General features: G+C 56.8%; 60 protein-coding genes and 3 pseudogenes (2 of these 63 only partly in view). 54 read left to right on the top strand and 9 right to left on the bottom strand.

The features are described 5' to 3' along the window. The 9 genes from ACLHV9_RS25450 to ACLHV9_RS25410 all read left to right on the top strand — a co-directional run. Positions 1 to 696: the 3' portion of a plasmid SOS inhibition protein A gene (locus ACLHV9_RS25450; RefSeq protein WP_008324185.1), read on the top strand. 33 nt of this gene lie to the left of the window's left edge; the window shows 696 of its 729 coding nt (coding positions 34-729); its start codon lies off the left edge, out of view; its stop codon occupies positions 694 to 696. Beyond that, on the top strand, positions 693 to 1,016 hold the full coding sequence (locus ACLHV9_RS25445; protein WP_008324183.1) for a hypothetical protein: 324 nt from the start codon (positions 693 to 695) through the stop codon (positions 1,014 to 1,016). Before ACLHV9_RS25450 ends, ACLHV9_RS25445 begins: the two co-directional genes overlap by 4 nt. A gap of 61 nt (positions 1,017 to 1,077) precedes the next feature. Then, the gene (locus ACLHV9_RS25440; RefSeq protein WP_008324181.1) at positions 1,078 to 1,437 is read left to right on the top strand and encodes a hypothetical protein; all 360 of its coding nucleotides are present in this window, start codon (positions 1,078 to 1,080) and stop codon (positions 1,435 to 1,437) included. A 626-nt stretch (positions 1,438 to 2,063) separates the two neighbouring features. Then, positions 2,064 to 2,438 carry a hypothetical protein gene (locus ACLHV9_RS25435; protein WP_008324180.1) on the top strand — a complete coding sequence of 125 codons (375 nt, stop codon included), beginning with the start codon at positions 2,064 to 2,066 and terminating at the stop codon, positions 2,436 to 2,438. A 53-nt stretch (positions 2,439 to 2,491) separates the two neighbouring features. Beyond that, complete coding sequence (locus ACLHV9_RS25430) at positions 2,492 to 2,779, top strand: hypothetical protein (RefSeq protein WP_008324178.1); 288 nt, start codon at positions 2,492 to 2,494, stop codon at positions 2,777 to 2,779. Between the two features lie 46 nt (positions 2,780 to 2,825). Next, positions 2,826 to 3,170 carry a hypothetical protein gene (locus ACLHV9_RS25425; protein WP_008324177.1) on the top strand — a complete coding sequence of 115 codons (345 nt, stop codon included), beginning with the start codon at positions 2,826 to 2,828 and terminating at the stop codon, positions 3,168 to 3,170. 85 nt (positions 3,171 to 3,255) lie between these two features. Beyond that, positions 3,256 to 3,519, top strand: coding sequence for a hypothetical protein (locus ACLHV9_RS25420; protein ID WP_008324174.1), 264 nt, complete (start codon positions 3,256 to 3,258; stop codon positions 3,517 to 3,519). A gap of 42 nt (positions 3,520 to 3,561) precedes the next feature. Next, on the top strand, positions 3,562 to 4,392 hold the full coding sequence (locus ACLHV9_RS25415; protein WP_008324171.1) for an N-6 DNA methylase: 831 nt from the start codon (positions 3,562 to 3,564) through the stop codon (positions 4,390 to 4,392). A gap of 626 nt (positions 4,393 to 5,018) precedes the next feature. Beyond that, entirely contained in the window at positions 5,019 to 5,549 is a 531-nt protein-coding gene (locus tag ACLHV9_RS25410; RefSeq protein ID WP_008324170.1) for an antirestriction protein, read from the top strand. A 46-nt stretch (positions 5,550 to 5,595) separates the two neighbouring features. Here ACLHV9_RS25410 and ACLHV9_RS25405 read toward each other — a convergent pair whose 3' ends face one another. Beyond that, a complete protein-coding gene (locus ACLHV9_RS25405; protein WP_008324168.1) occupies positions 5,596 to 6,072 on the bottom strand; it encodes a transglycosylase SLT domain-containing protein in 477 nt (158 codons plus the stop codon). 431 nt (positions 6,073 to 6,503) lie between these two features. Between ACLHV9_RS25405 and traM the strand changes: the two genes are divergently transcribed. The 35 genes from traM (at position 6,504) to ACLHV9_RS25230 (ending at position 39,384) form a co-directional block, all read left to right on the top strand. Next, positions 6,504 to 6,896, top strand: a complete 393-nt coding sequence (gene traM / locus ACLHV9_RS25400; RefSeq protein WP_008324167.1) for a conjugal transfer relaxosome DNA-binding protein TraM — start codon at positions 6,504 to 6,506, stop codon at positions 6,894 to 6,896. Positions 6,897 to 7,084: 188 nt separating this feature from the next. Continuing rightward, positions 7,085 to 7,774, top strand: a complete 690-nt coding sequence (locus ACLHV9_RS25395) for a hypothetical protein (protein ID WP_008324166.1) — start codon at positions 7,085 to 7,087, stop codon at positions 7,772 to 7,774. Between the two features lie 86 nt (positions 7,775 to 7,860). Beyond that, positions 7,861 to 8,085, top strand: coding sequence for a TraY domain-containing protein (locus tag ACLHV9_RS25390; RefSeq protein ID WP_008324165.1), 225 nt, complete (start codon positions 7,861 to 7,863; stop codon positions 8,083 to 8,085). Positions 8,086 to 8,142: 57 nt separating this feature from the next. After that, on the top strand, positions 8,143 to 8,493 hold the full coding sequence (gene traA / locus ACLHV9_RS25385; protein WP_008324162.1) for a type IV conjugative transfer system pilin TraA: 351 nt from the start codon (positions 8,143 to 8,145) through the stop codon (positions 8,491 to 8,493). Positions 8,494 to 8,643: 150 nt separating this feature from the next. Continuing rightward, positions 8,644 to 8,949, top strand: a complete 306-nt coding sequence (gene traL, locus ACLHV9_RS25380) for a type IV conjugative transfer system protein TraL (RefSeq protein ID WP_008324160.1) — start codon at positions 8,644 to 8,646, stop codon at positions 8,947 to 8,949. 14 nt (positions 8,950 to 8,963) lie between these two features. Next, positions 8,964 to 9,530, top strand: a complete 567-nt coding sequence (gene traE / locus ACLHV9_RS25375) for a type IV conjugative transfer system protein TraE (RefSeq protein ID WP_008324158.1) — start codon at positions 8,964 to 8,966, stop codon at positions 9,528 to 9,530. Beyond that, positions 9,517 to 10,260 carry a type-F conjugative transfer system secretin TraK gene (traK, locus tag ACLHV9_RS25370; protein ID WP_008324157.1) on the top strand — a complete coding sequence of 248 codons (744 nt, stop codon included), beginning with the start codon at positions 9,517 to 9,519 and terminating at the stop codon, positions 10,258 to 10,260. Before traE ends, traK begins: the two co-directional genes overlap by 14 nt. After that, positions 10,247 to 11,641 carry an F-type conjugal transfer pilus assembly protein TraB gene (gene traB / locus ACLHV9_RS25365; RefSeq protein WP_008324156.1) on the top strand — a complete coding sequence of 465 codons (1,395 nt, stop codon included), beginning with the start codon at positions 10,247 to 10,249 and terminating at the stop codon, positions 11,639 to 11,641. The genes traK and traB overlap by 14 nt, the downstream gene beginning before the upstream one ends. A gap of 21 nt (positions 11,642 to 11,662) precedes the next feature. Next, a complete protein-coding gene (gene traV / locus ACLHV9_RS25360) occupies positions 11,663 to 12,202 on the top strand; it encodes a type IV conjugative transfer system lipoprotein TraV (protein WP_008324154.1) in 540 nt (179 codons plus the stop codon). Positions 12,203 to 12,321: 119 nt separating this feature from the next. Continuing rightward, on the top strand, positions 12,322 to 12,546 hold the full coding sequence (locus tag ACLHV9_RS25355) for a TraR/DksA C4-type zinc finger protein (RefSeq protein ID WP_008324141.1): 225 nt from the start codon (positions 12,322 to 12,324) through the stop codon (positions 12,544 to 12,546). Between the two features lie 3 nt (positions 12,547 to 12,549). Next, positions 12,550 to 12,735, top strand: a complete 186-nt coding sequence (locus ACLHV9_RS25350) for a hypothetical protein (RefSeq protein ID WP_008324139.1) — start codon at positions 12,550 to 12,552, stop codon at positions 12,733 to 12,735. Next, positions 12,719 to 13,120, top strand: coding sequence for a hypothetical protein (locus ACLHV9_RS25345; RefSeq protein ID WP_008324137.1), 402 nt, complete (start codon positions 12,719 to 12,721; stop codon positions 13,118 to 13,120). Before ACLHV9_RS25350 ends, ACLHV9_RS25345 begins: the two co-directional genes overlap by 17 nt. Then, positions 13,110 to 13,676, top strand: a complete 567-nt coding sequence (gene traP / locus ACLHV9_RS25340) for a conjugal transfer pilus-stabilizing protein TraP (protein WP_008324135.1) — start codon at positions 13,110 to 13,112, stop codon at positions 13,674 to 13,676. The genes ACLHV9_RS25345 and traP overlap by 11 nt, the downstream gene beginning before the upstream one ends. After that, positions 13,669 to 16,299, top strand: a complete 2,631-nt coding sequence (gene traC / locus ACLHV9_RS25335; protein ID WP_008324134.1) for a type IV secretion system protein TraC — start codon at positions 13,669 to 13,671, stop codon at positions 16,297 to 16,299. The genes traP and traC overlap by 8 nt, the downstream gene beginning before the upstream one ends. Beyond that, entirely contained in the window at positions 16,296 to 16,643 is a 348-nt protein-coding gene (gene trbI / locus ACLHV9_RS25330; protein WP_008324133.1) for a type-F conjugative transfer system protein TrbI, read from the top strand. The genes traC and trbI overlap by 4 nt, the downstream gene beginning before the upstream one ends. Continuing rightward, positions 16,643 to 17,290, top strand: coding sequence for a type-F conjugative transfer system protein TraW (traW, locus tag ACLHV9_RS25325; RefSeq protein ID WP_008324132.1), 648 nt, complete (start codon positions 16,643 to 16,645; stop codon positions 17,288 to 17,290). The genes trbI and traW overlap by 1 nt, the downstream gene beginning before the upstream one ends. A gap of 2 nt (positions 17,291 to 17,292) precedes the next feature. After that, a complete protein-coding gene (gene traU, locus ACLHV9_RS25320) occupies positions 17,293 to 18,279 on the top strand; it encodes a conjugal transfer pilus assembly protein TraU (protein WP_032160671.1) in 987 nt (328 codons plus the stop codon). Positions 18,280 to 18,295: 16 nt separating this feature from the next. After that, complete coding sequence (trbC, locus tag ACLHV9_RS25315) at positions 18,296 to 18,925, top strand: type-F conjugative transfer system pilin assembly protein TrbC (RefSeq protein ID WP_008324130.1); 630 nt, start codon at positions 18,296 to 18,298, stop codon at positions 18,923 to 18,925. Beyond that, positions 18,922 to 20,775 carry a type-F conjugative transfer system mating-pair stabilization protein TraN gene (traN, locus tag ACLHV9_RS25310; RefSeq protein ID WP_022652255.1) on the top strand — a complete coding sequence of 618 codons (1,854 nt, stop codon included), beginning with the start codon at positions 18,922 to 18,924 and terminating at the stop codon, positions 20,773 to 20,775. Before trbC ends, traN begins: the two co-directional genes overlap by 4 nt. Before the next feature lie 31 nt (positions 20,776 to 20,806). Beyond that, entirely contained in the window at positions 20,807 to 20,995 is a 189-nt protein-coding gene (trbE, locus tag ACLHV9_RS25305) for a conjugal transfer protein TrbE (protein ID WP_008324128.1), read from the top strand. Between the two features lie 30 nt (positions 20,996 to 21,025). Next, entirely contained in the window at positions 21,026 to 21,775 is a 750-nt protein-coding gene (gene traF, locus ACLHV9_RS25300) for a type-F conjugative transfer system pilin assembly protein TraF (protein ID WP_008324127.1), read from the top strand. 16 nt (positions 21,776 to 21,791) lie between these two features. Next, on the top strand, positions 21,792 to 22,040 hold the full coding sequence (gene traQ, locus ACLHV9_RS25295; RefSeq protein ID WP_008324126.1) for a type-F conjugative transfer system pilin chaperone TraQ: 249 nt from the start codon (positions 21,792 to 21,794) through the stop codon (positions 22,038 to 22,040). Continuing rightward, on the top strand, positions 22,030 to 22,584 hold the full coding sequence (gene trbB / locus ACLHV9_RS25290) for a type-F conjugative transfer system pilin assembly thiol-disulfide isomerase TrbB (RefSeq protein ID WP_008324125.1): 555 nt from the start codon (positions 22,030 to 22,032) through the stop codon (positions 22,582 to 22,584). Before traQ ends, trbB begins: the two co-directional genes overlap by 11 nt. Further along, positions 22,577 to 23,005, top strand: coding sequence for a hypothetical protein (locus tag ACLHV9_RS25285; protein ID WP_008324122.1), 429 nt, complete (start codon positions 22,577 to 22,579; stop codon positions 23,003 to 23,005). Before trbB ends, ACLHV9_RS25285 begins: the two co-directional genes overlap by 8 nt. Then, complete coding sequence (traH, locus tag ACLHV9_RS25280) at positions 22,992 to 24,362, top strand: conjugal transfer pilus assembly protein TraH (protein WP_016247527.1); 1,371 nt, start codon at positions 22,992 to 22,994, stop codon at positions 24,360 to 24,362. Before ACLHV9_RS25285 ends, traH begins: the two co-directional genes overlap by 14 nt. After that, complete coding sequence (gene traG, locus ACLHV9_RS25275; RefSeq protein WP_008324119.1) at positions 24,362 to 27,184, top strand: conjugal transfer mating-pair stabilization protein TraG; 2,823 nt, start codon at positions 24,362 to 24,364, stop codon at positions 27,182 to 27,184. Before traH ends, traG begins: the two co-directional genes overlap by 1 nt. 21 nt (positions 27,185 to 27,205) lie before the next feature. Continuing rightward, on the top strand, positions 27,206 to 27,637 hold the full coding sequence (locus ACLHV9_RS25270; RefSeq protein WP_008324118.1) for an entry exclusion protein: 432 nt from the start codon (positions 27,206 to 27,208) through the stop codon (positions 27,635 to 27,637). Between the two features lie 74 nt (positions 27,638 to 27,711). After that, the gene (locus ACLHV9_RS25265) at positions 27,712 to 28,386 is read left to right on the top strand and encodes a tetratricopeptide repeat protein (RefSeq protein ID WP_008324909.1); all 675 of its coding nucleotides are present in this window, start codon (positions 27,712 to 27,714) and stop codon (positions 28,384 to 28,386) included. Between the two features lie 133 nt (positions 28,387 to 28,519). Next, on the top strand, positions 28,520 to 30,712 hold the full coding sequence (gene traD, locus ACLHV9_RS25260; RefSeq protein ID WP_008324910.1) for a type IV conjugative transfer system coupling protein TraD: 2,193 nt from the start codon (positions 28,520 to 28,522) through the stop codon (positions 30,710 to 30,712). Beyond that, positions 30,712 to 35,952 carry a conjugative transfer relaxase/helicase TraI gene (traI, locus tag ACLHV9_RS25255; protein ID WP_023307204.1) on the top strand — a complete coding sequence of 1,747 codons (5,241 nt, stop codon included), beginning with the start codon at positions 30,712 to 30,714 and terminating at the stop codon, positions 35,950 to 35,952. Before traD ends, traI begins: the two co-directional genes overlap by 1 nt. Position 35,953: 1 nt before the next feature. Then, the gene (gene traX / locus ACLHV9_RS25250) at positions 35,954 to 36,691 is read left to right on the top strand and encodes a type-F conjugative transfer system pilin acetylase TraX (protein WP_008324912.1); all 738 of its coding nucleotides are present in this window, start codon (positions 35,954 to 35,956) and stop codon (positions 36,689 to 36,691) included. Positions 36,692 to 36,757: 66 nt separating this feature from the next. Continuing rightward, positions 36,758 to 37,477 (top strand): fertility inhibition protein FinO, encoded by a 720-nt coding sequence (gene finO, locus ACLHV9_RS25245; protein ID WP_008324922.1) that lies wholly within the window; start codon positions 36,758 to 36,760, stop codon positions 37,475 to 37,477. Further along, positions 37,470 to 38,261, top strand: a complete 792-nt coding sequence (locus ACLHV9_RS25240) for a DsbA family protein (protein ID WP_008324924.1) — start codon at positions 37,470 to 37,472, stop codon at positions 38,259 to 38,261. Before finO ends, ACLHV9_RS25240 begins: the two co-directional genes overlap by 8 nt. Before the next feature lie 147 nt (positions 38,262 to 38,408). Next, positions 38,409 to 38,954: a phospholipase D family protein gene (locus ACLHV9_RS25235; protein WP_008324931.1), complete on the top strand. Its 546-nt coding sequence runs from the start codon at positions 38,409 to 38,411 to the stop codon at positions 38,952 to 38,954. 151 nt (positions 38,955 to 39,105) lie between these two features. Then, positions 39,106 to 39,384 (top strand): replication regulatory protein RepA, encoded by a 279-nt coding sequence (locus ACLHV9_RS25230; protein WP_008324932.1) that lies wholly within the window; start codon positions 39,106 to 39,108, stop codon positions 39,382 to 39,384. A 35-nt stretch (positions 39,385 to 39,419) separates the two neighbouring features. On the opposite strand, the pseudogene ACLHV9_RS25225 reads toward ACLHV9_RS25230, so the two are convergent. Continuing rightward, positions 39,420 to 39,523, bottom strand: a pseudogene (locus tag ACLHV9_RS25225) (replication protein RepA). 79 nt (positions 39,524 to 39,602) lie between these two features. Between ACLHV9_RS25225 and tap the strand changes: the two are divergent. Both tap and repA read left to right on the top strand, forming a co-directional pair. Further along, the gene (gene tap, locus ACLHV9_RS25220; protein WP_011201829.1) at positions 39,603 to 39,680 is read left to right on the top strand and encodes a RepA leader peptide Tap; all 78 of its coding nucleotides are present in this window, start codon (positions 39,603 to 39,605) and stop codon (positions 39,678 to 39,680) included. Next, positions 39,661 to 40,536, top strand: a complete 876-nt coding sequence (gene repA, locus ACLHV9_RS25215) for an incFII family plasmid replication initiator RepA (RefSeq protein ID WP_085952537.1) — start codon at positions 39,661 to 39,663, stop codon at positions 40,534 to 40,536. Before tap ends, repA begins: the two co-directional genes overlap by 20 nt. 506 nt (positions 40,537 to 41,042) lie before the next feature. On the opposite strand, the gene ACLHV9_RS25210 is transcribed toward repA, so the two are convergent. Continuing rightward, entirely contained in the window at positions 41,043 to 42,047 is a 1,005-nt protein-coding gene (locus tag ACLHV9_RS25210; protein ID WP_000427614.1) for an IS110-like element IS5075 family transposase, read from the bottom strand. Between the two features lie 78 nt (positions 42,048 to 42,125). After that, positions 42,126 to 43,847, bottom strand: a pseudogene (locus ACLHV9_RS25205) (Tn3-like element TnShfr1 family transposase); the annotation flags it as partial. A 59-nt stretch (positions 43,848 to 43,906) separates the two neighbouring features. On the opposite strand from ACLHV9_RS25205, the pseudogene ACLHV9_RS25200 reads away from it, so the two are divergent. Continuing rightward, a pseudogene (locus ACLHV9_RS25200) lies at positions 43,907 to 44,609 on the top strand (IS6-like element IS26 family transposase). Here ACLHV9_RS25200 and ACLHV9_RS25195 read toward each other — a convergent pair. Then, a complete protein-coding gene (locus tag ACLHV9_RS25195) occupies positions 44,500 to 45,507 on the bottom strand; it encodes a LysR family transcriptional regulator (RefSeq protein ID WP_227666877.1) in 1,008 nt (335 codons plus the stop codon). The pseudogene ACLHV9_RS25200 and the gene ACLHV9_RS25195 overlap by 110 nt on opposite strands. Before the next feature lie 367 nt (positions 45,508 to 45,874). Here ACLHV9_RS25195 and ACLHV9_RS25190 point away from each other — a divergent pair, with 367 nt between their 5' ends. Together ACLHV9_RS25190 and ACLHV9_RS25185 are read left to right on the top strand one after the other, a co-directional pair. Next, complete coding sequence (locus ACLHV9_RS25190) at positions 45,875 to 46,297, top strand: MarR family winged helix-turn-helix transcriptional regulator (RefSeq protein ID WP_223296479.1); 423 nt, start codon at positions 45,875 to 45,877, stop codon at positions 46,295 to 46,297. Between the two features lie 26 nt (positions 46,298 to 46,323). Further along, positions 46,324 to 47,283 (top strand): YeeE/YedE thiosulfate transporter family protein, encoded by a 960-nt coding sequence (locus ACLHV9_RS25185; RefSeq protein ID WP_004099025.1) that lies wholly within the window; start codon positions 46,324 to 46,326, stop codon positions 47,281 to 47,283. 38 nt (positions 47,284 to 47,321) lie between these two features. On the opposite strand, the gene ACLHV9_RS25180 is transcribed toward ACLHV9_RS25185, so the two are convergent. Beyond that, the gene (locus ACLHV9_RS25180) at positions 47,322 to 47,681 is read right to left on the bottom strand and encodes a DUF6314 family protein (protein ID WP_166479491.1); all 360 of its coding nucleotides are present in this window, start codon (positions 47,679 to 47,681) and stop codon (positions 47,322 to 47,324) included. Positions 47,682 to 47,978: 297 nt separating this feature from the next. On the opposite strand from ACLHV9_RS25180, the gene ACLHV9_RS25175 reads away from it, so the two are divergent. After that, positions 47,979 to 48,467: a YkgB family protein gene (locus tag ACLHV9_RS25175; RefSeq protein WP_004099027.1), complete on the top strand. Its 489-nt coding sequence runs from the start codon at positions 47,979 to 47,981 to the stop codon at positions 48,465 to 48,467. Between the two features lie 557 nt (positions 48,468 to 49,024). Next, positions 49,025 to 49,519: a MarR family winged helix-turn-helix transcriptional regulator gene (locus ACLHV9_RS25170; protein ID WP_004099028.1), complete on the top strand. Its 495-nt coding sequence runs from the start codon at positions 49,025 to 49,027 to the stop codon at positions 49,517 to 49,519. A 396-nt stretch (positions 49,520 to 49,915) separates the two neighbouring features. On the opposite strand, the gene ACLHV9_RS25165 is transcribed toward ACLHV9_RS25170, so the two are convergent. From ACLHV9_RS25165 to ACLHV9_RS25155, 3 genes are read right to left on the bottom strand one after another with little or no spacing between them, the layout of a single operon-like run. Continuing rightward, a complete protein-coding gene (locus tag ACLHV9_RS25165; RefSeq protein ID WP_004357654.1) occupies positions 49,916 to 50,941 on the bottom strand; it encodes a zinc-binding alcohol dehydrogenase family protein in 1,026 nt (341 codons plus the stop codon). A gap of 53 nt (positions 50,942 to 50,994) precedes the next feature. Then, positions 50,995 to 51,504 (bottom strand): peptide-methionine (S)-S-oxide reductase MsrA, encoded by a 510-nt coding sequence (msrA, locus tag ACLHV9_RS25160; RefSeq protein ID WP_227536979.1) that lies wholly within the window; start codon positions 51,502 to 51,504, stop codon positions 50,995 to 50,997. 32 nt (positions 51,505 to 51,536) lie between these two features. After that, entirely contained in the window at positions 51,537 to 52,769 is a 1,233-nt protein-coding gene (locus ACLHV9_RS25155) for a bifunctional alpha/beta hydrolase/OsmC family protein (RefSeq protein WP_004357650.1), read from the bottom strand. Positions 52,770 to 52,997: 228 nt separating this feature from the next. On the opposite strand from ACLHV9_RS25155, the gene ACLHV9_RS25150 reads away from it, so the two are divergent. The 3 genes from ACLHV9_RS25150 to msrA (ACLHV9_RS25140) all read left to right on the top strand — a co-directional run. Beyond that, complete coding sequence (locus tag ACLHV9_RS25150) at positions 52,998 to 53,873, top strand: LysR family transcriptional regulator (RefSeq protein ID WP_011191349.1); 876 nt, start codon at positions 52,998 to 53,000, stop codon at positions 53,871 to 53,873. A gap of 145 nt (positions 53,874 to 54,018) precedes the next feature. After that, complete coding sequence (gene msrB / locus ACLHV9_RS25145; protein ID WP_004099035.1) at positions 54,019 to 54,462, top strand: peptide-methionine (R)-S-oxide reductase MsrB; 444 nt, start codon at positions 54,019 to 54,021, stop codon at positions 54,460 to 54,462. Position 54,463: 1 nt separating this feature from the next. Then, positions 54,464 to 54,688: the beginning of a peptide-methionine (S)-S-oxide reductase MsrA gene (gene msrA / locus ACLHV9_RS25140; protein WP_004099036.1), read on the top strand. It continues 315 nt past the right edge of the window; only the first 225 of its 540 coding nucleotides appear in the window; its start codon is at positions 54,464 to 54,466; the stop codon falls past the right edge of the window.

The following is a 54,688-nucleotide window of genomic DNA, read 5'->3' as shown; positions in this document are numbered from 1 at the left end:
AGCCCTGAGCGACGCGCCGCGATGGAGGCCATCGCGGAGGTTGAACGCCGGCGGTCGCGCGGCGCGGTGTCCACGATGTATCCGTATGCCAGCGCCTTTTTCCGGCGGCTCACGGGCAGCACGCGCATCACTATCAGGGAAATCCATCATTTTGCGCCGGTGCTGACGGCGCGGGAGCTGCGGGGCAGCAGGGACAGCTGGCTCAGTGCCATCGATGCGCTGATTGAAAGTCGCGGGACGCGTTGCTGGCTGCCGCTTCCCGTTGGTGCGGGTCAGCGCCTCTTTCCGGAGGTGGCCTTTCAGCAGACCGAGCGGGTTCGCTGTCAGGACGCCCTGCGGGATGAAAAATACACCCGACAGCGTCACAAAGAACGGTGCCAGCGTGAGCAGGCGTACCAGGCGCTGGCGGGGCAGGCGGAGATTGAGCTGGCATTCCATACGCCTGAAACGGTCAGCAGCTGGAGCGCACGCTGGTCGGGGACTGAACTGCGCCAGTACGACCTGGAAGAGATGTTCTGGCGCTGGAGCGAGCGTTTCCCGTCACTGGAGCCAATGGAGCGCTGGACGATGGAGAGTCAGCCTTTCTGGACGGTGATGGCTGAAACGAATGCGCTGGCAAGGGAAAGTCCGGGATCTGTCCGGCAGCTGGAGCGCTGGATGGTACCCAACAAGCTGACAGCGCGGAGTCAGGTATGAAGTGGCGTTACTCGCTGCGCTGGAAGCGTCCCGGTCCCTGTCCCGGTGAACCTGAACTGGCGTCAGAAGTGGTGGAGGCCGGGAAGCCAGCCCCTGAGTCCGTGATGTCACTGTGGGTGGCAGGAGCCGGATATGCTGTCTGCGTTGATTTTCTGTATGAACGGCCGATCAGGCGCTGGAGCGATGAGCGAAAGGCGGCCACGCGGCGACGGAATCTGGCGCGTCGTGTTAACAGGATCGCGCCCCTGTTTGCAGATGAACTCATTGAGCGGGAACTGACGGTGCGACCGGATTATTTTCGGGGAAAGTCGCCTCACTGAGTCTGATATCATATCCTGCCAGAATACGGTCGGCAGGGTGCTTAAAAGGGATAATTTAGAGATGAGATACTGGATACTGGTCGCGCTGTTAAATGGCCTGTTTACGCTGGTCATACATTACGCGGCGCCGGAGATGTTCGGAAGCACGGCGTACTATGCCGGGGTGGCAATCTGTGCCCTGATTGCGCTGGTTATCACCTGGCGCGATCCGCCAGGTATGCTGGACAACGTGCTCTTGTTTCTCCTTAAGTGGGGAATTGTGGCTTCAGGTCTGGCGTTTTTTATCTGGGGTATCGGATACAAGCTGGAATTCTGGGGAGATCATAACCCCGATGAAATTGGCGGTGCTGAGCGGTGTTCTGCTTCTGGTCAGTGGCTGGGTGTACTGGAGGCGAAGGTAACAAACTATACGCCAGCGTGAGGGCAGGAAAGTAAAAAGAGCGGTTATGCCTGCGGTATAACTGCTCTTTTATATGGTCCTCACGCTTTGTAATTTCCTGCTGTGAATCACCTCTGAAGAACGAACGCTGCGAATTATGGTGGCAGTTGTCTGTATCATCTTTTCAAATTTGCCTGCTGTCTGACGGGGTCACTGGCCATGACTGCGGGCGACCTCCCTGACGGGAACCGGGGCTGTCGTAAACGGAGCCGGTAAACCGTCTCCGCCCTGACGGGCTTCCATCCCACTGTCGCAACGTCAACACCGGCTCGCAGTGACCGTTCCGGTCACGCCGCTTTCACCATGCCGGCGATAAAGCCGCCGGCACTCAGGTGACGCCACGTCGTTCCGCCGTGTCGGGTGTGTTCATCCTCTCCCCGTACCTCTGGCGAGCCCTCTCCCGTTAAGTCCCCGGGCGGAGGGCTTGTCGTAGCACCGTCGTGTCGTCATCCGAAGGGTGAAATGCACTCCGCCAAAACTTTTTGCGAGGGACCGCAAAAACTTTAGTCTCCGCCCTTCTCCTGCCGCCCCGCCGTTGCTCCTTTGCCCTTTGCCGCCAGGGAACTCACCGAGAGATGGATAAACCACCAGACAGGAGGAAAAGCAGGATGAACACACAGAACGTCAACGTCAAAACCGCCACCAAAGAATCTTCCGAAAGATGGGTGAAAACCTCGTCCCTGCGTACTGATGGCTTTGTGCGCAATATCCATTCCCGTAACCCGTTCGATGTTATTCGCGCGGACGTGGTGCTGGCCCGTATGGAAATACAGGCTAACCGGGGATGTGGCCTGCACTACGAGATTTATGAGTCCCGTCTGCTGGGTATGGCTATGCATTACCTGGCAGAACTGCCACTGAAAGACCGTCCGGCGTTTATGGGGGCGGCAGCGAAACGGGGTTACATGCTGACGACTGCGGAAGAAGAACGTGCCGATGGTGAATGTGCTGACCTGATGATCGAGCTGGCGGCGGATTACTGATTACTTAACCGGCTGGCGGCAGGGGATGCCGCCAGTCACACCGGAGAAACATTATGAGCAACAGCAACACGAACAGTACGTTCAGCTTTGACGCATGGGAGAAAAGCGCGCTCAGCGAACTTGATACCCTGCAAAACCACGTCAGTAAAGCCCTGATGAAGTACCAGAGCAATACGGACAAAACGGCGCTGGGCGAGTCTGCAAACCGCTATATGGGCGAACTCAGAACCGCTGTCACGCGCATCCTGAAAGCCACGCCAGCCATTCAGCAGAAAGTCGACGAGATTGCCGACATGCTGCACCTGATGGCGCATTTTTCCGGCATCACGTTCGACGAATAACCACCACGGCGAAATATCAACGCCATTAACCAGAAGGAGATAAACCATGCACTTAAATCTGACCGAATCCTGCGCTGAAGCGGGTATTTATGCGACCAGTGAGGCCGAACGCGCGTACTGGCTGAGCCGCGAAAAGTCATATCTGACCGCGTCCGTCGAAATCGACGTACACGCCTTCCATGATGCGCTGGGGCTGATGTACCCGATGAACTGGCGCAGCAGTCAGAACGGCGAGTGTGAAACCTTCATGCTGGCGGAAATGGTCTGCGGCAATGTGACCGAAATCTACGCGCGGATCGGTATCCGTTATTACCGGATGCGCGACTACAGCAACCTTGACCACGCGGAGATTCTGGCACGCGTTAAGGAGGGAGTGCAGCGCCAGAAATGAAAAAGGCAGACTTTCGTCTGCCATATCCCGCCGGATTTACCCGCTTGCAACGATTAATCCGGCCTTCACCAAAAGGAACAAACCAATGCAATTCAGTGAAGTTTCGATTGTTACACCGACCGCCCTGTATGTCCAGATGCTTGAGGCGGAAAACGCACCCGTAAAAAAACAGGTGCGTATTAAACGCAGTGATATCGACCGTGACGACATCAGCGCCGAAATGCGGGCGCTGGGCCGTCACATAGCGCACTGCCGGAAGAAGGGGCGCGCCGTTCGTATTCCTGCCATGCGCGGGAGTGAGTGGGGGCAGGTGTTACGCACGCTCGAACTGAAGCGGGCATTTAACTGATAACTGAGCCGCTCCTTACGGGGCGGCATTTAAGGAGGAAATATGTCTCAACTCAGTTTTGCCAGCTTCTTTGATCAGGCGAGAGAAGCCGCACCCTTAACACCCGCTAAACCCGTATTGCCCACCGTGAATGCGCAGCCGATACTGCACCGGATGATGACAATCGACCAGGCCCGCCGCCAGTTTATCAGCGTGTTCAGGGATACCGCCCGCAGCCTGCGCCGCTGGGAGGTGTTCAGCGACTTTATCACGCTGGCCGCCAGCGAGCTGGATATGGCGCGGATAAGAACGCCAGAGAATATTGAGCAGAGCCGCAAAATCTGCGCGAAGTACAGCGAGAGTGATATCAGCAACCTGCATACGCTTTTCTGCCTGATGGTCTGCGCACTGGAGGCCAAATTCCACGACTTCCTCGGCGCGATCTTCATGGAGCTTGAGCTTGGCGACGACCGCAACGGACAGTATTTCACGCCGTATCACGTCCAGTCACTGCTGGCGAGGCTGCTGATGCCGGACGTCGACGAAACGATACGCCGTGAGGGATTCGTTACCGTCAGCGATCCGGCAAGCGGTGCGGCGGGAATGATTGTGGCGTATGCGGAATATCTGCTGGAGGCGGGCTATAACCCGTCTGAACATATGTTCGGAAGCTGCATCGATATTGATTCTGTTGCGGCCGATATGGCGTTTATTCAGCTTTCCCTGCTGGGTATTCCTGCCGAGGTGGTCACGGGCAATACGCTGACGATGAAGTTAAACAGGGTGCGGTATACGCCTGTGTACTACATCAACAACTTTGGTAAGCGGCTGGACGATCAGCGCCGTATCAGTGCCATGCGCGAATTTTTGCGCTGTATAAATGACGCTGCATAGCTATCCAGAAGGGCAGGGGAGTGTCCTGCCTTTCGTGGCATCAAAGGCCGCGCGCCTGCGGCGCAGAATAAGCAGGCTGCGCTGACGCGCTGCCTGCATTATTCCGGCGCGTGGTAGTCTGAAGTTCCTGTCTTTTGGTCAGGTGGTTAATATTCCTCATTCTCCTGCTGGCGATGGTCTTTATTATTCTGCCGCGGATATGGATATTATCCTTTCTTTTCCGGGCGTCGTCCCTGAAGGGACACGGCTGTCGTGAACGGAGCCGGTAAACCGTCTCCGCCCTTCGGGCGTCCATCCTGACGTAAATTCAAATTCACGCTTGCTGCATCCCGAATGGATGCGCCGCTTTCACCGTGGCGGTAATAAATTACCCCCACTCTGAAGCCCGTAACGGTAATTCGTCTTACGCCGATTTTCCGTTACGGGATGTGTGCATTCTCCTGGTGTGACTATCGCCCGATTTCATCAGTTCGCGGAGGGCTGCTTTTAGCATCAGCCAGTAAGGAAATAAAGGGGTATATAAACGCTGCGCGCCCCTTTATTTCCTTACTGTCAGCTGCTCATTGCCCTTCGCCGCTCAGTGATGAAGTCGAACGATGTAATAACCCAATGAGGAGAAAACCAGAATGCACACATTAAACGTCAAAACCGCCACTCGTGAATCAGCCGAACAATTTAAGATCGATGAACGCCAGCGCTACTCTGTTACAGATGGTGATGAACGTCTGGATTTTATTCCTGCGCTCTTTTTTACGCCTTCTGCTGATAACATGATTGCCAGCTGGTTACGTCAGCATTCAGATTATGATGGCGGTTTCTGGAATTACTGGATTATTCCGCAGGGCACCGGAGGAAACATTGCTCCGAACTGTGTCAGATTCACCACGACGCAAACCGGATATATCGCACCGGAAGGTGAACAGCGCTATAACATGGTTATTCCCGGTAATTACTTTGAAGCAGAGGTCAGTGCCGATGCTGCCGGAATTATTGCGACCCTGATGATCATGAACTGGTTGTCCTGGCAGGTTGCAGATATGGGGCCTGAATATTCGAAAGTCTGTAAACACCTCGTCGCTCGTCAGGATGCACTGAAAGACTACATCAGTATCATAAAACACCCTGAAGCAGATTTAATTTATCGGGCTATTGATTGACGACATAAATACTGGATGAATAAAAAGACCTCCTGTTGAGGTCTTTTTACTGTTTTGCAAGAGTCTGCGCTGCATTTTTATTATTCTTTATAGCCCGATATGTTGCCTCAATTTTTCTGGCATAGACATATCTTCTCTGCGCCTGTTCTTCTGTTTTCCTGAAACCTGCATTATAAGCGCCCACGGCCTGCCAGCTGACTCCCCACTTTTTGAATGCAATTGCAAGATAGTAAGCCCCGGTGTAGATATTCATACACGGATCGGAAAGAAGATGCTCCGGTTTTATTCCATAACGAGCCAGTTCGTTAAAGTGCTGGGAGTCCACCTGCATAAGTCCGGAGCCAAAACCCGAAACAGGATTGTAGCCTTTTACGTATGTGCGGAAGTTCGATTCATTCCAGGAGATTGCCCGAAGCAGATCCGGATCTATATGATAATCCCTTCCTGCCAGATCAAAACAATCAGCAGCGTTCAACATTCCAGAAAAAGCCAACATTAAAAACGTAAGAGCAATCCGTTTCATTTCTTCCCTCCGGGCACCATGCCGGAAATACGTTAACCCATCCCATGCCCAGACTCAACTAATATGCACTCCTCACCACCAAAAGCTCCACACCCCACGCAAAATTAAAGTTTTGCTGATTGGGTATTCAAATCATGCAGTTAGTGAAAAAGTAATGTGAAATAATTTATTTTAATGTGTGTAAACGACTCGGTAGCGAGTTCTATTCGACTCGGTAAAAACTCTACTCAGAGTCATTTGTGACTATTTTTAATAAATCCATTGAGTTATGACTACGGCGAGTCTATATTCGAGTCGTGAATTTTTACAGTGTGTGTCGGCATGCAAGTCGTCTGTTTTCTGGCAGGGAGTTTGTGCCGAGTCGTGCATTTTTAGCTTTTCAAAATATTCTGAGGTACAGAAGTTTTGGAACTATAAATAAGGAGAAAATTATGGCCAGAGTTCAGGTCTATGTAAGCGATGAAGTGTCAGAGAAAATAAGAGTAATCGCTGAAAAACGTCGCGCTGAAGGAGCGAGAGATAAAGATGTAAGTTTTTCGAGCATTGCATCAATGCTGGTCGAACTTGGTCTTCGGGTCTATGAAGCGCAAATGGAAAGAAAAGAGTCTTCCTTTAATCAGGCGCTCTATAATAAAACTATTCTTGAAAATGTAATGAAAACTCAATTTATAGTCAGCAAGCTCCTGGCGATGGAGTCGCTGAGTCCGCATCTCGCAGGAAATGAAAAATTTGATTTCAGGGATATGGTTACGTGTATACGTGAAGATGTGCAACAGATTGTTGAAAAATTCTTCCCCCAGGAGGAAGAGTCTCAAGATAATTAGCTGAAAATGTTTGATAAATAGGATTTAGATCTGCTGTTTTTGAGTGACTTTGGCGTCAGTAATTGATATATTTTATGCAGACATAAGTAAAATTTGATGCTCGCCATTCAGTTTGGCGGGTCGCCGGTACACCGGGCTAGACCCCCGGGTGTACCGACTATACACAGAAACCTTCAGAGGAGGCTTCAATGCACCCGCGCGATCCTAGAGATCTCTCCCAATCAAGTCAATCATTAGATGATATTGTGAAGCGTTTTGATGCGCTCTATAAGTACTCACCTTTGCCTTTTTGCATTCGGAATCAATCCAGAAACCCCATATATAAAAATGATGCATATTTAGATTTCTTTCACCCATTATCAAAGTGTTTTTCAGGTGTCAGTTTTGATCCTGATGAAGTTGAGCTTGATTTGTCGACAATTGAGTTGGAGGCCTTTGTTATGGGGCCTGATACAGCTATTTGTAGAACTTTTAATTTGAATGGTGAGTTTTATCAGTTACGTGTTGAAATTCGTATGGTAAATAAAGAATTATATGCTTTATGGTTTATTAATTACTTCCCGGATTATCAAGCTTTATTCAATACCTCGAATAGGATAAAAAATGATGAGTTTGATTTTGATATTTTTATATCAGGGTTGACGAATAAAAAGATGATTACGTTATGTTTTTCAATTCTTGGTTTTCAACTTCATACGATGGCGCAATATTTAGGTGTCTCTGAAAAAGCAATTTCAAGCAGACTTTCTAGTGTGAAGAGTGAGCTTGCGAAATATTTTATTGATTACGATGACTTCAGATTCTACTGCATGAGAATGGACGTATACAGAAAGGTGAGAATGGTTGTTCTTAAGGTTTTGAATGTTAAATTTATGTAAAAAATATAGTGGAATTTTTCGCGTATTGAATAAATTGTATTCAATGTGTCACTATCCTGACGCAGGAATATGTTGAGAGGGAAAACATGATTAGACGTCACAGGCTTCGTGGCCCAACGGTAACTATGTCGATCTACCTTGACCCACAAACCGATCTTCTTATTTTGAAGGCGAAGGACAGAAGTGGTCGTTCTAAATCAGCTGAAGCGCTGATTCGGTTACGTGACCACCTGGAAAAATTCCCTGATTTCTATAACTCTGAAATGGCGGAGGTGATCCCAAACAATCTTGAACCCAAGTCACAAAATTAGTTTCTTAGGATTTTTATTTCAACAAATCTATCCGGTGTAATTAAAGGATTAATGAATATGACTGATGTGTCTGTTATTAACGCTGTACCCGCGACCCCTGCAAAGAAAAAATTCAGCAAAGTCCCGTTACTCAAAGCGCTGAAGTTTGCCCTGCCTGTCGCAGCCCTTGCTGCGTTTTTCCCTGATACGGTTCTTGCCTCGACTGCGGGTAAAGATCTGATGTCCAGCGGCGATGCAACCGTTAAAGGAACATTTGGTAAAGACTCCAGCGTGGTTAAGTGGGTTATTCTTGCCGAAGTTCTGGTGGGCGCCGTGATGTATATGACGACCAAGAACCTCAAGTTCCTGGCGGGCTTTGCGATCCTGTCCGTATTCGTCACGGTAGGTATGTCTGTCGCAGGATACTGATATCCAGCGACAGCCGTTCAGAGCCACTTCCGACTATTAAATTCCGGTTTAATTCTGAATGCCCTTCACGAGCATTCACGGGAGGGCTTTGCCTGTAATCCGGCTGGCAGGTATTTCCATACTGCCAGCTGTACCGGAGACGGAACATATATGGCAGATGAATCTCTCAAAAAATATCGCTTTCCCGAAACCCTGACGAATCAGAGCCGCTGGTTTGGCCTTCCTGTGGATGAGCTTATTCCGGCGATTGTCTGCCTGGGGTGGGGATTCTGGACCCAGCATTATATCCCCGGAATTATCGCTGCCGTACTGGCCTATCTCGGAATTAAAAAGCTCAAAAAAGGGCGGGGCAGTTCATGGCTACGGGACCTGGTCTACTGGTATATGCCGACCTCACTGCTGAGGGGGATTTTTCATGATGTACCCGACTCATGCTACCGCCAGTGGATTAAATAGACAGGAATAATCAGATGGAACACGGAGCACGATTAAGTACACAGCGGGTTATTGCCATCGGCTTTATTGCCATGGGGGTGGTTATTCTGGGAAGCATCACCACCAATGTTATTCAGGCCGTCAACAACTACCGCCTTCAGAATGAGCAGAAGTCTATCGTCACGCCAATGCTTTTCAACGCGCCGTTTGCCGTGTCGCAGAACCAGGCAGATGCCTCCTACCTGCAACAGATGGCCCTGTCGCTTATCGCCCTTCGCCTCAATGTTACCCCGGAAACCGTTGATGCCTCTCATGAGCAGCTGCTGTCCTATGTCAAACCCGCAGCGCAGAACGAGCTGAAAATCCGGCTTGCTGAGGATGCGAAGCGCATTAAGGACAACAACGTTAACTCGTCTTTCTATATGACCAGCGTGAAGGTTTACCCGGCAAGCAGCCGCGTGGACGTACGCGGCCAGTTGAAGACCTGGATAGGCGACTCGAAACCGTATCCCGAGCTGAAACAGTACGTTCTCAAGTTCGAGCGCGAGGACGGCATCAGCTGGCTCAGTCACTTCGGAGAAATCATCGATGAACAAAAATAGTCGCCGTGCGCTGCTGGCGTTGCTGATGCTCGCTTCCGGTCAGACGGTCGCCGCACCCGCTGCGCTTTCTGCCACGATTGTCCCGTTGACGAACGGGGGACAGGCCAGCATCGCGGTCAGCAATACCGACCCGAACCTTTTTACAGTCGCAGGTGACCGCGTGACGGCCCTGACCAGCCTCGACGGTGAGCTGACGCGTCAGGAACAGACGGCAAGCGGTGGTGTGATTGTCAGCACCCTCAACAAAAAGCCTTTCACGTTCATTCTGGAAACCGAACGCGGCCTCAACTTCTCGGTACAGGCCGTGCCACGTGCGGGCGCGGGGCGAACCATCCGGCTGGTCAGCGAGCTGTCCGGTACGGGTGAAGCGGCGCGCACCTGGGAAGAGTCTTCCCCCTACGAGGCCACGCTGGTTTCCCTGAGCCAGCATCTGCTGGGCGGGCAGCTTCCGTCCGGCTGGCAGGCTATCCCCGTTACGCATGAAGCCCTCAACGCTCCCGCCGGACTTTCTGCAGTCCCCGAGCGCGTCTGGGTGGGTAATCACCTTAAGGTGGTGCGCTATCGCGTCACCAACAATACCGGGATGGCCCGCAACATCGCGGAAAGCGACTTCTGGCAGAGCGGCATTCGCGGCGTGCTGTTTGGTGAAGCCTCGCGTCAGCTGATGGCGGGCGGCGCCCTGCAGGTCTTCATTATCAGCAGCGGAGGTGCGGCTGATGGCCAGCATTAATTCAGTGGTGAAGCGCAAGCAGTTTATCTGGCTGGGTATCGTGCTGGCGACCGTGGGCGTGGTGGGCGGCGGCGGCTGGTATCTGGCGGATGCACGCTACGAGGGCAGCAGCGATGCGGCAGCCGCCGGCGAGCCTGCGCCCGATATGACCGGCGTGGTGGACAGCACCTTTGACCAGAAGGTGCAGCAGCATGCCACGACCGAGATGCAGGCTACGGCCTCCGAGATGCAGAAGCAGTATGCCGAAATGCGCCGCGAGCTTGAGCTGCTCAGCAAGGGGCAGGCAGGCTATCAGCACCAGATTGACAAACTCAGTCAGGATAATGCGGCGCTTTCCGCTCAGGTCAGCGCGCTGGGGGCGAAACCCGTCACCGCATCGGGTGAGCCGGCCCCGCAGCCGCCAGTGCCTGCGCCGGGGCCTGAAGGTGAGCCGCAGCCGACCGGTTTCCCGCCGCAGACGGGGGCCGTCCCGCCGCCGACCGCGTTCTATCCTGGTAACGGCGTCACGCCGCCGGCGCAGGTGCAGTACCAGCCCATCCCCGTACCCAACCAGCTGCGCCGGCAGTCTTTTGCCCACAGCGACGAGAGTAAAGGTCCGTCCCTGCCGTACATCCCGTCGGGCAGCTTCGCCAAATCGATGCTGATTGAGGGGGCTGACGCCAACGCCTCCGTAACCGGTAACGAGTCCACGGTGCCGATGCAGCTGCGCATTACGGGCAGGGTGGAAATGCCCAACAGCAAAAGCTACGACCTGACCGGCTGCTTCATCGGGCTTGAAGCCTGGGGCGACGTGTCCAGCGAACGCGCCATCGTACGCACCCGCAACATCAGCTGCCTGAAGCACGGCGTCACCATCGACCAGCCCATTGCCGGGCACGTGAGCTTCCGGGGAAAAAACGGCATCAAGGGCGAGGTGGTGATGCGAAACGGCAAAATCCTCGGCTGGGCATGGGGCGCGGGATTTGTTGACGGCATCGGTCAGGGCGTGCAGACCGCGTCCCAGCCTTCGGTCGGCCTCGGCGCCACGGCATCACTCGGCGCGGGTGACGTGATGAAGATGGGGATTGGCGGAGGCGCCTCCAAAGCCGCCCAGACCCTCAGCGACTACTACATCAAACGCGCAGAGCAGTACCACCCCGTCATTCCTATTGGGGCGGGTAACGAAGTGACCGTTGTCTTTCAGGACGGTTTTCAGCTGAAAACCATTGAAGAGCTGGCGCACGAGAATGACAGAAGCAAAGCGGAGGGCGACGACCGCAGCCCGGTTCCGCCGCCGTCAGTCCCGCAGGGCGGCATGAACGGGTTCAGTACCGACCAGATGCTCAACCAGCTGGGCAGGCTTAACCAGAGCCAGTTTATGCCGAAGGCCGACTCACAATAACCCCACGTAAAGGAACCGCAAATGAACAAGACAGTGCCTGTTGCGCTCACACTGGCCAGTCTCCTGACGCTGTCGGGATGTGCCGGTACAACGAGCGATTTTGAGTGTAACGCGACGACATCCGATACCTGCATGACCATCGAGCAGGCCAATGAGAAAGCCAAACGACTGGAGGAGGCCAGCGCGGTAAAGCCGGGTGCGACATCGCTGCCGCGCCTGGCTGAGGGTAATTTCCGGACCCGGTCCGTGCAGCCCCTGACGCTGCCGGCTGAACCGGTGCATGCCATCGCATCCAGGAATGCACCTCTGACGGGTATACCGACTCTCCCCCGCCCGCAGCCGCACTCAGCCTCACGGGCGCCGCTCTCCACGGTCACGCCGGTTACTGTGTCGCCGCCAGGGCGCGAGTCCATCGTGGACCCGAGGCCGCTTCGCGTCGGTGAAAAGGCGGCCGGGCTGTGGATCGCGCCCTATATCGATACGCAGGACGTTTATCACCAGCCGACGCGGGTGTTTTTTGTTGTGAAACCCTCAGCGTGGGGAACCCCACGCGTTAACTGAAACCTGAACCGCCACCGCGTGTGGCACCCATTTTAACAATCTGTCGTTATCACGCGTGCCCTGAAACGTAAAAAGGGATGGGCGGTAGCGTGTCCGGACAGTGTGAGCAGGGAGCGTTGATGGCAGACGAACTCGATCTCCTGCAGGAGCAGGACGAATTGCTGAACCAGCTTCATATACAGGCCGCGAGGCAGCGATCCTGCCTGCAGGGCAAAAGCCGCAACCGGTGCGAATGCTGTGGCAATCGCATCCCCCTCAGGCGGCAGCAGGCCATCCCGGGCGTACGTACCTGTACGGAATGCCAGCGGGTTCTGGAAATACGAGAAAAACAGTATCTGAGGTGACCGATGGGAAGAAGAAAAACCAATGTGATGGTCGTGGGGAAAACCGGTAGCGGTAAGACAGCCATCAGCGTTGAGGTTATGCGGACCTTTTTATCAGAACGACAACTCCGCGACTGGCGTGAATTGCGCAAAGACATTCAGAACGATGGCAAAAAACCAGGAGACGAACATCATGACAACCAACAGTAACAGCGGTCCGGGTAAGACCCGCCACCTTAACGATATAGCGGCCTGCTGCGAGGCGATGGGGATGCGTGTCATCTGTGTTAATGCCGCAGAGCGCGACTTCTGGCTTTCAGCGTCTCAGCAGAGCGCTCCCGCCCTTGACGGGAAGGCTGGGATTTCTCAACACATAATGCAACGGCAGCGTGGGCACTGTCTGTTCCTGGGTAAAGCAGGCTCAGGTATGAGCGTAACAAAACAGCAGATGAGGGTTTTCCTGGCGAAGTCTGACGTCAGCCGGATTAAAGCGCTGTACAGCGGAGAGGACGGGGAGAGGCTGGCGGAGGCTATCAGACACAACTGCAGCGTCTGGTTTCCGCTGAATCCCGGAGGTAAAGGGAATGATGCTTAAGCTTCTGTCCGTCCTGCTGTATTGCCTTAGATGGCTTGCCTGGGCTTTTCACTATCTGATTATCTGGCCTGCCGCCACGCTGATGCTGCTGGTTGCCATGCTTTTGTGGATGGATAACACCACGCCCGGAGAGGCGATGGCGCAGGAAATTATGGCCGTCACGCATAACGTCAGCAGTGGCGAGTTTCGTATTGCGGTCTGCCGTGATGAACCTTTACAACCCTTTATACCGCCTGCTCCGCAGAACAAGTCCTCCGGCCTCACGCTGCATGACGCTCCCTCTGCCGTCTGCCATGACCGGGGCAGCGTCGTCACCGATGCTAAAGGATATGCCGGTCATGTTGACGGGGCGCTGAGTGCGTTTAAGTTGCTGTGGATTGTGATGGCCATTGTGTTTTCAGGGGCGGCGCTGCTTATGGGATGCCGTCCGTATTTCTGCCTGTACGGTCAGATGCGCTCAGTGCGTTTTCGCTACGGTATCCCCGCCAGCCGCCCGGCCCCTGCGACGGAAGCGGTCAAAACGGCCGACAATAAAAAGGAGGGGGATCATGAGTAATCCGCTGGACTCCGTCACCCGCACGGTCAACTCGCTGCTGACGGCCCTGAAGATGCCCGATGCGTCCTCTGAGGCGAACGATGTCCTCGGGCAGATGCGCTTCCCGCAGTTTAGCCGCGTGCTGCCGTACCGCGACTACGATGCGGAAACCGGCCTCTTCATGAACGAAAAGACGATGGGCTTTATGCTCGAGGCGCAGCCCATCAACGGCGCCAACGAAACTATCGTTTCGTCGCTGGAAAACCTGATGCGCACCAAGCTGCCCCGCGAGGTGCCGGTGGCCGTTCACCTGGTGTCCAGCCATCTGGTGGGTCAGGATATCGAGTATGGCCTGCGCGAGCTCTCATGGACGGGGGAAAAGGCTGATACGTTCAACGCCATCACCCGCGCCTACTATCTCAGGGCCGCAGAAGAAGGGTTCCCGCTGCCCGATCACCTCAACCTGCCGCTGACCCTGCGTAACTACCGGGTGTACATCTCCTGCTGCGTCCCCCGTAAGCGCGGAAGTAAGGCCAGCGTGATGGAGATGGAAAACCAGGTCAAAATCATCCGCGCCTCGCTGCAGGGGGCGCAGATAGCCACCCGCAGCGTGGATGCGGATGCCTTTATCCGCATTGCGGGCGAAATGATTAACCACAACCCGGATGCGCTGTATCCCACCGAACGGGAACTGGACCCGCTCAAGGATCTGAACTACCAGTGCGTGGACGATACCTTTGACCTGAAGGTGAAGGCCGACTACATGACGCTGGGGCTGCGCGGTAACGGTCGCAACAGCACCGCGCGCATCATGAACTTCCAGCTGACCAAAAATCCGGAGCTGGCCTTCCTCTGGAATATGGCCGACAACTACAGCAACCTTCTCAACCCGGAACTGTCCGTTTCGTGCCCGTTTATCCTGACGCTGGTCCTTAGCGTGGAAGACCAGGTAAAGGCGCAGAACGAGGCCAACCTGAAGTTCATGGATCTTGAGAAGAAGTCCAAGACCAGCTACGCCAAGTTCTTCCCGGGCGTGGCGCAGGAGGCAAAAGAGTGGGGCGATCTGCGCCAGCGCCTGTCGTCCGGGCAGTCCTCGCTGGTGAGCTATTTTCTGAACGTGACCCTCTTCTGCCGCGATGACCAGGAAACTGCGCTGAAGGTCGAGCAGGACGTACTGAACAGCTTCCGTAAAAATGGCTTCGAGCTGATTTCCCCGCGCTTTAACCATATGCGCAATTTTCTCGTGAATCTGCCGTTTATGGCGGGCGGCGGCCTCTTTAAGCAGCTGCGTGAGTCCGGCGTGCTGCAGCGCGCCGAAAGCTTTAATGTCGCCAATCTGATGCCGGTGGTGGCGGACAGCCCGCTGGCCACTTCCGGCCTGCTGGCACCGACCTACCGCAACCAGCTGGCGTTTATCGACCTGTTCAGCCGCGGCATGGGTAACACCAACTTCAATATGGCGGTGTGTGGCACCTCCGGCGCGGGGAAAACCGGGCTTATCCAGCCCCTGATACGCAGCGTTATCGACTCCGGCGGCTTCGCCGTGGTGTTCGACATGGGCGACGGCTACAAGTCCCTGTGCGAGAACATGGGCGGGGTCTACCTCGACGGCGAGACGCTGAAGTTTAATCCGTTCGCTAACGTCACCGACGATACCATCGATGAGATGGCCGAACGCCTGCGGGACCAGCTGTCCGTGATGGCCAGCCCCAACGGCAACCTGGACGAGGTGCACGAAGGTCTGCTGCTCAAGGCGGTGAAGGCCACCTGGCTTACGAAGAAAAACCAGGCGCGCATTGACGACGTGGTGGACTACCTGATGATGGCCCGCGACAGCGAGGAGTACAGCGGATCGCCAACCATCCGCAGCCGCCTCGATGAGATGGTGGTACTGCTGACCCAGTACACCCGCGACGGGGTGTACGGCAGCTACTTCAACTCCGACGAACCGTCCCTGAAGGACGAAGCCCGGATGGTGGTGCTTGAGCTCGGCGGACTGGAGGACAGGCCGTCCCTCCTGGTGGCGGTGATGTTCTCGCTCATTCTCTACATTGAGAACCGCATGTACCGCACGCCGCGCAGCCTGAAGAAGCTCAACGTGATAGACGAAGGCTGGCGCCTGCTGGACTTCAAGAACAACAAGGTCGGGGCGTTTATCGAGAAGGGCTACCGTACCGCCCGCCGCCATACAGGTTCGTACATCACCATTACGCAGAACATCGTCGATTTTGACTCGGAAACGGCCTCCAGCGCCGCCCGCGCGGCATGGGGTAACTCGTCCTACAAAATTATCCTCAAGCAGTCCGCCAAAGAGTTCGCCAAGTACAACCAGCTGTACCCGGACCAGTATTCGCAGCTGCAGCGCGACATGATTAAAGGTTTTGGCAGCGCGAAGGACAACTGGTTCAGCAGCTTTATGCTGTCGGTTGAGCACCTGACGTCCTGGCACCGCCTGTTCGTCGATCCGCTCAGCCGGGCAATGTACTCCTCGGACGGTCCGGACTTTGAGTTTCTGCAGCAGCGACGCCGGGAAGGGCTGAGTATTCACGAAGCCGTCTGGGAGCTGGCGTGGAAAAAATCCGGGCCGGAAATGGCCGCGCTGGAGCGCTGGCTTCACGAGCATGAAGGGAAGACCATCTCATGAAAAAACACGTACTCATTAACGCCGCGCTGATTGCCGGCACGCTGGCTGCGGGCGCAGGCATCAGCTGGCTGGTCTGCCAGCTTAACCGTCCTGTGGTTGTGGCCTTCAACATGAAATCCACGGTGGATGCCTTCTTTGACAGCGCCGGTCGCCGTTCACTGGACGAGGCGCAGACAAAAGCACTTTCAGACCGCTTTAACGCGTCACTGGAGGCCAGCCTCAGGGACTGGCAGGTCCGCCATCGTGCCCTCATCCTTGTCGCACCTGCCGTGGTGCAGGGGGCGCCGGATATCACGCGTGAAATCCAGACTGACGTGGCCCGCCGGATGAAGGAGGGGGGGTGATGCGCGCCCTTGCCCTGGGCCTGACGCTGCTGACCGGCAGCGTGACGGCCGCTGACCTCGGGACGTGGGGCGATCTCTGGCCGGTGGCGGAGCCGGATATGCTGACCGTTATCGAAAGCCGGCTGCAGACGCTGGCGCAGTCCGGCGAGATGGACAAAAAGATGGCGGAGTTTAAGGCGCGCGTGGTGCGCAACAGCCAGCGCCCGCCTGCCGTTGAGGGAATAACCCGCGCGGTGCGCTACGAGCGGCGCTGGTTTGACCCGAGCGTGCGGGTGGACAAGGCGCTTGCCGACGACAGGGGCAACGTGTTTGCTCAGGCGGGGCAGGTCTTTAATCCGCTTGATGTGGTGCCGTTTAACGAAACCCTGCTGTTTATCAACGGCGACGATGCGGAGCAGCTCGCGTGGGTACAGCGACAGAAGCCTGACACCCTGATCACCCGCATCATTCTGGTTCAGGGCAACATTCCGCAGACGTCGGAGAAGCTCGACAGCCGCATTTTCTTCGACCAGAACGGGGTGCTGACCGCCCGGTTCGGCATAAGCCAGGTGCCGGCGCGGGTAACGGCGGCACCCAGCGGAAAGCGCCTGCAGGTGGAAATCATTCCGCCCGATATGGCGCAGCATGATGCAGGAGGTGTCCGGTGAAAATGCTGACCGTCTCTCTGTTCGGGCTGCTTCTGTGGGGTAACAGCCACATGGCAGCGGCGGACGCCGCCTGCGAAGGGCGCTTCGTCAATCCGATCACTGATATCTGCTGGCGCTGCATGTTCCCCCTGTCGCTCGGCAGCACAAAAGTCACGGGCGGGGATTTACCGGACACGTCCAATCCCGGTAGCCCGATACAGTTTTGTCCCATGCCACCGCCGGTATTTCAGCGCGTTGGCCTGGCAATAGGGTACTGGGAGCCGATGGCCATGACCGATGTGGCACGTTCTCCGGGCTGCATGGTGAACCTCGGCGGATTCACCGTTAATCTCGGGAAAATGGGGATGGGCGCCGCCAAAAAAGATGACAAACAGGTCAATGGCGCGTTCTACCACGTGCACTGGTACAAATATCCGCTGACGTACTGGCTCAATATCATCACCTCCCTCGGGTGTCTGCAGGGCGGCGATCTGGATATCGGATACCTGTCTGAAATCGACCCGACATGGGGGGACAGCGCCCTGACCTCCATTCTGAATCCGGAGGCGGTCATTTTTGCCAACCCCATCGCGCAGGGCGCATGTGCGGCCGACGCGGTGGCCAGTGCAGCAAAAACGTCGGTTGACGCGCTGTTCTGGTGTGCCGGATCGCAGGGGTCAATGTATCCCTTTAACGGCTGGGTGAGCAATGAGTCCAGCCCCCTGCAGTCTTCCGTTCTGGTCAGCGAGCGCATGGCGTTCAAGCTGCACCGTCAGGGTCAGATAATGGAGAGCGTCGGGGAGGATAAAAAGGTCTGCTTCGAGTATCCGTCACCCATTATTCCCAAAACGCGCTGGCGCTATCAGATGGTGAATATGTATCCGGACGTGGCGCAGTGCCATCCCTTCGGCCGAACGGTCATGCGCTGGGAAACGGGGCGTAACCCGCCGAACACGAAGAAAAACTACGGCTATCTTCTCTGGCGCAAGCGCAACTGCGTCTTCCTCTGAGAAAAAGGAAACTTCCATGAAAACTCTGTCCGGTCTGACGGCGGCGCTGCTGCTGTCAGCATACTGTTGCACTGCGCTGGCGTCAGGGGCTGATGAGGCGAACCGCGAGTTTATTCGTCAGCAGGAGTCTTTCAGCCAGCAGCTGAGGGGGCAGGACAACGCGCCGCTGCGCCAGATGCTGGAGCAGCAGGTGCGCCAGAACCCTCTTTCAGCAGACGACGCCCGCTTTATCGGGGAGCTGAAACAGCGCCAGCGCGAGGACCAGCAGGATAAACCCACGCACGGTGCCCTGTATTTCGTCTCCTTTGCCATCCCGCAGGCGGGGCTTAAGCGCATGCTGACCGAGGCCCGCCGCTACGATATTCCCGCCACCCTGCGGGGTATGGTCAACAACGACATGAAAACGACGGCAACCGCCGTGATGGCGCTTGTTCAGGACGGCTCAGCCAGCGGCGTCGCCATCGACCCGACCCGCTTTCGTGAGTACGGGATCACCAGCGTGCCGTCCCTGGTGGTGTACTGCGAGGCGGGCCACGACGTGATTCGCGGCAATCTTCATCTGAAGCAGGCGCTGGAAAAGGTGGTGGGGAAGGGCGAGTGCAGGGATGAGGCGCAACAGCTGCTTAATAAAGGAGATGCCCGATGAAAAGAGCAATACTGATGTCGGTGCTGGCCATTGCCACCACGATGGCAAGCGTGAATGCATTTGCCGATGCTGACGCGCAGTACAGGGCGGGGGCTGATTTTGCCCGTCAGGTACAGGGGCAGGGTGAGAGCAGCCTGAAAAACTTTAACCCCTCAGCGTCTATCCCCAACTATACCGCCTCACCCGGTGAGAAAAAGTACTATGGCGGTGTGACGGCGACCGGTGATGGTGCGCTGAAAGCGGACGGTACCACGGGCTGGACTACTAATGAGGCTACAAAAGCCGTCACCGACTCGTTTGTTAACAACCCGAAGGAGCCCATTTCGCCCGACGCGCCGTTTATTAAGGCCAGCCAGGATGTCCAGTCCCGCGCTGATACCATCATCGGCAAAACGGGGCAGACGCAGTGCGAAGCGCAGAATATCAGCCGCAGTGAGTTCACCAACTATACCTGTGAGCGCGACCTGCTGGTTGAGCAGGCCTGTACGCGCACGGCCAGCATTACCGGCCACTATGAAGATACATCTGAAACAAAACAGATTGTTATCCAGTCTCAGAATATTTCGTTTGCTTCCTCCGAAGCGGGATACACAGGAACATGGACTGCGCCGGTGACAGGGAAGGTTGTTGCTGCAACAGCCACCTATTCCTGGAATAAACGTCTGGCGTTCAGTAATCCTAACTGGTTTATGCGAGTAACCACGCCTTTCGGGTTGATTTCCATGGATAACGATACCGGTAGCCTGGCGCTGAGTAGCGGCATGCAGCTGAAGAAAGGCGCAGGGATGGTGTTTTCCATTCGTACCAGGAGAAACAATCCCACTACAGATTCAATCTGGAAGCACAGCAATATGCGCTACAGCTTCACCGTTACGCTCCAGATTGAAATTCCCGCCAAAAAATGGGTACCAGACGTGGTCTGGAACGAATCCTGCCCGTTCAGCAAGAGCGAAGGTACGCTCAAAAAGACGGAATGTATTGAGCCGGGGAGCACAAAAACGGTGGTGGTTGACGGCGTGTCATACCCGGTCACGCAGGCTTGCTGGAAGTACAAAGACACGTATATGACCCAGGCTGCTGACAATGGCACCTGCAAAACCTACATGAACAATCCGGCCTGTACGCTTGCCTCACGCACCTGCGCCTTCACGGCAGAAGACGGCAGCGGCTGCCTGCATGAATACGCGACGTACTCCTGTGAAACACGTACTTCCGGCCAGGTGATGATATGTGGCGGCGACACCTTCTGTCTCGATGGTGACTGTGAGCGGGCGCAGAACGGTAAAAACAACGATTTTGCACCTGTCGTTTCGGCACTCGCCGCGCTGGCCGCTGCGGGCAAGGACGTGGCAGCCATTAACAGCGTTAACGTACGCGCCTTTACCGGCAGCGCGAAGTTCTGCAAGAAGTTTGCGGCAGGCTTCAGCAGCTGCTGTAAGGACGGCGGCTGGGGCCAGGACGTCGGGCTTGCCAGGTGCAGCAGCGAGGAGAAAGCGCTGGGCAAGGCCAAAGAGAATAAGCTCACGGTCAGTATCGGTGAGTTCTGTTCAAAAAAAGTGCTCGGCGTCTGTCTCGAGAAGAAGCGCAGCTACTGTCAGTTTGACTCAAAGCTTGCCCAGATTGTGCAGCAGCAGGGACGTAACGGTCAGCTTCACATCGGCTTTGGCAAGGCCAGCAGCCCGGACTGTCGCGGCATCACCCAGACTGAGTTGCAACAAATCAAGTTCGACAAACTCGACTTCTCAAACTTTTTCGACGATCTGCAAAAGAACAAGAAAATCCCGGATAACGACACCCTGACGAAGCGCGTCCGCGAGGAAATCGCCGCGCAACTGAAGAACAAACAGTAAGCCACTCATCACTCACTCAGGACTCTCCATCATGAAAATTAAAGGATTTACTGGACGCCTTATCATCAGCCTGATTGTCGCCTCACCGGTGCTTTACTGGCGCGGGAATATCGTTGATGAAACAACCCGCATCGATGTGTTTTTTATGGCGCTGATGGTTGTGCTTTTCGTGGCGGGAGTTCTGCTGGCGTGGCTGTTAAACCCGCTTTTCAAACGATAACCGACCTGCTTCGGGATAAGGAAGGTTCCAGTGAAAAAGAGAAAGACAGCGTTAGCGCTGCTGCTTCTTGGCAGCGTTTTTACCGCCACAGGAAAAGATGCCGGCTGGCAGTGGTACAACGAAACGCGCAGAACGCCGGAGGACGACAAATCCTCTTCAACACAGCCTCAGCAGGCCTCGCCGGACATCATGGAGAAGCTTGCCACGCTTCAGCAGGCCACGAAGCGCGCCATGTACGAGGCCATTCTGTATCCGGGCGTGGAGAACTTTACCCGCTACTTCCGCCTGCAGAACTACTGGACGCAGCAGGCCGGGCTGTTCTCGATGAGCGCCAAAAAAGCCATGCTCGAGCACCCCGAACTGGACTACAACCTGCAGCACAGCCACTACAACGGTACCGTGCGCAACCAGCTGGCGGCGGACTTTGCCGACCAGCGCCGCGCCATTGAAACGCTGGCTCAGCACTATGGCGTGATGTTCTTCTACCGCGGACAGGACCCGATCGACGGCCAGCTGGTTCAGGTCATTAAAAACTTCCGCGAAACGTATCACCTCAGCGTCATTCCGGTTTCCGTGGACGGTATCGTGAATCCACTCCTGCCGGATACCCGAATGGACGGTGGACAGGCCAGCCGGCTGGGTATTCGTTACTTCCCGGCGCTGATGCTGGCCGACCCTAAAAGCGGGGCGGTCAAACCCGTCTCGTATGGCTTTATCAGCCAGGATGACCTGGCGAAGCAGTTCCTCAACGTTTCCACAGATTTTGCCCCCAACTTTTAATACAGGAAGAGTTCGCATGCGCAAATTCCGTTTTCGCCTGCCTGAGTTCGACGTGCCCGGATTATGGGTGCTGAGCCTCGGGATATGGTTTCACATTGTTTCCCGCCTGGTCCGGCGCGAGCCGGAGATGGCCATTCTTCTGGCGCAGATAATCGGCGTATCGATGGCGCTCTGGGGGGGCTACCGCATCATCAACCGCTGGATTGATGCCGCCCGTGAGGCCGAAAAGGCCCGTGATGCCGGAGGATGCCGACATGAACCTTAGACATACCGTGTTTACCGTGGCGCTCATGTCCCTCTGCCTGGCCACACAGGCTTCCACAATGGACGAGATCAAATCGTTATGGCATCCACAGGGGGCGCGAACGTCGGGATCTCTGCCAACATCCCCGGAAGACCCTGAAGTTAAGCCACTTCCGGCGAAGCCGCCGGTCTGGTACCGCCTCAGCAACGGCCGCCAGATCAATCTGGCCGACTGGAAGGTCGTGCTGTTTATGCAGGGACACTGCCCGTACTGCCACCAGTTTGATCCGGTCCTGAAGTCGCTGTCGGCACGGGTGGGGTTTGGGGTGATGGCCTACACCATCGACGGTCAGGGGGATGCGTCCTTTCCCGATGCGTTGCCCGCGCCGCCGGAGGTGATGAAAACCTTTTTCCCTAACCTGCCCGTGGCCACGCCAACCACCTTTCTCGTCAACGTAAACACCCTTGAAGCCCTGCCCCTGCTGCAGGGCGCGACCGACGAACAGGGCTTTATGGCCCGCATGGATACGGTCCTTCAGATGCGTGGAGTGGGTAACAATGGCTGATCAGAACAATGCAGAGGAACACGACATGATGACCTCCGGAATGCTTCAGAGAGCTACGACGCCAGAGTTAATCGCGCTCAGGGCACGGAAAGAGGACGCACGGTTCGGCGTTTATGCTGAGTGGGCGGGCATTTTGCTCATTGCCGGCGTGCTGTCGCGCGTCTTTATGACATACGTTTTCAATGCCTGCGTCGGCGACTGGCTCAGGGACGGTCACCTGCAGCTGAAAGATTTGTGGAACGTGTTGATGTACGCCATTCCACTGATATTTATCGCGCTGAGCGGCGGGCTTGCCGTTGCAGGTGGCGTTTATGCAATCCTGAACTCGCTTTATACGAAAGGGCAAATGTTCATACTAAAACGAAAAATGGGAAAACTCGCCCTGCAGGCGAGTCGGGAGGGTGCCGATGTTCGTCCGTAAACCTCTCTCCATACTGTGTGGCCTCCTTCTTGCGTGTTCAGCGAGCGTGAGTGCCGACGTGAACAGTGACATGAACACCTTCTTTAATAAGCTGGGCTTTGCGTCCAACACCAGCCAGCCACAGGTCTGGCAGGGCCAGGCCGCGGGCTACGCCACGGGCGGCTCACTCTACGCGCGCACGCAGGTGAAAACCGTCCAGCTTATCTCCATGACGCTGCCCGACATCAACGCCGGCTGCGGCGGCATCGATGCCTATCTGGGCTCCTTCAGCTTTATTAACAGCGATCAGTTGCAGCGTTTCGCCAAGCAGATTATGTCCAATGCGGCCGGATACTTCTTCGATCTGGCGCTGCAGACCACGGTACCGGAAATCAAGACCGCTAAAGACTTCCTGCAGAAGATGGCCAGCGACATTAACAGCATGAACCTCAGCTCCTGCCAGGCGGCGCAGGGGATTGTCGGCGGTCTGTTTCCGCGCACTCAGGTCTCCCAGCAGAAGGTCTGCCAGGACATTGCCGGTGAGAGCAACATGTTTGCCGACTGGGCGGCATCCCGCCAGGGCTGCACGGTGGGGGGAAGCATGGATAAGGTCCGTGATAAGGCCAGTGATAAGGATAAAGAGCGCATAACGAAGAATATCAATGTCATCTGGAATGCGCTCGGAAAGAACCGCATGTTTGACGGGAATAAAGAGCTTAAGGAGTTCATCATGACCCTGACCGGAACAATGGTCTTTGATGAGAAGGGTAATATAACCCCGCTTCCGGCAAGAACGACCGATCGCGACCTTATTCGGGCCATGATGGAGGGGGGGACTGCACGGGTGTATCACTGTAATGACAGCGATAAATGTCTGAAGGTGGTTGCCGATGCTAATGTCACGATCAGCCAGAAAAATGCACTGAAAAATCAGATAAAAGACATCCTTTCCAGCATTCAGAATAAAGCCGTTGCCGATCTAAAGTTAACCGAGAAAGAGAAGGGATTTATCACAAGTACTACCATCCCGGTCTTCAAGTACCTGGTTGATCCACAGATGCTGGGGGTTTCTAACAGCCTCGTTTATCAGCTAACCGATTACATCGGCTACGACATTCTTCTCCAGTACATCCAGGAGCTGGTCCAGCAGGCCCGTGCAATGGTGGCAACGGGAAACTATGACCAGGCGGTTATCGACAGCATCAATAATAACCTCAACGAAGCCACGCGGCAGATAGCCTCCTTCCAGGCACAGGTGCAGGTACAGCAGGATGCGCTTTTGGTTGTTGACCGCCAGATGAGCTACATGCGCCAGCAGGTCTCGGCACGCATGCTGCAGCGCTACCAGAACAACTATCACTTCGGGGGGGCGCGCTGATGCAGGAAATCTATGTCATCGCGGGCGGCGACTGGCTGACGCAGACGCTGAATGCCATCGTCACGTTCATGTCGACGGAGAACTGGGTTGTTATTCGGCGTATTGCGACGGCTTTCTCTGTGCTGGTTGTAGCCATTTCGTGGATACGACGGCACAACATCATGGATATGCTGGGCTGGGCAGGCGTCATTGTGCTGATGTCGCTGCTGGTCAGTGTTCGCACCTCCGTACAAATAATCGATATCAGTAATCAGACAAAGGTCTATAAAGTCGATAACGTGCCCGTCGGGCTGGCACTGCCTGCATCGCTGACCACCAAAATCGGATATGCCCTTGTTCAGGGGTATGAAATGGTCTTTTCACAGCCCGACAGCATCACCTACAGCAAAACCGGCATGATATTTGGGGCGAATCTGGTTTCACGCAGTACGGACTTTTTATCACAGAACCCAGAGATAACTACGATATTCACGGACTATGTGCAGAACTGCGTGATGGGCGATATTTTCCTGAACGGAAAATATACCATGGAAGATCTAATGAACAGTGCAGACCCGTATACGCTGATTTTCTCAAAGCCGAGTCCGCTGAGGGGGGTATTCAACAACAATAATCAGTTTTTAACCTGTGAAGAAGCCGCTGCGGTAATTAAGCCAAAGCTTGCCCTGGATACTCAGACCGGAGGAAAAACATGGAGTTACTACGTGCGTCAGCTTTTTGGCGGACGTCCGAATCCTGACATTTTGTTCAGCCAGATGATCGGGGACAGCTATAACTATTTCTATGGTGCTGGTCAGAGCGCCGCGTCGATTGTCCGTCAGAATGTGACGATGAACGCTTTGCGAAATGGCATCATGAGCTATGCAGCCCGCAACGGTGACACCTCAAGCCTGCTGAATATCGCCACTACGTCATCGATGGAGAAGCAGCGGCTGGCGCATGCGACGGTCGGTCAGGTGGCATTACGCTCACTACCTATGTCTCAGACGTTGATTGTCGGTCTGACCATCGGAATATTCCCCCTGATGGTGCTGGGCGGGATGTTTAACGCCGTCACCCTTAATGTGCTGAAGGGGTACGTGCTGGCTATCATGTGGGTGCAGAGCTGGCCACTGCTTTACGCCATCCTCAACAGCTGCATGACCTTCTATGCGAAGGCCAACGGTTCACCAGTGGTTCTCTCGGAGTTGTCACAGGTGCAGATAAAATACTCAGACCTCGCTACCACGGCAGGCTATCTGTCGATGCTTATCCCGCCACTGGCATGGGGAATGCTGAAGGGACTGGGGGCGGGGTTCTCAAATCTCTACAGCCATCTGGCCTCTTCCGCTATCAGCCCTGCAGCCACTGCTGCCTCTGGTGCTGTTGATGGTAACTACTCTTACGCTAACATGCAGACAGAAAATGTGAGTGGTTTTAACTGGAATACCAATAGCTCAACAGTATTTGGACAAATGAGCCAACAGTTGGCTAACGGAGCCAGTTCGACGCAAATGCGTGATGGTAGTGTAGTGACAGATTCCAGTGGTGCTACGTCACGTATTCCTATGAGTATCAACATGACTCGTCAGATTGCAACCGCACAGCAGGCAATGGCCCGCGAGGCACAAACCCAGTCAGAGAGTGCATTGCATGGATATAACAGTAGTTTGAGTAGCGCATGGAATACGCTTAGTCAGTTTGGCTCAAACCGTGGTAGCAGTAATTCAATGACCAGTGGCGCAGACAGCACTATGAGTGCTCAGGATTCTATGATGGCCAGCAGGATGCGCAGCGCAGTAGAAAGCTATGCGAAAGGGCATAATATTAGTAATGAACAGGCCACTCAAGAGTTAGCGTCAAGGAGCACCAGAGCGTCACTCGGATTGTATGGTGATGCACATGCTAAAGGAAGTATGGGGCTGAATGTGCTGGGTACCGGAGGAGGGGTAGGGTTTCAGGCAGGAGTTAAGGCGGGAGTTGATTTTTCCGATGACGATATGCACCAAGCAACAAATAGCTCTCGAGCTAGCCATGATGCTCGACATGATATGGATGCTAAAGCAACCCAGGACTTTAAGGAGGCGAGTGATTACTTTACTAGCCGTAAAGTCAGTGAATCTGGGAGCCATACGGACAATAATGCGGCTTCCCGAGCAGATCAACTTTCGGCATCGTTGAACTCAGCAAAACAGAGCTATGATCAGTACACCACAAGTCAGGCTCGTAGCCATGAATATGCTGAAATGGCGTCTCGTACAGAAAGTATGAGTGGTCAAATGAGCGAGGATCTAAATCAGCAGTTTGCCCAGTATGTCCGTAAACATGCACCTCAAGATGCAGATACATTGCTTACTAATACCAGCTCAGCAGAAATCGCAGGAAAACGTCGGGAACTGGCTTGGGGATTTGTTCAGGAGCAGGTACAACCGAGCGTTGATGCATCATATTCAGCAGCTAAAGGAAATGTTGGCCATGGTATGGGGGCCATTTCTGGTGGCGGTGGAAATAGCGATGTTAGTGCCGATCACCAGTCTCATCAGGCTACTATCGAACAACGTACACAGGACAGCGGAATTCAGAATAATGTAAAAGACCAAGTTGATAATATGCTCACAACATCGAGAGAGAATATAGCCGATACTAAAGGAGGAATACGCGATGAAGAAGGCAGCATAAATAAACAGTATTCTGATCTGCAAAAACATCATAATTCAGAGCAATCTTCGCAAATGAATACGTATAATAAGGAAAAGGAGTCTCAAGAACGAGTGCCGGGGGCTGACAGTCCTGAAGAACTGATGAAGAAGGCAAAAAAATATCAAGATAAACATAAGCAGTAACAGGATGCCAGAGAGGGTGCGATGAGAAATCTGCTTCAGATATTCATGGTAGTGTTGTTTCAGTCTATTGCTTGTTATCTGGCTGGATGGTTAGTTACGGAGGTGGTATTCATTGGTGCAACTGTGCTCTTATGGCAAGGATTGTTCATCTATTTGTTTTATAAAATATCTAAGAATAAAGGCAGTGTTGAACCCTACACATACAACAGGGTAGTTTGGTATGTGATAATGCCTATATGTTCACTGGCTCCTCCTCTTGTTACTTTTTTTGTATTCATTGTGGGTACATTGATGGATTTATATAAGGTTAGCGGGTGTATAAGCATCAAAGAGTGGCTTGAAAAAAACAAGGTAGATGGCGCCCACTCTATAAATAATGACTTTGAATCCGTGGACTTTGATAATGTTAATTATAATCCGGAAAGTAATTATCCAATGGGTTGGAAGCGTTAGATTGAGTTGTAGGATTTCATAGTCAGTTTCATGGTTGTGTATGGATATAATATTTAGTTTTATGGAGGTAAACAATGCGAGTGTTCTATGGGATGTTGGGAGTTTTTGTTTTCCTGTCGTGTACCTTGAGTGTAAGGGCTAGCGACGACTACTACACTAACTTAAAAAAAGATGCGAATTCTGGAAACGCATTAGCTCAATATAAGCTAGGTGCAATGTATTTGGTCGTATCTGGTGATTATAAAAAAGCTTTTTATTGGACTAATAAGTCGGCGATTCAGGGTAATTCAGATGCCCAAAATAACCTAGGTCTGCTCTATTATTATGGGCAAGGTGTTGATAAAAATATAAAAAAAGCAGGCTATTGGTGGGGGAAGGCAGCAGATGCAGGGAATGCATCTGCTCAGAATGACTTGGCAATGCTTTATAAAAATGGATTATTGAAAGATGCCCGTTGTGATAAAATAATGGATTTGCTTAACTCCTCAGCTCAAAAAGATTTTGAGTTGGCATATTTGAATATTGGAAACCTGTATTCTACAGGTGAGTGTGTTAATAGGGATATGCACGAGGCGGTGATCTGGTGGGAGAAAGCATCCATTAAAAATAACGGACAGGCTGAGTTTAATTTGGCAGGGGCTTATATGAGAGGTGATGGTGTATTTCCAGGTTCTGGAATGGCAGATATCTATTTGAAAAAATCATGCTCACATGGATATGCAGGAGCGTGTGATTTACTTAAAAAATAACATTCATTATTAATAATCTCCCCGCCTTTAGTTAAATGATGTCATCCTAGTGTTTTGTAACGGATGACATTAAATCAATTGCTTTCTGAAATCATGGTCGCTATACATATAGACCAACCTCTATGAGGCTAATATGAGTTTTAATGCTAAGGATATGACCCAGGGCGGTCAGATCGCGAGCATGCGTATCCGTATGTTCAGTCAAATTGCCAATATCATCGTGTACTGTCTCGTCATTCTCTTCGGCATCATTGTCGCGATTACGCTGTCGGTTAAACTGACCTGGCAGACGTTCGTGAACGGCATGGTTTATTACTGGTGTCAGACGCTGGCCCCCATGCGCGATATTTTTAAATCCCAGCCTGTCTATACCATCCGTTATTACGGCCATGAGCTGAAGTACAACGCGCAGCAAATACTGCAGGACAAATATATCCAGTGGTGCGCCGACCAGGTCTGGACGGCCTTTATTCTTGCTGCCATCATCGCGGCCGTGGTGTGCGTTATTACCTTCTTTGTCACCACCTGGATTCTGGGCCATCAGGGTAAGCAGCAGAGTGAGGACGAGATAACGGGAGGGCGCCAGCTGACTGACGACCCGAAAGCGGTGGCGAAAATGCTCAGGCGCGACGGTCTCGCATCCGACATCAAAATCGGTGAGCTGCCGCTTATTAAGGACTCGGAGATCCAGAACTTCTGTCTGCACGGTACCGTCGGGGCCGGTAAATCAGAAGTTATCCGCCGTCTGATGAACTACGCCCGCCAGCGTGGCGATATGGTCATCGTGTATGACCGCTCCTGTGAGTTCGTCAAAAGCTACTATGATCCGGCCACAGATAAAATCCTTAACCCGCTGGATGCGCGCTGCGCTGCATGGGACCTGTGGCGGGAGTGCCTGACGCAGCCTGACTTCGACAACGTTTCCAACACGCTTATTCCTATGGGCACGAAGGAAGACCCCTTCTGGCAGGGGTCGGGACGTACCATCTTTGCCGAAGCCGCATATCTGATGCGCAACGACAAGGACCGCAGCTACAGCAAGCTGGTCGACACGCTGCTTTCCATCAAGATTGAGAAGCTGCGCTCGTACCTGAAAAACTCCCCGGCGGCGAACCTGGTGGAAGAGAAAATCGAGAAAACGGCCATCTCCATCCGCGCCGTGCTGACCAACTACGTCAAGGCTATCCGCTACCTGCAGGGCATCGAAAATAACGGCGAGTCATTCACCATACGCGACTGGATGCGCGGCGTTCGTGAGGATGGTAAAAACGGCTGGCTGTTTATCTCCTCCAATGCTGACACCCACGCTTCCCTCAAGCCGGTTATCTCCATGTGGTTGTCCATCGCCATTCGCGGGCTGCTGGCGATGGGGGAAAACCGTAACCGCCGCGTGTGGATCTTCGCCGACGAGCTGCCTACCCTGCACAAGCTGCCGGACCTGGTTGAGATCCTGCCGGAGGCGCGTAAGTTTGGCGGCTGCTACGTCATTGGCATTCAGTCCTACGCCCAGCTGGAAGATATTTACGGGCAGAAGCCGGCGGAAACGCTGTTCGACGTGCTGAACACCCGTGCCTTCTTCCGCTCGCCGTCGCGCAATATCGCCGAGTTCGCCGCTGGCGAAATCGGTGAAAAAGAAATCCTCAAGGCGTCCGAGCAGTATTCCTACGGTGTGGACCCGGTACGCGACGGTACCTCGGTCGGCAAGGACATGGAGCGCGTCACCCTGGTGAGTTACTCCGACGTCCAGACGTTGCCGGATCTCTCCTGCTACGTCACGCTTCCCGGACCTTATCCTGCCGTGAAAATGGCGCTGAAGTATCAGCAGCGTCCAAAGGTGGCACCGGAATTCATTCCGCGCACCATCGACGGGAAAGCGGAGGAACGCCTGAATGCCGCGCTGGCTGCACGTGAACATGAATCCCGCAGCATCGCCATGCTCTTTGAACCGGATGCCGATGTTGTCGCGCCAGAGGGCGGTGCGGAGAATGTTGGTCAGCCACAGCAGCCACAGCAGCCACAGCAGCCACAGCAGCCACAGCAGCCACAGCAACTGACGCCCGCGCCCCGCGCTGCAGACGCGGCATCCGTAGCAGGTGCGGCAGGCGCCGGCGGTGTGGAGCCTGAGCTGAAGACAAAGGCGGAAGAGGCAGAGCAGCTGCCGCCCGGCATCAGTGAAAGCGGTGAAGTAGTGGATATGGCGGCATGGGAGGCGTGGCAGGCGGAGCAGGACGAACTGTCTCCTCAGGAGAGGCAGCGTCGTGAAGAAGTGAACATCAACGTTCACCGGGCGCCTGAAAAGGATCTTGAGCCGGGAGGATACATCTGATGATGAGCATCGGATCGGTAAAATCCGCCGGCAGCGCGGGCAATTATTACACCGACAAGGACAACTACTACGTTATCGGTAGTATGGGCGAGCGCTGGGCCGGAAAAGGGGCTGAAGCGCTGGGGCTCAGCGGCGGGGTGGACCAGAAGGTCTTTACGAAGGTTCTGGAGGGACGCCTGCCGGACGGCAGCGACCTCAGCCGGACTCAGGACGGGGCGAACAAACACCGTCCGGGCTACGACTTCACCTTCTCTGCGCCCAAAAGTGTCTCCGTGATGGCCATGCTGGGAGGCGACAAGCGTCTTATTGAGGCACACAACCGCGCGGTGGAGACCGCCATTAAGCAGATAGAGGCAATGGCCTCCACGCGGGTTATGACGGAGGGCAGGAGCGAGACGCAGCTGACCGGCAACCTGGTGATGGCGCTGTTTAACCACGATACCAGCCGCGACCAGGAGCCGCAGCTGCACACCCACGCGGTGGTGGCCAATGCCACTCAGCATGGCGATGAGTGGCGAACGCTCAGCAGCGACAAAGTGGGTAAAACCGGGTTTATTGAGAATATCTACGCCAACCAGATTGCCTTTGGCCGCCTGTATCGTGCCGCGCTGAAGGATGACGTCGCGGCGATGGGCTATGAGACTGAGACGGTCGGCAAACACGGCATGTGGGAGCTGAAGGGCGTACCGACGGAGCCGTATTCCAGCCGCAGCAGGACCATCAGCGAGGCGGTCGGGGATGACGCGTCCCTGAAGTCCCGCGACGTGGCGGCGCTCGATACCCGCCAGTCGAAGCAGAAGGTTGACCCCGAACAGCGCATGGCCGAGTGGATGCATACCCTGAAAGAGACGGGGTTTGACATTAAAGCCTACCGTGAGGCGGCAGACCTGCGGGTTGTGCAGGGGAATATTCCCGCAACGACGCCTGAAGCCATTGATATTAACAGCAGCGTCGGGCAGGCCATCGCGATGCTGAGCGACCGGCGGGCGCGGTTCACGTATTCCGAACTGCTGGCCACCACCCTCGGGCAGCTGCCCGCGCGGTCGGGCATGGTGGAGATGGCGCGTGACGGCATCGATGCGGCGATAAAAAATGAGCAGCTCATCCCGCTGGATAAAGAGAAGGGGCTGTTTACCTCGAACATCCACGTGCTGGATGAGCTGTCGGTGTCGGCGATGACCCGCGATTTACAGCGGACGGGGCAGGCCGACATTTTTCCGGATAAAAGCGTGCCCCGCAGCCGGTCATACAGCGATGCCGTGAGTGTCCTGGCCCAGGACCGTCCGCCGGTGGCGATCATTTCGGGTCAGGGCGGGGCGGCCGGCCAGCGTGAGCGCGTGGCGGAGCTGACGATGATGGCGCGCGAACAGGGGCGTGACGTGCAGATTATCGCCGCCGACAGGCGTTCGCGCAGCGCCCTTATGCAGGATGAGCGCCTCAGCGGCGAGCATATCACCGACAGGCGGGGGCTGACGGAGGGCATGGCCTTTACGCCCGGCAGCACGCTGATTGTGGACCAGGGGGAGAAGCTGACCCTGAAAGAAACGCTCACGCTGCTCGACGGTGCGCTGCGCCATAACGTCCAGCTGCTGATTGCCGACAGCGGCCAGCGCACCGGGACCGGCAGCGCCCTCACCGTCATGAAGGAAGCGGGAGTGAGCACGCTCGCGTGGCAGGGCGGTGAGAAGACGCAGGTCTCGGTTATCAGCGAGCCTGACCGGCGGCAGCGGTATGACCGCCTGGCCGCTGACTTTGCCCGAAGCGTCCGCGCAGGTGAACACAGCGTGGCGCAGGTCACCGGTCCGCGCGAGCAGGCGGTGCTCGCAGGCGTAGTCCGCGAGGCGCTTAAGGCGGAAAAGGTGCTGGGCGAGCGGGAGGTCAGTATCACCACGCTGGAGCCGGTCTGGCTCGACAGCCGCCATCAGCAGGTGCGCGACCACTACCGGGAGGGGATGGTCATGGAGCGCTGGAATGCCGAAGAGCGCAGCCGGGAACGCTTTGTCATTGACCGCGTGACGGGCCGCAACAACAGCCTGACGCTGCGCAACGCCCAGGGTGAGACGCGGGTGACCCGCCTGTCTGAACTCAACAGCAGCTGGTCGCTGTACCGCACCGGCACGCTGCAGGTGGCCGAAGGCGACCGTCTGGCAGTGCTGGGTCAGGCGCAGGGGACGCGGCTCAGGGGAGGCGATACGGTGACCGTTAAGGCGCTCGGGGAGGCGGGGCTCGTCGTCAGCCTGCCGGGGCGTAAGGCGGACGTGGTCCTGCCCGCCGGCGACAGCCCGTTTACCGCCGCGAAGGTGGTTCAAGGCTGGGTGGAGTCGCCGGGCCGCTCGGTGAGCGACAGCGCCACGGTTTTTGCCTCGCTGTCGCAGCGCGAGCTGGATAACACCACGCTGAACAAACTGGCGCTCAGCGGCCGGGCGGTGCGGCTCTATTCCGCGCAGACGGCGCAGAAAACGACGGAGAAGCTGTCGCGTCAGTCTGCCTGGAGCGTCGTGTCCGAACAGATTAAGGATGCGGCGGGGCATGACAGGCTCGATGATGCCCTGGCGCACCAGAAGGCCGGTCTGCACACGCCGGAGCAGCAGGCTATCCATCTGGCCATTCCGGTGCTGGAGGGGAACGGCCTGGCGTTCACGAAGCCGCAACTGATGGCCGCCGCGAAAGAATTTGAGCAGGACAGCCTCAGCCTGCAGGCCATCGAAAAGGAAGCGGACCGTCAGGTGCGCAGCGGCGACCTGCTGTCGGTGCCGGTATCGCCGGGAAACGGCCTGCAGCTGCTGGTCTCACGCCAGTCGTACAACGCTGAAAAAAGCATTATCCGCCACGTCCTTGAGGGAAAGGAGGCCGTCACCCCGCTGATGGATAAGGTTCCGGACGCGCAGCTGGCGGGCCTGACCGACGGGCAGCGGAACGCCACGCGCATGATACTTGAATCCCCCGACCGCTTTACCCTGGTGCAGGGCTACGCCGGGGTGGGTAAAACCACCCAGTTCCGGGCAGTCATGTCGGCCATCGGCACGCTGCCGGAACGGGAGCAGCCGCGCGTTATCGGCGTGGCCCCCACCCACCGGGCGGTGAGCGAGATGCGCGATGCGGGCGTGCCTGAAACGCAGACGCTGGCGGCCTTTATTCACGACACGCAGCAGCAGCTGCGCGGCGGCGAACGAACGGACTTCAGCAACGTGCTGTTTCTCGTGGATGAAAGCTCAATGGTCGGTAACGCCGACATGGCGAAGGCGTACAGCCTGATTGCCGGGGGCGGGGGGCGCGCGGTCTCCAGCGGGGATACCGACCAGCTGCAGTCCATTGCCCCGGGCCAGCCCTTCCGCCTGCTGCAGAAGCGCAGCGCCATTGACGTGGCGGTGATGCAGGAGATCGTCCGCCAGACGCCGGAACTAAAACCTGCCGTCTACAGCCTGATTAGCCGCGATATCGGCAGCGCCCTGACGACCATTGAGAGCGTGGCGCCGGCACAGGTGCCGCGCAGGGCGGATGCCTGGCAGCCGGACAGCTCCGTCATGGAGTTCAGCCGCGAACGGGAGGAGGCCATTGCGAAAGCCGTGGCGGCCGGCGACCTGATGCCCGGCGGGCAGCCCGCGACGCTGCTGGAGGCCATCGTGAAGGACTACACGGGGCGCACGTCAGAGGCGCAGGCGCAGACCATCGTTATCACCGCCCTGAACGCCGACCGCCGCCAGGTGAACGCCATGATTCATGACGCCCGTCAGGGTGCCGGCGAGGTGGGCGAAAAAGAGGTCACGCTGCCGGTTCTCACGCCTGCCAATATCCGCGACGGGGAGCTGCGGCGCATGGCAACGTGGGAGGCATCCCGCGACAGCCTGGTTCTGCTGGACAGCACCTATTACAGCATTGAGGCGCTGGACGGGGAGGCGCACCTGGTGATGCTGAAGGATGCGCAGGGCAACACCCGCAGCCTGTCGCCCGCGCAGGCGGCGACAGAGGGCGTCACGCTCTACCGTCAGGACACCATTACCGTGTCGGAAGGCGACCGGATGCGCTTTTCGAAAAGCGACAACGAGCGGGGCTTCGTGGCCAACAGCGTCTGGTCGGTCAGTGAGATAAAAGGTGACAGCGTCACGCTGTCGGACGGGAAACAGACCCGTACGCTCACGCCGTCAGCCGAGCAGGCAGAGCAGCACATCGACCTGGCCTATGCCGTCACCGTTGAAGGCTCACAGGGTGCGAGCGAGCCCTTCTCCATCTCCCTGCAGGGTACGGACGGCGGACGTAAGCGGATGGTGAGCTTCGAGTCAGCCTACGTGGCGCTGAGCCGCATGAAGCAGCACGCGCAGGTCTATACCGACAACCGGGATAAGTGGGTGGCCGCGATGGAAAAATCGCAGGCGAAAAGTACGGCGCATGACATTCTGGAGCCGCGCGGCGACCGCGCCGTCGCGAATGCCGCCCGCCTGACGGCGACGGCAAAAGCGCTGGGTGAGGTGCCTGCCGGTCGCGCCGCGCTGCGCCAGGCCGGGCTGCAGCCCGAGGGCTCGATGGCGAAATATATCTCGCCGGGGCGTAAATACCCGCAGCCGCACGTGGCGCTCCCGGCCTTCGACCGCAACGGCAGGAAGGCGGGCGTCTGGCTGAGCGCCCTGACGTCCGGAGACGGGCAGCTTAAGGGGCTCGCTGGTGAAGGCCGGGTGATGGGCAGCGGGGACGCGGCGTTTGCGGGTCTGCAGGCCAGCCGTAACGGCGAGTCGCTGCTGGCGCGGGATATGGAAGAGGGCGTGCGGCTCGCGAGGGAGAATCCGCAGAGCGGCGTGGTGGTGCGGCTCGAAGGCGAGGCGCGACCGTGGAACCCCGGCGCCATTACCGGCGGTCGGGTCTGGGCCGACGGCCTGCCCGATGCCACTGGTACGCAGCCCGCAGAAACGGTGCCGCCGGAGGTGCTGGCACAGCAGGCCCGGGAGGCTGAGGTGCAGCGGGAGCTGGATAAGCGTGCCGAAGAGGCGGTCCGCGAGATGGCCCGCAGCGGCGACAGGCCGGCCGGAGGGGCTGACGTCGCCGTCCGGGATGTGGTGCGGGATATGGATCGGATAAAAGAAACGCCGGCATCTCCCCTCACGCTGCCGGATGCGCCGGAAGAACGCCGCCGGGATGAGGCGGTGTCTCAGGTGGTGCGCGAGAGCGTGCAGCGGGACCGCCTGCAGCAGATGGAGCGCGAAACGGTGCGAGACCTTGAGCGTGAAAAGACCCTGGGAGGCGACTGATATGCGCGCTGAAAACCATCCGCTCTTCCCCCTTGTGGTGGTGGCCGACTGCTGGCTGCAGCGTCTGCTTGTGTGGACGCCGGGCCAGACCGACCTTATCAAAACCGTGGCGCTGCTGCTGATGGTGGCCGACCACATCAGCATGCTGTGCGGACTGGATAATGACTGGCTGCGTCTTGCCGGTCGGGGAGCGTTTCCGCTCTTTGGCCTGGTCTGGGCCATGAACCTCGCCCGCCATCCGCAGATTCAGCAGCGCGCCCTGAACCGGCTCTGGATATGGGCCGGGGTGGCGCAGGGCGGCTGGATACTGGCCGGGCTGCGCCCGGACCTGGGCAATATTCTGTTTGCCTTTGCGGTCAGCGGACAGGCACTGGCGATGATGCAGCGGCACGGGCCGCGCACGTGGCCGCTCTCCCTGATGCTGGTTCTGGCCTGGCTGCCGTTTTCGGCGGGAAGCTACGGGCTGGCGGGGGTAGTGATGCTGATGCTGGCCTGCGGCGTATGTATGACGGGCCGGCGCACCACGCGCACGGGGCTGGCGCTGTGTCTGGCACTGGCGATACTCGCGCTGAATGCCGCGGACAGCCCCGCCTTTGCCATCGCGGGTCTGGTAATACCCGGCGTTACCCTGACGGTGCTGAGCCGGACCTGTTGCCGCGTGCCGAGGTTCTGGCCGCGCGAATTTTTCCCGCTGTTCTACGCGGTGCACCTTGCCGTCATCGGACTGATGGTGATGTGATATCTGCCGTGTCAGAATAGGGTCAGTCAGGGGAGTATACGTGAAACAGATTTATCCGGAGGCAGGATGACAGAGCAGGGGCGCCCCACGCTGACGCTGCGCCGCAAAGCGGAGCCAGAAGGTCAGCGTGCCGTAAGCAACAGTGAACCGGACGGTGCGGGTCCGGGCCGGGTCACGCGTAAAAAGACCGTGGTGGTGAACACGACGCCTGCCTGGAAGGTCAGGAAGCAGGCGGTGGATGAGAGCGCGAAAAAGGCGCAGGCGGACGAGAAGGCCGCCAGAAAAGCAGAGAAAGCCCGGCAGTGGGCTGAGCGACAGGCCCAGGAGAGGGAGGCCATGCGGGCGGCCAGGCGCAAACCTGCCCCGGAACCGGTGTACCGGAAGGTCATGCCGCTTGCGGACGCGCTCGCGCTCCTGAAGCGTTGCTGGCCAGCCCTGGTGACGGACGGCCAGCCGCAGCTCCTGGCGGTCAACATCCGGGAGGCAATGGTCAATGACATTCGCCGGCGCGGGCTGGAGATTTCCGTGAAGACGCTGAAACGCTGCCTTGCCGCCGTCACCCGCTCGGATGCGTATCTGGGCGCCATGACGGTGGGCGCGTGGCGTAAAAACCTTGCCGGTGAACCGGTCGCAGCGGTGAGTGCGGAGGAGGCGGCGTATGCCGTGGAGCGCAGGGCTCAGGAGCACGCTAAACGACAGCGCAGGGCGGTTAGAAGCGTCGCCACCCGTGCACGGAACGAACTGATAACAACCGAGAAGAGAAAAACACAGGATGAACATGAATAAAACCCTTTCAGTCATGCTTGCCGCAGGCCTTCTGGTCTCCGGCGTGGCGGGGGCAGCAGAGAAACCTGCCGTTGCCTTTACCCCGGAACAGGAAGCCCGCATTGGTGAAATCGCGAAAGACTACCTGCTGGCTCATCCGGAAGTGCTGGTTGAGGTCAGCCAGAAGCTGCAGGCCCAACAGCAGGAGAAGCAGCAGCAGGCGATGACGGCCGCCGTGGTTCAGAATCAGGCAGCGCTGCTGAACGATAAAGGCACACCATCATATGGTCCTGCTGATGCGAAAGTGACGGTCGTTGAATTCTTTGATTACCAGTGCATCTACTGTGCCCGCCTGGCGCCGGAACTGGAGAAGGTAATAAAAGCTAACCCGGACGTGCGCTTTGTGTTCAAGGAATTCCCGATATTTGGCCAGCGCTGGCCGGCGTCGCTCAGTGCGGCGAAAACCGGGCTTCAGATCTGGAAGCAGAAGGGGGCCGATGCTTACCTTAACTATCACAACGCGATTTACGCTACCGCCCACAACGAGGGTAAGCTGACCGATGCTGATATCAGCGCGGCCGCAAAAGCCGTGAAGTTCGATGCGAAAACAGCCCCAGATGTTCAGGGGACCCTGGATGGCATAAACACACTTGCGCAGCAGCTGGGCTTCAGCGGTACCCCGGCCCTGGTGGTTCTCCCGTCAGCCGGCGCCAGTGCTGATAACGTGACGGTTATTCCGGGATACACCAGCGCGGAGGCCCTGCAGCAGGCCATCAGTCATGCTGCCGGTGATACCAAAAAATAATCAGGCGTCCGCCAACTGATACCGCTAAAAGAGACTGACGCCTTCGCCGTGCTCAGTTGTCCAACCCCGGAGAAGGGTAAAAGCAAGTTTTCCCCGTCTCCGGCGTTTCTGGTTAACACATCCGAACAGTATTTCTGAGGTTATTTAATGCGTAAGTTCACCTTTCGCCAGCTGGCCGTGTCCGGTCTGGTATGTCTTTCGCTGAGCTGTATTCAGCCCGCAGCAGCGGCATCCTCCGTTCAGGTCGGCTTTTCACCTGAAGGCAGCGCGTTGCAGCTGGTCCTTAAGACGATTGAGTCAGCACAGCAGGAAATTCGGCTGATGGGCTACTCATTTACGTCTCCGGAGGTGGTTAGTGCGCTTGTCAGGGCAAAACGTCGTGGTGTGGATGTGAAGATAGTGCTTGATGAAAAGGGCAACCGGAGCAAAGCCAGCCAGGCGGCGATGAACATCGTGGTGAACGCGGGAATTCCGCTGCGCACCAACGGTCGCTACGCCATCATGCATGACAAAGTCATTATTGTTGATAATCATACAGTTGAGGCTGGTAGCTTTAACTACACTCGCTCTGCTGCATCGCGGAATAGCGAGAATGTGCTGGTTATTAATGAGGTGCCGGAAGTGGCACAAACCTACCTTCAGCACTGGCAGTCGCGCTGGGACGGAGGAACGGACTGGCATTCTTCATACTAAGTCGCATCGTCATTTGATCCGCAATCTACATCTATCCTGGTGAACCATGCGCCAACATGGCTCACACCTTCGCGTAAAGTTAAGTCGCTGATTTCAGATATCTGTAGTATTCTCTGCAAACGATCCAAGTTTGATCCTTGAGGAGGCAGAGATGTCGCAGATCGAAAATGCAGTAACTTCCTCATCGAAAGAAAAGCGTTCTTACCGAAAAGGTAAGCCGATGTCGGCGAGTGAAAGACAGCTTGCCGCGATTGCGCGTAAACGTGAAACACATAAAGAAGTGAAGGTTTTTGTTAAAAATCCTCTTAAAGATTGGATGATTACGATCTGTGAAGAGGAAGGGCTCACTCAAGCTCAGTTTATTGAGACCTTACTCGAACGTGAACTTTCTGAACGCGGCGTTCTCGATGTAAAGACTTCACATTCTTGAACGTTTTCTCATTGGATGCTAGATTACTGATCGTTTTAGTGAATTCTTGGTTGGCCACGCCATAAGGTGGCAGGGAACTGGTTCTGATGAGGTGTCTACCCGGGACCAGAAAAGCAAAAACCCCGATAATCTTCACCAGGTTTGGCGACTAAGAGAAGATTAACGGGGCCTACTTAAACTGTATAGAAGCTGTTGCTCTATGCAGGGAGTATAGTTTTATGCTCAGAAAACTGCAATACCCGTTTCTGTGCCATTTACTCCTTCCGTGCAACATAAGTGCGGGAAGGTGTGACTGACGCCCAGACCCTGTTCTCCCATTACCGTCAGGTCAAAAACCCGAACCCGGCATTCACGCCGCGTGAAGGCAAAAAGACACTGCCGTTCTGTCGTAAGCTGATGGCGAAAGCCGAAGGCTTCACGTCCCGTTTTGACTTTTCCATCCATGTGGCGTTCTTACGCTCGCTGGGTAAACGTCACCGGATGCCGCCACTGTTGCGCCGCCGGGCCATCGATGCCCTGCTCCAGGGGCTGTGTTTCCACTATGACCCGCTGGCCAACCGCGTTCAGCGCTCCATCACCAATCTGGCCATCGAGTGCGGTCTCGCCACCGAGTCGAAAAGCGGTAATCTGTCCATCACCCGCGCCACGCGGGCGCTGACGTTTATGGCGGAGCTGGGGCTGATTACCTATCAGACCGAGTATGACCCGCAGATTGGCTGCAATATCCCGACCGATACCACCTTCACGCCGGCACTGTTCTCCGCGCTCGACGTCTCTGACGTGGCCGTTGTGGCCGCGAGGCGCAGCCGTGTGGAATGGGAGAATCAGCAGCGTAAGAAGCAGAACCTGAAGCCGCTGGAGATGGACGAGCTGATAGCGAAGGCCTGGCGGTTTGTGCGCGAACGGTTCCGCAGCTACCAGTCCGAACGTAAACAGCATGGCCTGAAGCGCGCCCGCGCCCGACGTGACGCGGACAGAGCCCGTAAGGACATTGTGACGCTGGTGAAACAGCAGCTGACGCGTGACTACGCCAAAGGGCGTTTCGTCGGCGACAGGGATGCTCTCCAGCGTGAGCTGGAGCGGCGCGTGAAAGAGCGCATGCTGATGTCGCGTGGTAACAACTACACGCGGCTGGCCACCGTCCCCATATAACCCTTCCTGTGTGAAAAATCCGGCTGGCGCCGGAGGGTTTCGCACGTCTGCAGTCCATCGTTGACGGTTTTCTGCACGAAATGACGGCCGTCCTTCCTGACATTCACCCCATTCCGCCATCAGAATGGCCAGAAATTGCATCAGAGTGGCCACATCTCGTCGCCAGATTCAGTTACCCACAAATAACTGCAAGGGACCTTTCCATAAGGTTACAACCGTTATGCTTACAGGGGTCACCTCAGAAAACGGAATCTATGGTCACTCCCGTTTTTGCAACACCGATTTTGACGACAAGTTGGCTTGCTTGAATCTATCCGGCGTCTGAATGGGATTTTATTCCCGCGCCTCGATGAGTTCCGCGCCTGATGAACCTCCAGAAAATATACGGCTTCAATGAGCCTTTCCGTTTTACAGGTTCCTCAACAGGCCGGTGGGCCGTTAGTATCATCAATATCAGTATTCGCAAAACCAGATGAATGATTGTTTAAACTGGTGTATTTCTGCCTTTATGCTTCGTAAGTTTGCTGTCGCGCCGTCAGTGCCCAGGCTATTCTGGCCAGCTTGTTTGCCAGAGCACAGGTGACGACAAAGTTGCTTTTCCGACACAACAACTCCCTGACCCAGTCGGCCAACTTGCCAGACTGGTGTTCCAGTTTTTGTATGAATACCCTGGCACACTGAACCAACAAAGTTCGGATCTTTTTGTTGCCCCGCTTGCTAATCCCTAACAATGTCGTCCGACCTCCCGTGCTGTACTGTCGGGGTACCAGCCCTGTTGCCGCCGCAAAGTCACGGCTGCTGGCGTACTGCTTCCCGTCGCCAATCTCAGTTGAAATAGTACTGGCAGTCAGCGTTCCAACGCAGGGAATACTCAGCAAGCGCTGTCCAACCTCATCTTCGTCCAACTTTCGTTTCAACTGAGATTCCAGATCTTTAATCTGCTCAACAAGATAGTGATAATGCTGTTGTAATTTCAGCAGTAACTGGCTGAGATAAAGAGGCAAACTACTGTCCTCAAGAAGGGTACTCAGTCGACTAATAACGGCAGCACCTCGCGGAACGCTGATACCAAATTCCAGCAGAAAAGCATGCATCTGATTAGTTGTTTTCACCTTATCCTGAACCAGGGATTCACGGACACGATGCAGAGCTCGCATTGCCTGCTGAGATTCGGTTCTGGGCTGCACGAAACGCATAGATGGACGTGATGCTGCTTCACAGATAGCTTCAGCATCAACGAAGTCATTTTTGTTGCTTTTAACGAATGGGCGGACAAATTGCGGTGATATCAGCTTTGGAAAATGCCCTAACTCTGCCAGCTTGCGTGCCATAAAGTGAGAACCGCCACAGGCTTCCATCGCGATGGTTGTTGCCGGGCATGTCGCCAGAAATTCGATTAGCTTTGGTCGGGTGAATTTTTTACGGTAAACGGCCTTCCCACGATGATCCTGACAATGAATATGGAAAGAGTTCTTACCCAGATCGATACCAATAAGCGCAATGTTTTCCATGATGGTTCTCCGAATGAAAGCCTGTCCTCAGCATAGTACTGGGAAGGAGGGAGTGACCATCTCATTAAAAATCGTACGCTAAGACCCAGAGAGCGGACGTAGCGGTCGGAATTTCCCCACGCCTACTTTGGAGCTACTGCGCCAGAGGTAATCGCCGGTCAGGTTGATATGCTCCCAACCCAGCGGCGACAGGTACTGCAACAGCCCTTCATCGACACCATGGCCGTGGCCGCGCAAAGCATTCGCGGCGCGCTCCAGGTAGACCGTGTTCCACAGCACGATGGCCGCCGTCACCAGGTTGAGGCCACTGGCCCGGTAGCGCTGCTGCTCGAAACTGCGGTCGCGGATTTCGCCCAGCCGGTTGAAGAACACCGCCCTGGCCAGCGCATTGCGGGCTTCGCCCTTGTTCAATCCGGCATGCACACGACGGCGTAGTTCCACGCTTTGCAGCCAGTCCAAGATGAACAGCGTGCGCTCGATGCGCCCCAGCTCGCGCAGCGCAACGGCCAGGCCGTTCTGGCGCGGGTAGCTGCCGAGCTTGCGCAACATCAGCGAGGCCGTCACCGTGCCCTGTTTGATCGAGGTAGCCAGGCGCAGGATTTCATCCCAATGGGCACGAATAGCCTTGATGTTCAACTTGTCGCTGCTAATCGTCGGTCTGAGTGCGTCGTAACTGGCTTCACCCTTAGGGATGAACAGCTTGGTGTCGCCCAGGGCGCGGATGCGCGGCGCGAAGCGGAAGCCCAGCAGATGCATGAGGGCAAAGACATGATCGGTGAAGCCCGCCGTGTCGGTGTAGTGCTCCTCGATGCGCAGGTCGGACTCGTGGTACAGCAGGCCGTCGAGCACGTAGGTCGAGTCGCGCACGCCGACGTTCACGACCTTGGTGTGGAACGGCGCGTACTGGTCGGAGATGTGCGTGTAAAACGTCCGCCCTGGGCTGCTGCCATATTTCGGGTTGATGTGCCCGGTGCTCTCGGCCTTGCTGCCGGTGCGGAAGTTCTGGCCGTCCGACGATGACGTGGTGCCGTCACCCCAATGCTCGGCGAAGGGATGCCGGAACTGCGCGTTCACCAATTCGGCCAGCGCCGTCGAATAGGTTTCATCGCGGGTATGCCAGGCTTGTAGCCAGGCGAGCTTGGCATACGTTGTGCCGGGACAGGACTCGGCCATCTTGGTCAGGCCGAGATTGATCGCGTCGGCCAGTATGGTGGTCAGCAGCAGGTTCTTGTCCTTGGCCAGGTCGCCCGATTTCAGGTGCGTAAAGTGGCGGGTGAAGCCCGTCCATTCATCCACTTCCATAAGCAGTTCGGTGATCTTGATGTGCGGCAGGATCATCGCGGTCTGGTCGATCAGCGCCTGCGCGGTGTCAGGCACCGCCGCATCCAGAGGCGTGATCTTCAGGCCAGACTCGGTGATGATGGCGTCCGGCAGGTCGTTGGCCGCCGCCATGCGGTTGACGGTCGCAAGCTGTGTTTCTAGCAGCGTCAGCCGGTCATGCAGGTACTGGTCGCAGTTGGTGACCACAGCCAGCGGCAGTTCGCTGGCCAGCTTGAGGCTGGCGAATTTCACAGGCGGTACCAGGTAGTCCTCGAAATCCTTGAACTGGCGTGAGCCTTGCACCCAGATGTCGCCGGAGCGCAGCGCGTTCTTCAGTTCCGACAGTGCGCACAACTCGTAGTAGCGCCGGTCGATGCCGGCATCGGTCATCACCAGCTTCTGCCAGCGCGGCTTGATGAAGTCGGTCGGCGCATCGGCAGGCACCTTGCGTGCGTTGTCGCTGTTCATGCCGCGCAGGGCACTGTTGCAAATAGTCGGTGGTGATAAACTTATCATCCCTTTTGCTGATGGAGCTGCACATGAACCCATTCAAAGGCCGGCATTTTCAGCGTGACATCATTCTGTGGGCCGTACGCTGGTACTGCAAATACGGCATCAGTTACCGTGAGCTGCAGGAGATGCTGGCTGAACGCGGAGTGAATGTCGATCACTCCACGATTTACCGCTGGGTTCAGCGTTATGCGCCTGAAATGGAAAAACGGCTGCGCTGGTACTGGCGTAACCCTTCCGATCTTTGCCCGTGGCACATGGATGAAACCTACGTGAAGGTCAATGGCCGCTGGGCGTATCTGTACCGCCGTCGACAGCCGGGGCCGCACTGTCGATTTTTATCTCTCCTCCCGTCGTAACAGCAAAGCTGCATACCGGTTTCTGGGTAAAATCCTCAACAACGTGAAGAAGTGGCAGATCCCGCGATTCATCAACACGGATAAAGCGCCCGCCTATGGTCGCGCGCTTGCTCTGCTCAAACGCGAAGGCCGGTGCCCGTCTGACGTTGAACACCGACAGATTAAGTACCGGAACAACGTGATTGAATGCGATCATGGCAAACTGAAACGGATAATCGGCGCCACGCTGGGATTTAAATCCATGAAGACGGCTTACGCCACCATCAAAGGTATTGAGGTGATGCGTGCATTACGCAAAGGCCAGGCCTCAGCATTTTATTATGGTGATCCCCTGGGCGAAATGCGCCTGGTAAGCAGAGTTTTTGAAATGTAAGGCCTTTGAATAAGACAAAAGGCTGCCTCATCGCTAACTTTGCAACAGTGCCCGGCAGAGTCGGGTTGTCGTTGTCACTGGAAGAAATTATAGCGGCCGTCGGCGCCCGCGCCGATGGGAGCGGGATCAACGCGATATCCGGCCGGTAGATCACGCTGGTGATGGTCAAGCCGAAGCCCTGTTCGACCATCGTCAGCAGGGTTTCTCGGCTGACTTGTTGGATCGAGAGTTGAACCGCTCCGTCTCCGGCGCCCACCATGCGCCGGAGTATGCCAGCGAGCTCACGCCCAGCGCCATCCGAGCGAACGAGGAAGACTTCGTCACAAACGTCCTCCCACGACAGCTGTGGCCGTGCTGCCAACTCGTGAAGCGGGGACAATGCCACGAACAGATCTGGTTCGCAGAGACGTCGAACTTGGAACTGAGGGCTCTTGCTCGCACTCAGGCTGATTGCTGCGTCCAGTAATCCGCGCTTCACCCCCAAAGTGTTTTCTTCTGAAGTGCCTTCCTCAAGCTTTACCTCGATCGTCGGATGTCTATTTCTGAATGCCGAGAGAATGTTGATGATCGGGCACGCCGGGAACGCTTCAAGCATTCCAAACCTCACGAGCCCGGTCTTGAGTTTCCGCGCGGAGCGGATCTCCGTTGCGGCGTTACGAAGGTAGCGCGCTCCCACCACCGCTTGTTGAAGGAAGCGCTCACCTTCTGGAGTCAGCCCTGCCCCCGCTCGCGTACGCTTGAAGAGAGAAAAGCCAAGTTGGCGCTCAAACAGCTGCACACGTCGGCTGACGGTGGATTGCGATATCGATAGGCGCTCCGCCGCTCGGCGGAAGCTGCCGGCCTCGGCGACCTGAACGGCGTACTTCAGGTATCGGAGATCAAGAGTCAGGTCGGGCATGAGACCCGTCCGATCATACCGGCGGTCTCATCGGCGAACCGCCTGCGCCCGGTGAGCGGCACCCATGCACGTCCACTTTCATCGAGCCCACCCCCGCTAGCGCCTGGGGAACGAGCACGTCCGTTGATCTCAGATGTGGAATCCGAGCTGAGCCCCTCAATGAGCATGACCATGTCCGAATCTGTCATAGATGCATGCGGCGGTCATACATTTTCACACGCTTGAAGTCTATGCGCGAAGCATATATTCTTGCGGTATGGAGCCTGAGGTCGCCAAGTACCATTTAGGTGCACTCGCGTTGGCCGTTGCAGACAGCATCGCCAGTGTCTCGGCCTCGTTTTCACCAAGCGGCCCGGGGACCGCCGTGATGGTGTTACTCAGCATGGAGCCCGGACTGCCGATCAGCGTTTTGGCTACCTCGATCGGGCTTTCTCATGCCGGGACGGTGCGATTGATCGATAGGCTCGAGCGCGAACAGTTGGTGGAACGACGAAGACAAATCACCGACAGGCGGGCGCGCTTCATTCACCTCACCAATTCGGGGAAGAAGATAACGGACGCCTTGCTCAAGGCACGGGAGCAGGTGATCTCCGAATGTATTTCGCCCCTGTCGCCCAATGACCTCGACATTCTAGGCATGCTGTCGGAGCGGCTCCTTGTGGCAAACGGCTTCGACAAAGATGGCTCGGTCAGCCTTTGCCATCTGTGCGGCTACAGCAGGATCGCGCCTTCCCGTGGTAAAGCTAAGCCGGGGCGCTCGCCACGCTGGAACGTCGCATCAGAAGGCTGACGATATGATCAGGCAGGCTTGAAATAATGGGATCGTTTGCGCTCGAACTTCTTCTATGCGTACTTGCCTTCGGGTTCGGATATGCGGCGAACCAAGGCGGAACCTGTTTAGTGGTGGCCGCTCATGAGTTACACAGAAGACAGCCGCCGAAAATGTTCGTCGGATTTCTCGCAGCGTCGGCAGCGGCAGGCCTGGTTGCGGTCCCGATAGTCTGGACGGGAACACTGGGCGCAACACTCGCACCCTCGACCAGCATCAATTTCCTCCTGCTCATCGGCGCCATCGCCTTCGGCCTCGGCGCACTCATTAATGACACATGCCTGCTCGGATCGCTGGCGCGGCTTGGGGATGGGGAGATGCGACTTCTAGCTCTACCCTTGGGATTAACGATTGGTATCTTGGCTGCCGACCATGGCAGGTTCGGCTACGATTCAACATGGCCAAGCTTAATCTCCAAACCGAGCGCAACAGGCCTCGTTACTCTCCTAGCCTTCCTAGTTGTGCTCGTGCTGGCACTCGTTTTCGTTTCCACGAAGAGCGTTCTGCGAACAAAGCCGGGTTGGTCGTTCGGCGCTTCGATGATTGGACTCGGTATCACTGGCGGACTTCTATATGCACTCTCGCCGGCCTGGACCTTCGCAGACGTGATTCAACGCGCCCTTCCTCTCAGAATGTCCCCGGCCGGCGAGGTCGCGCTCACTGCGGTGATCTCTTCGATCGCAGGCGCCCTAACCGCCTCCTTTCGCCAAGGCAATCTGCGTCTCCAACTGCCGACAGCCAATGGCATTCTGCGATCTGTCGTCGGCGGCACATTGATGGGTATCGGCATCGCGCTCATACCCGGCGGGAATGATGGGTTGATCCTCGCAGCGGTTCCGACTCTTTCACCTGGTGGGATAGTCGCCTACCTTCTGATGACGACGACAATCGTCTTCGGATTTGCAGCGCGTGGTAAGTTATTCCGGCGCTGCCTTTCACGGCCATGATAAGGGCAACAGAGGACTTGCCCTCCTGACATGAGCATTTATCCCGACCGGGAATATCGGCTGACTAGCTCGTATGCCTTTGCAGGCCCTTGGACCATGATGACCACTTCAAAGGCCGCCGGCCCCAGAATCCTGTAGGTTGCATGGTAGGTGTCGTCTCCGCAGGCATAGACGCCACTCGCTTCCAACCCGGTATCCGTCCGCGAGAAACTCAAGCTGAGGAACTGCGTCCCGATATGAGGTCCGTCTGCGAACTCGACGACAACACTGTCCTCGCTCAAGCGATAGCGATACTGCCGGCACGCGGAGAATACTCTGCCATCTGCCAGTGAGAGAATGCCGCTCTCTCGATAAGCGAGCGCGCCTTCGCCGATCGCTGCTACGATTTCGGTGGGCATGGTTATCTCGTCCAGGGCCGCGTCCATCCGTACAGGCTGGACGTTTGCCAACGGGCTATAGGCCCACCCGGAGCGCCAGCCCCATCAAGTCAAAATCCCGCAAAGGTCGCGCGTTTGCTGGGTAAAGGCATCGCCGATGAGGATGGCTTCGTGAGGCAGCGAAGCGCGAGCCAGCCGCTCGACATATCTCGCTTATTAGTATATGGTATATGCGTCGCGCATATACTGCAACGCCTGCCCGAAGCACGTAGACGACGTTCGTGACGTTCCCACGGGACCACTGTTGAGGAATTTTAGATGAGCATTTTCGACCGTTATGAATTTCTTGTCCCCGAGCACGGTCGGAGGGATCTTGGCCTGCTTAGATGGGCTCTCGTGATCGTATTTCTGTGGTTCGGCGCGATGAAGTTCACAGCGTACGAGGCCTATGGTATCGCCCCGTTTATCGAACACAGCCCGATCATGAATTGGCTCGGCATGTTCGGGACGCAGGGGCAAAGCTATTTCATCGGCGTTATCGAGTTATCGACCGGTCTCGTTCTGATCCTTGGTGCATTTCGTCCACTCTTCTCTGCGCTAGGCGCACTAATGTCAGCAGCGACCTATCTGATCACGCTGACCTTTTTCATCACCACTCCAGGTGTCGCGGAGCAGACTGCCGGCGGCTTTCCTGCGATTTCGGCTGCACCAGGGCAGTTTCTACTGAAGGACGCAGTTCTGCTAGCGGCGTCCCTCGTGCTGCTGCGTGCTTCGGTCCGCCACAGAGGGGCGCTTGTGCTCTCGTGACTGTGGTCCTCTCGTGACGGCGGGCGTGCAAATCCTGCAGAACCTCCGCGGGGCATGGATGCTCCGTCGCGATATCGAGCCCGGAGGCGCTCAGCTGCATGGCGACGCGGTCTTCGCCCGTTTCGCCGCAATCCCCGACGTCGTGGAGCACGGACTGTTCCTCAATGGGATTGATACAATCGTGATCGCGCGCGGTGACACGATGGAAGTGCGACGCCGGGGGCAAGCTAGGTCTCGCTGATCTGCACCTGCGCGGCCTGGATGACAGCGCTGACGCGGAGTGATTCTCGGGCGCGACCTACGGCGATTCCGAGCGAAAAGGCTTGCCCTATAGCCGCCAGGTATCAACGGTTCCGCGGCCTTAACGAGCCGGACCCGTTTTTTTCGGCGCGCTCGATCAGTCGAAATCCTCCGAAACCCTTCTAAAACAGGACATTTTCCACAAGCCGCGCGGAGGAAGAGGACCACGGTATGGCTTGCTGTCTATGCTCCGCGCACATATAGATGTGGCAATGGATGGACCTCGAGATCGAAACATTTTCGGGGCGTTCGCACTCATGATCAGCGACGACATCGTTCGCGCTAGTTCATCGCGGGCGCCGGAAGCTGGACCCGCCGCCTCAGCGCTGGCGTTGCTCGCGCACAAGCCCGGGCTCTCGATCCGTATGCTTGCGATCGGGGTGGGCCTTTCACATGCTGGAACTGTTCGCCTGGTGGATAGATTGGTAAGCGAGGGATTGATCGAGCGTAGGGAGCATTCGACAGACGGGCGCGCGCGATCCCTCTATCTTACTCCAACTGGCAAGGTCGCGAGCGACGAGGTCCTGGCCTCGCGCGATCAAGTGATTGCCGAAGGGCTATCGATCCTTAATCCAGACGAACTGAAAACCTTATCGGACATCGCTGAACGCGTTCTCCGAAATCGCTTGGAAAACCTCGAGCAGTCATACCGCATCTGCCGCTTGTGCTGCTACGAGGGCTGCACGAACTGCCCCGTCGATGCCGAATTGCATGAGCGAGGTGTGGACCGCGAGAAGAACGACGACGCGTAGGAGACTCGCAATTGCGGCAGCTCAACGCTGCTCAGATGGCGGGGCTTCATAATGTCAGCGAGCCTACCATCAGCCGCATTCTTTTGGCTACGCGTCAAGCCGGCCGATCGGGCATGGCGGTCTCATTCTAATATGTCGGTGATCGCCCCACTTTTAGCCGCTCAATTGATCGGAACGCGGTTTCGGAAGCGGCCGTTCAAACCACTCGCTGCATTCCCATTTCTCTATGTCCGATAGGTAGTTTCGGGGAAAAGCAGTCGGGAACAGGTTTCGGGAACGCATGCTCCGGCAGGAGCGCAGCGCGCGTCCCAAACGCGTTTTCCCGGTAGAGCTTCCCAATCGGCAAAGTGCGGGCCACCTCAGACTGCGAACGCGAAAAACCGCCTGGCTGGTCACTCAAGGCAGGGTAACGACGATTTTCGCTGCGGATACACCCGCCTTCAGGGCTTCCAAGGCAGCCTGGAGCATTTCAAGGCCCTGGCCCACGATCTTCGCCGGAGGGGCGGGGACGAACGTGCGCGCCGCGAGAGCCTGCGGCAGGAATTCGCGGTAGATCATTGGACCAACCTCGTCATCCTTGAGGCTCGTCCCGGAGATGTGCGTCGCCTCGACTCCAAATGAACGCTCGTCGGGCGGGGCCAGCGTCGCTGCCACCCGGCGCGAGCCCTCGCATCTCGCAACTACGGCAAAACAGTCTTTCATGTGACCGGTCGCGTGAAGCGTTCCAGCGAGACTGCGCCCGCGCATTGCCTCAATCACGTCTTCCACGATGGCTGGACTCGAGTGGTCAAGAACCTCGCTTGCACCCAGCTCCTTCAACAGGCCGACGTTGCGCGCCGAAGCGGTGGCGACGCACCTGTAGCCCGACGCCACCGCGAGCTGGATGGCGTTGCAGCCAACGCTCGACGATCCACCCCAGACCAGAACGACCTCTGGACGCGCGGTCGGCGAGTGTAACGGTGGCGCGAGAGCCAACTGTGTCCGTCCGTAGAGCCCGCTTGCGGCGGTGCCAAGGCCAAGCGGGAGGACTGCCGCATCAGCGAAGGCAATGTTGTTGGGGATCGGCGCCGCCATGTGGTCCAGCACGATCGTGTGGTGCTGGAACGCACCCTGCGCAGGTTGATTTACGGTTGTCCCGACCGCCTGTCCGATGACTCGATCGCCGACCTTGAACCGCTCGACCGCGCCACCGACCGCCGCGACCTCACCGGAGACGTCGCTGCCGAGAATCGCGGGATAGTCGAGCCATGGCAAAAGCGCGACGTCCTGCAGAATCCAGTCGAGTGGGTTGATCGCGATGGCCGCGTTGCGGATCAATATCTCGTTCGCCGCCAGATGCGGCAGAGCGGTGACACCGATCCTCAGTGGCTGCCCCGGCGCTTTCTGCCAGGCGGCCTGATTAGTCACGGTTTCGGTCATCATCAACTCTTTCTGTCAAGTATTACAGCTGGGCGTTCGTCTGAGCGGTCCAACCGCTAGGTCGGGCGCACGAAGTGGCAGCTATAGCCCCCAGGATAGCGCACCAGGTATTCTTGGTGCTCTGGCTCCGCCTCCCAAAAGGGTTCTTCTGGGTTGATCTCCGACACGACCGGGCCTGGCCAGCTTCCTGATGCCTCGATTTCCGCGATGGTTGTGAGGGCGACTTCCTTCTGCACTTCGGTGGTGTAGAAAATCGCCGATCGATAGCTCGGACCGACATCGCTGCCTTGTTGCTCGTAGGTCGTGGGGTCATGTATCTGGAAGAAGAGTTCCAAGAGCGAGCGATAGGCGAGAACGGAAGGGTCGAAGGTCACTTCCACTGCTTCCGCATGGCCGTAATGTCTCGCGTAGGTCGGATCAGGCATTTCTCCGCCTGTGTAACCGACACGCGTCGAAATGACTCCCCTGGCTCGGCGCAGCAAATCCTCCATGCCCCAGAAGCAGCCGCCTGCGAGAATTGCTCGCTCTGTCGCGGCCGCCCTATTGCCGGTAGGCGATTGGCTCACAGTCCGTTCGCCCTCCTCCGTGTGCGCCACGGTCAAGCCAGCCTCGCGGGATCCGCAGCCTGACTGGCGCTCAAGAGCTCGGTCTGCACGTCCGAACCCCGGATGAGACTCAGATCGACGGGACACCGATCAGCGATCGCGAGGATCCGAGCGCGCTGATCATCACTCAGCGGCCCATCGAGGACAATGGTGCGGGTGAACCGGTCGGGTGGCATCATGTCCGGCACCTTCTCGTGCTGCACGGTCGTGCTCGCCCGTTCGAGCGGAAAGCCCTTGCGGTTCGCATAGAGACGCATCGTCATCACCGTGCAGGCTGCGAGGCCGGCAGATACGAGTTCGTAGGGAGATAGTCCGGTCCCGAGGCCACCGACCGATGCTGGCTCGTCGGCGAACAGAGTGTGCTCGCCGCTGCGGACCTTGAGCTGGAACGTCCCTGCAAGAGTTTCGGTGGAGACGACGCCCTCCGCAACCTCGACCTGCGGAAGATCCGCGCTGAGTGGTGGGAGAAAGCGGCTCGCCCAAACCGCCACCATGGCCGCGGCGTAGTTCGCGTCCGCGACGTCGGTGAGAAGGTGATCCGCGTTGTCGAGCGAGATGAAGCTTTTAGGGTGCCTGGACGCGACGAAGATGCGCGACGCGTGGTCGATGCCGACCACCTGATCCAGCGGAGAGTGCATGACCAGCACCGGCCGTCGCAGGGAGGCAATGGCCTTCTCGACGTCGATCCCCTCAACCGCCTCAAGGAACCCTCGGCGAATGAGGAAGGGCCTACCGGCAATCTCCACCGAGGCCTCGCCCTCGCTCGCGATGGTGTCCAGATCATTCGGTCCGAAGAGGCGCAAGATATGCTGAAGGTCGGCCGGCGCACCAATCGTCGCTACCGCCGCAATATCAGGCATGTCGGCGGCGGCTACGATCGCAGCGGTGCCACCCAGGCTGTGCCCGACGAGGAGGGACGGTGACATGCCCGCCGCCGCCATCGCATTTGCGGCGGCCCGAAGGTCCTCGACGTCCGACGCGAAGTTCACAGGTTCTCCCGTCCCACCGCCGATCCCGGTCCCGGCGAAATCGAACCTCAAGACCCCGATGCCCGCACGCGACAGCGCGCGCGAGATGTGAACAGCGGCGCGACTGTCTTTCCCGCACGTGAAGCAGTGGGCGAAGATCGCCCAGCCCCGCGGCGTCCCTTCCGGCGGTTCGAGGTGCCCGGACAGCGGAGAGCCAGCCCCACTGACAAACGTAAATGATCTTCCTGCCATGTCCATCAAACCTCCAGCACGCGGCTTGGCGGTTGCGCTCTCAGAACCTTCGACGGAGCTGAGCGGAGCGCACCGCCAACCGGTAATCGTCATCTCAGGCTATCATTTATATGTCTGGCGCATATAGACAAGCCCCTATATCATGATTATATGCGCCAAGCATACTTCTGCGACCTGCGTTCCAAAGGCGGTCTCACGGAAGAGGTATCAGTCAGGCGCGTGGGCCAAAGGACTATGGAACTCAATCAAGTCAGCTATTTCATCAACTTGGCCGAGACGCTGAATTTCACAGCGGCCGCTCGCTTGAGCGGTGTGTCACAGCCAAGTCTGACCCGCGCGATCCGCCGCTTGGAAGATGAGCTTGGCGGGCCGCTGATCTATCGCGACGGGAAGAACAGCCGCCTGACTGGCCTTGGCCATGACGTCGAGGCAGAATTCCGGCGCATGGTGGTCGCGATGAAGAGCGTTCGCAATCACTCGGAGCACTGGGCGATGGGGGGGCACCGCGTGCTGGATGTCGCCGTCGCGCCCACCGTCGGACCAAAGGAATTTACGGCATTCTTCGAGAGCGCATTGGCGGAGATGCCATCCATCGAAATCAAGCTGCACTCGCTCCAGTCGAACGAGGACACATCGGAGGTGCTTTCAGGAAAATACCACGCGTGCATCATGCCGCGTGAAACAAGACCGGAACGCAAGCTGGATGTGCATCCTCTATTTCGGGAGCGCTTCGTGCTCGGCTGTTCTGCAAACCATCCCTTGGCTGCCAACGAGATCGTGCGCGGCGAAGACCTGCTCGAGTTTCCTTTCGTCGATCGCCTGAAATGCGAGTTTCGCGATCGGATCCTCGATCACTTCGCGCGACGGGACTTGCTCATGCGACCTCGCTTTCGATCAGATCGCGAGGACTGGGTGCAACGGGTCGTCGCTGACGGCCACGCCATATGCATTCTTCCGGAACGATCGCCGACCGTGCAAGGCCTCGTCACTCGGCCGATCGACGGATTTGTCTTGGAGCGCGAAGTCGTGATCGCGACAGTATCCGGCTCCACGGCAACGGTCGAGATACGGAACATCGCGCAGCTGGCAGCCCGGTATGAGTGGAACTGAATCACGACGTGAAGAGCTTCGGCGCTATGGAAACTATACGCGCAGCGTATTGGATAAATCTGGGGCGCATGCTATAGTCGGCGCAATGACTGCAAAGATAAATGACAGTGTGTCGAGCTCTCTAGATTAATTATTGGAGACTATCATGAAGTTTGAGAAGTCACAGGCAGCAGTTGACCGCCTGACCCCCGAGCAACGCCGGATTACCCAGGATTCGGGGACCGAAAGGCCCTTCACGGGTGAGCACAACGACAACAAGGAGCCTGGCATCTACGTCGACATAGTGTCGGGAGAGCCGCTGTTCGCTTCAACGGACAAGTTCGATTCGGGTACTGGCTGGCCCAGCTTCACCAAGCCGATCGTTCCGGCAAACGTGAACGAGGTGCGGGACAGTGCACACGGCATGGTCCGGACGGAGGTCAGGTCGGTACACGCCGACAGCCATCTGGGCCACGTTTTCCCGGACGGTCCTTCCGACCGCGGCGGTCTGCGCTACTGCATCAACTCTGCGTCCCTTCGCTTCATCCCGCGCGACGAGATGGAGTCCGAGGGATACGGTGAATATCTCGATCAAGTAGAGGAGGCTTAACATGCATCAGCGCGCTGTTCTCGCAGGAGGATGTTTCTGGGGCATGCAGGATCTGATCCGCAAGCGGCCCGGCATCATCTCGACCCGTGTGGGTTACACGGGCGGCGATATTCCGAACGCCACGTATCGTAATCACGGCACGCATGCCGAGGGGATCGAGATTGTCTTCGACCCGACAGTGACGAGCTACCGGCACATCCTGGAATTCTTCTTCCAGATCCACGAT

The sequence above is a fragment of the Enterobacter sp. CPE_E890 genome, assembly GCF_046521475.1.
Classification (GTDB): Bacteria; Pseudomonadota; Gammaproteobacteria; order Enterobacterales; family Enterobacteriaceae; genus Enterobacter; species Enterobacter adelaidei.
The sequence above is the reverse complement of the archived record's forward strand: the minus strand, read 5'-3'. Positions and strand labels throughout refer to the sequence as shown.

What these genes read in the sequence shown, in the direction of transcription:
- traM (WP_008324167.1), top strand. Translation starts at nt 6,504, where the DNA reads ATGGCCAGAGTTCAGGTCTATGTAAGCGATGAAGTGTCAGAGAAAATA.
- ACLHV9_RS25155 (WP_004357650.1), bottom strand. Translation starts at nt 52,769, where the DNA reads ATGGACATGGCAGGAAGATCATTTACGTTTGTCAGTGGGGCTGGCTCT.
- trbB (WP_008324125.1), top strand. Translation starts at nt 22,030, where the DNA reads ATGAACCTTAGACATACCGTGTTTACCGTGGCGCTCATGTCCCTCTGC.
- traL (WP_008324160.1), top strand. Translation starts at nt 8,644, where the DNA reads ATGGCAGATGAATCTCTCAAAAAATATCGCTTTCCCGAAACCCTGACG.
- ACLHV9_RS25415 (WP_008324171.1), top strand. Translation starts at nt 3,562, where the DNA reads ATGTCTCAACTCAGTTTTGCCAGCTTCTTTGATCAGGCGAGAGAAGCC.
- ACLHV9_RS25150 (WP_011191349.1), top strand. Translation starts at nt 52,998, where the DNA reads ATGGAACTCAATCAAGTCAGCTATTTCATCAACTTGGCCGAGACGCTG.
- ACLHV9_RS25165 (WP_004357654.1), bottom strand. Translation starts at nt 50,941, where the DNA reads ATGATGACCGAAACCGTGACTAATCAGGCCGCCTGGCAGAAAGCGCCG.
- ACLHV9_RS25265 (WP_008324909.1), top strand. Translation starts at nt 27,712, where the DNA reads ATGCGAGTGTTCTATGGGATGTTGGGAGTTTTTGTTTTCCTGTCGTGT.
- ACLHV9_RS25420 (WP_008324174.1), top strand. Translation starts at nt 3,256, where the DNA reads ATGCAATTCAGTGAAGTTTCGATTGTTACACCGACCGCCCTGTATGTC.
- trbC (WP_008324130.1), top strand. Translation starts at nt 18,296, where the DNA reads ATGAAAACTCTGTCCGGTCTGACGGCGGCGCTGCTGCTGTCAGCATAC.
- traW (WP_008324132.1), top strand. Translation starts at nt 16,643, where the DNA reads ATGCGCGCCCTTGCCCTGGGCCTGACGCTGCTGACCGGCAGCGTGACG.
- ACLHV9_RS25285 (WP_008324122.1), top strand. Translation starts at nt 22,577, where the DNA reads ATGGCTGATCAGAACAATGCAGAGGAACACGACATGATGACCTCCGGA.
- traA (WP_008324162.1), top strand. Translation starts at nt 8,143, where the DNA reads ATGACTGATGTGTCTGTTATTAACGCTGTACCCGCGACCCCTGCAAAG.
- traV (WP_008324154.1), top strand. Translation starts at nt 11,663, where the DNA reads ATGAACAAGACAGTGCCTGTTGCGCTCACACTGGCCAGTCTCCTGACG.
- ACLHV9_RS25350 (WP_008324139.1), top strand. Translation starts at nt 12,550, where the DNA reads ATGGGAAGAAGAAAAACCAATGTGATGGTCGTGGGGAAAACCGGTAGC.
- ACLHV9_RS25395 (WP_008324166.1), top strand. Translation starts at nt 7,085, where the DNA reads ATGCACCCGCGCGATCCTAGAGATCTCTCCCAATCAAGTCAATCATTA.
- traK (WP_008324157.1), top strand. Translation starts at nt 9,517, where the DNA reads ATGAACAAAAATAGTCGCCGTGCGCTGCTGGCGTTGCTGATGCTCGCT.
- traI (WP_023307204.1), top strand. Translation starts at nt 30,712, where the DNA reads ATGATGAGCATCGGATCGGTAAAATCCGCCGGCAGCGCGGGCAATTAT.
- ACLHV9_RS25355 (WP_008324141.1), top strand. Translation starts at nt 12,322, where the DNA reads ATGGCAGACGAACTCGATCTCCTGCAGGAGCAGGACGAATTGCTGAAC.
- ACLHV9_RS25180 (WP_166479491.1), bottom strand. Translation starts at nt 47,681, where the DNA reads ATGCCCACCGAAATCGTAGCAGCGATCGGCGAAGGCGCGCTCGCTTAT.
- traN (WP_022652255.1), top strand. Translation starts at nt 18,922, where the DNA reads ATGAAAAGAGCAATACTGATGTCGGTGCTGGCCATTGCCACCACGATG.
- traD (WP_008324910.1), top strand. Translation starts at nt 28,520, where the DNA reads ATGAGTTTTAATGCTAAGGATATGACCCAGGGCGGTCAGATCGCGAGC.
- traP (WP_008324135.1), top strand. Translation starts at nt 13,110, where the DNA reads ATGATGCTTAAGCTTCTGTCCGTCCTGCTGTATTGCCTTAGATGGCTT.
- traC (WP_008324134.1), top strand. Translation starts at nt 13,669, where the DNA reads ATGAGTAATCCGCTGGACTCCGTCACCCGCACGGTCAACTCGCTGCTG.
- ACLHV9_RS25170 (WP_004099028.1), top strand. Translation starts at nt 49,025, where the DNA reads ATGATCAGCGACGACATCGTTCGCGCTAGTTCATCGCGGGCGCCGGAA.
- ACLHV9_RS25345 (WP_008324137.1), top strand. Translation starts at nt 12,719, where the DNA reads ATGACAACCAACAGTAACAGCGGTCCGGGTAAGACCCGCCACCTTAAC.
- ACLHV9_RS25235 (WP_008324931.1), top strand. Translation starts at nt 38,409, where the DNA reads ATGCGTAAGTTCACCTTTCGCCAGCTGGCCGTGTCCGGTCTGGTATGT.
- msrB (WP_004099035.1), top strand. Translation starts at nt 54,019, where the DNA reads ATGAAGTTTGAGAAGTCACAGGCAGCAGTTGACCGCCTGACCCCCGAG.
- ACLHV9_RS25430 (WP_008324178.1), top strand. Translation starts at nt 2,492, where the DNA reads ATGAGCAACAGCAACACGAACAGTACGTTCAGCTTTGACGCATGGGAG.
- traQ (WP_008324126.1), top strand. Translation starts at nt 21,792, where the DNA reads ATGCGCAAATTCCGTTTTCGCCTGCCTGAGTTCGACGTGCCCGGATTA.
- ACLHV9_RS25435 (WP_008324180.1), top strand. Translation starts at nt 2,064, where the DNA reads ATGAACACACAGAACGTCAACGTCAAAACCGCCACCAAAGAATCTTCC.
- traX (WP_008324912.1), top strand. Translation starts at nt 35,954, where the DNA reads ATGCGCGCTGAAAACCATCCGCTCTTCCCCCTTGTGGTGGTGGCCGAC.
- ACLHV9_RS25270 (WP_008324118.1), top strand. Translation starts at nt 27,206, where the DNA reads ATGAGAAATCTGCTTCAGATATTCATGGTAGTGTTGTTTCAGTCTATT.
- traE (WP_008324158.1), top strand. Translation starts at nt 8,964, where the DNA reads ATGGAACACGGAGCACGATTAAGTACACAGCGGGTTATTGCCATCGGC.
- trbI (WP_008324133.1), top strand. Translation starts at nt 16,296, where the DNA reads ATGAAAAAACACGTACTCATTAACGCCGCGCTGATTGCCGGCACGCTG.
- traG (WP_008324119.1), top strand. Translation starts at nt 24,362, where the DNA reads ATGCAGGAAATCTATGTCATCGCGGGCGGCGACTGGCTGACGCAGACG.
- ACLHV9_RS25230 (WP_008324932.1), top strand. Translation starts at nt 39,106, where the DNA reads ATGTCGCAGATCGAAAATGCAGTAACTTCCTCATCGAAAGAAAAGCGT.
- finO (WP_008324922.1), top strand. Translation starts at nt 36,758, where the DNA reads ATGACAGAGCAGGGGCGCCCCACGCTGACGCTGCGCCGCAAAGCGGAG.
- ACLHV9_RS25195 (WP_227666877.1), bottom strand. Translation starts at nt 45,507, where the DNA reads ATGCCCGACCTGACTCTTGATCTCCGATACCTGAAGTACGCCGTTCAG.
- ACLHV9_RS25390 (WP_008324165.1), top strand. Translation starts at nt 7,861, where the DNA reads ATGATTAGACGTCACAGGCTTCGTGGCCCAACGGTAACTATGTCGATC.
- traU (WP_032160671.1), top strand. Translation starts at nt 17,293, where the DNA reads ATGCTGACCGTCTCTCTGTTCGGGCTGCTTCTGTGGGGTAACAGCCAC.
- ACLHV9_RS25185 (WP_004099025.1), top strand. Translation starts at nt 46,324, where the DNA reads ATGGGATCGTTTGCGCTCGAACTTCTTCTATGCGTACTTGCCTTCGGG.
- traB (WP_008324156.1), top strand. Translation starts at nt 10,247, where the DNA reads ATGGCCAGCATTAATTCAGTGGTGAAGCGCAAGCAGTTTATCTGGCTG.
- ACLHV9_RS25410 (WP_008324170.1), top strand. Translation starts at nt 5,019, where the DNA reads ATGCACACATTAAACGTCAAAACCGCCACTCGTGAATCAGCCGAACAA.
- tap (WP_011201829.1), top strand. Translation starts at nt 39,603, where the DNA reads ATGCTCAGAAAACTGCAATACCCGTTTCTGTGCCATTTACTCCTTCCG.
- ACLHV9_RS25440 (WP_008324181.1), top strand. Translation starts at nt 1,078, where the DNA reads ATGAGATACTGGATACTGGTCGCGCTGTTAAATGGCCTGTTTACGCTG.
- ACLHV9_RS25405 (WP_008324168.1), bottom strand. Translation starts at nt 6,072, where the DNA reads ATGAAACGGATTGCTCTTACGTTTTTAATGTTGGCTTTTTCTGGAATG.
- traH (WP_016247527.1), top strand. Translation starts at nt 22,992, where the DNA reads ATGTTCGTCCGTAAACCTCTCTCCATACTGTGTGGCCTCCTTCTTGCG.
- ACLHV9_RS25240 (WP_008324924.1), top strand. Translation starts at nt 37,470, where the DNA reads ATGAATAAAACCCTTTCAGTCATGCTTGCCGCAGGCCTTCTGGTCTCC.
- trbE (WP_008324128.1), top strand. Translation starts at nt 20,807, where the DNA reads ATGAAAATTAAAGGATTTACTGGACGCCTTATCATCAGCCTGATTGTC.
- ACLHV9_RS25190 (WP_223296479.1), top strand. Translation starts at nt 45,875, where the DNA reads ATGGTGTTACTCAGCATGGAGCCCGGACTGCCGATCAGCGTTTTGGCT.
- ACLHV9_RS25445 (WP_008324183.1), top strand. Translation starts at nt 693, where the DNA reads ATGAAGTGGCGTTACTCGCTGCGCTGGAAGCGTCCCGGTCCCTGTCCC.
- ACLHV9_RS25175 (WP_004099027.1), top strand. Translation starts at nt 47,979, where the DNA reads ATGAGCATTTTCGACCGTTATGAATTTCTTGTCCCCGAGCACGGTCGG.
- ACLHV9_RS25210 (WP_000427614.1), bottom strand. Translation starts at nt 42,047, where the DNA reads ATGGAAAACATTGCGCTTATTGGTATCGATCTGGGTAAGAACTCTTTC.
- ACLHV9_RS25425 (WP_008324177.1), top strand. Translation starts at nt 2,826, where the DNA reads ATGCACTTAAATCTGACCGAATCCTGCGCTGAAGCGGGTATTTATGCG.